This window comes from Sphingobacterium sp. UBA5670 (genome assembly GCF_002420705.1).
Lineage (GTDB): Bacteria > Bacteroidota > Bacteroidia > Sphingobacteriales > Sphingobacteriaceae > Sphingobacterium.
Genome location: NZ_DIIM01000005.1, coordinates 57,672 through 115,342, shown reverse-complemented (window position 1 = coordinate 115,342; position 57,671 = coordinate 57,672). Strand labels below are relative to the sequence as shown.

Here is a 57,671-nt window from a genome sequence, read left to right as displayed (position 1 = left end):
ATTCATTCTTAGGCTCATCTACGTGAAATTCCTTTACATCGAATTGAATATCGTCAACAACCAGCAATGAATCTGCCGACTGAGCCTTTACAAACCCACCGCCAAGGAAGAACATCAAGACAACAACATATCTAAAAAAAACGTTCATATCATATTATATTTAAAAAAGCCACGGTCTTCGTGGCTTTAACTATTATTGTATTATTATTTCAAAATTATGCCCGCAATCGATCGGCAGACCGGATCAACTTTTCATCTTTACGCACCCCACCTAGGGCTAATGCACAAAATATAATTGAAATTGGCAACAAAAAGAATCCTACGCCAATGTTTCCTGCACCCAAAAACTGTCCTACTGTTGTAAGATGTGTACTCGCAGAGGAATACAACCATATAGCAAACAAGATAATAGCGACAATTTCAACCCAAATAAGCAAAAGCTGAACCTTACGTTTTTTAAATTTGAATATCGTGAATATTGGGAGCCCTCCTAAAAGCACAGTCGCTACAGTTTGAAGAATATAACCAAATCCACCCTCGTGTACCGGCTGACCTGCAGCAACACTATATACGCCAGTCACTTTGACATTTTTCCCCAGGCCGACCAAATCGCTATAATTAACATAGGGAAATAGAAATAAGCCGAATATAACTAATCCTGCTATTAGCAAATAAACAGTTTGGATACGTTGAATCATAGTTTAATTTTTGTATACCAACAAACTTAGATAAATTGATCTTTATATGCAATATAATTGCGATCGAAAAATAATTCCCAAGCTCTTTAAATATCAAAACAATCAGACCCCTTATTTTGTTGCATTTTTTTACATCATATCAAAGAGCTTCTTTTCGGAAAGCTTTATCTTTGCGCAAAAAAATATCATGCTATACATATACGGTGCAACCGCGCACGCTAAAACAGCGGTAGATGTGGCAGAAGATTTAGCGATTGAAATTGGTGGCCTTATTGACAAATCGCTGTTAATTGAAGACGTTTTTGACTATGAGGTTCAACTTCATCACCAAATCAAAGATGCTGAAGAAGACTTTTTCGTAGCAGTCAAGAATCCAGGTCTTCGCGAACGGATCGTCTCGGAAAATGCAGATTGGAATTTCCAAACCCTCATTCACCCCAAAGCCTATGTATCAAAAAGAGCTGAGATTGGGGAGGGTACCATTATACTCCCCGGTGCTTCTATTGCTCCAGATGTACAAATAGGCAACCATTGCATTATAGCGGGGTCCGCGGTTATCGAAAGCAACACCATTATTGAAGATTTTGTCAATATTGGCCCAAATGTCTCTGTCGGTGCAAACGTCCTGGTGGGCCGGGGTTCCGAAATTAAAGCAAACACACGCATCGAAGACGAAGAAACTATCCCCAAGGAAAGTATTATCGCTTAATTAAATACCCGCAGAATGAAATTGCAGATCGTATAATTTTTTATAGTAGCCATCAAAAGACAATAGCTCCTGGTGGGTTCCGATTTCTTTTATTTCGCCTTTATCCAACACAATAATCTTGTCCGCCTTTTGAATGGTGGACAAGCGGTGGGCGATAACAATAGACGTTCTGCCCTTCATTAAATTATCGATCGCATGCTGGATCATCTCTTCTGTCTCGGTATCCACTGAAGAAGTCGCTTCATCCAAAATAAGGATTCTAGGATCGTGGACTAATGCACGTATAAAAGAAATCAATTGCGCCTGTCCTGCAGATAAGGTTGCTCCACGTTCTTTCACGTCATAATCATATCCACCAGGAAGCCGCATAATAAAATCGTGCGCACCCACTTCTTTTGCTGCTTCGATAACCTGTTCTCTAGATATTGCAGGATCACCTAAGGTAATATTATTGATGACACTATCCGAAAAGAGAAATACATCCTGTAACACGGTCGCGATTGTATTTCTTAAATAATCAAGATCATAATCCCGAATATTAACTCCATCCAATAAAATCTCTCCTTTATTGATTTCATAGAATCGACTTAGAATATTGATGGAAGAAGATTTTCCTGCTCCGGTAGCCCCGACCAAAGCCAAGGTTTCTCCTGGATTAACCTTAAAATTAACGTCTTTCAATACCCAGTTTTCCTCATTATAAGCAAACCAAACATCGCGAAATGCAATTTCTCCGTTGATATGTGCAGGTTTCAGCGTTCCCAAATTAGGCGTTTTTTCATCCGTATCTAAGACTTCAAAAATACGTTCTGCACTTACCATACCCATCTGAAGTGTATTGAATTTATCAATAAGTTCCCGAATCGGCCTAAAGATCATATTGATGTACATGATGAAGGCTACAACTACACCTGGAGATATCACATCGCCCATAATTTGTTTGGAACCAAACCATACCAATAATCCTAGCGCAATAGCCATGATAATTTCCAGGACAGGAAAAAAGATGGAAAAGTACCAATTAGTGCGAATGTGAGCATTCCGATGCTGGGCATTAATCTCCTTAAACTTATCCATTTCCTGCTTTTCACGCGCAAAATATTGGATAATACCGACACCGGTGATGTGCTCCTGTAAAAAGGTATTTAAATTAGAAACCCATTTCCTTACATCGATAAAAGCAGATTTCATCGCCTCTTTAAACACATAGGTTGCCGCCACCATCAAAGGCATAGGGATCAAAACAATTAATGTCAGCTTCCAGTCGGAGTAAAACATAACGACCAAAATAACAACCAATTGCAATAAATCGCCGATAATCTGTATTAACCCTTCAGAGAAAATGTTAGAAAGCGTCTCTAAATCAGAGATCGTGCGCGTAATCAACTTTCCTAGCGCCGTACGGTCAAAATATTTTAAACGTAGCTGGACGATGTGATTAAATACCTGAATCCGAATATCACGAATAACGGATTGCCCAAGGGTATTTGTCATTAAGGTATGATAATATCGGATTAAAGTCTGCAAGATGACCAAGGCCAACATAGCAATCAACATCAGGGACAATCCGTTGGTATCGAAATTTAGGATATAGTTATCTAATGTATGCTGAATAAGCATCGGTAGAGCGGGGGCCACAGCGGCCAGTAATATCGTTAGAACGACCGATATCCAAAATGCAGTATGATAGGGACGCATATAGCGGCTCATTCGCTTCAACAAATTGATATCGTAGGTTTTGCCTGTTATTTTATCTTGACTCACGTTAAATTCTATATATATGGATATGCCACTTCTGTTAAATACAACCCATGTGCTGGCACGGAAACACCCGCTTTGCCACGGTTTTTGCTTTGAATTACCTCATGCATAAACGATACCGGTTTGCCTTTCAATCCTATTTCCAGCGATGTGCCCACGATGGCGCGAACCATGTTGCGCAAGAAGCGATCGGCTGTGATGTGAAAGACCAAGTGTTGTTCGGTATCCCAGACCCACTCAGCTCTACGAATATCGCAAATATTTGTAAACACCTGAGTATGAGACTTACTAAAGCATTCAAAATCCTGCTTTCCTAATAAAAATTTTGCCGCTTCATTCATTTTTTCTACATCCGGACGATCTCGCATAAAACATGAATAGGGATATATGAAAGGATCTTTATGAAAATGAAGATGATATTCGTACGATCTTTGTATAGCATCAAAACGCGCATGTGCTTCGGCCTCAACTTCAATCAAACGTTTAACGGCCACATCAAAGGGCAATAAAGCATTAAGGGAATGAATAAAACGATCTGCTTTTTGCAATATACCCACAGGAGCCGCATCAAAATGTGCATACAATTGCTTCGCATGAACACCTGTATCTGTACGACCGGCCCCAGTTGTTTCAATGGGCTCCCGCAGCAAGATTTCCAGTGCTTTATTTAGCACTTCTTGCACCGAAATGGCGTTGTTCTGAATCTGCCAACCATGATAAGCCTGCCCAAAATAGGCTATTTCCAAAAAAAAACGTCTTTTATTCATTATACGTCACAAAGGTACGTTTTTCCAAATGAGCTTTATTTCCCGACGCTATGAATTTGCCAACTTTTGCCATTATTTAATCCTTACATGACAAAACTGCCTCCTGTAAGGATCCCTTTTTCTTGATTTTTTTGACGATTTATTCGGGAAATATAGCATCCAGTTTCTCACCAGCTACCGGACAGCTTCACACTAACTTCGACATGTGAGCAGGATAACTCAACAGTGAGTCCACGTTGAATCCGCCTTTTTAAATGCTTTCATTGAAGCCGCACCTCGGCAGCAAACTAGCTGGAACTCGAACGTCTACCCTAGCTGTCCATAAGATGGGCTTAAATAGTTAGAGCATTTCGACCAGATTTTCAAAAGCCATGCCCCGTGACGCTTTCAATAGGACTGTTGCATCCGTAATCGGTTTTTCCTGGAGCTTTTCCTTTGCTTCGGCAGTTGTCTCATAAAACTCTCCACCATCGTATTTATGGGAGAAAAACTCTTTCCCGACAAAAATCTTGCGATCAGCAGGAATAGACCTTACGTTTTCGACAATCTTTTTATGTTCTTCAAATGACTCTGCCCCCAGCTCAAACATATCCCCCAATACAATCGCTTTTTTAGCTGCTTCAATAATCCGAATATTATCCAATGCAGCAGCCATGCTTGTTGCATTTGCGTTATAATAATCACAAATTAAAGTATTGTAGGCTGTTTTCATAACCTGCGAGCGATTGTTGGTAGGCGTGTATCCTTCAATACCCCGATTGATCGCCGCGGAAGAAACGCCAAAATGCAGACCTACTGCAATTGCTGCAAGAAAGTTTTCGGTATTATAAGATCCTGTTAAGTGGGTATCGACAACATAAGATTCGTCTGCACCTTTCTTTTGCCATTCAATTTGTAAAAGGGGATTTGCCCTAAGAAGCTTTCCAATCACATCATTACTTTCCGAAAAACCATAAGTGACAAAATCAGTTATCCGACGAGCAGAAGCCATCTCTTTAAGGTGGGGATTATCAGCCTGCAAAAATAATATACCTTGATGATCTTGCAGCCAATCGTACAGTTCGCCTTTGGTTTTCTTCACTCCCTCAAAAGATCCAAAACCTTCTAGATGTGCTTTACCAACGTTAGAAATCAAGCCATGTGTCGGTTCAGCAATCCCACATAAAAAAGCAATTTCCTCCAAATGATTCGCCCCCATTTCGATTATTGCAAGCTCAATGGAATCATCGATTGCCAATAATGTTAAGGGAACACCAATATGATTATTGAGATTTCCTTTTGTTGCATATGCCTTGTACTTCTGTGACACAACGGCGTACAATAGTTCCTTCGTAGTCGTTTTCCCATTGGTCCCTGTTACCCCGACAATTGGAATATGCAGCTGATGCCTATGGTAATTTGCCAGTTGCTGCAGTGCTTTTAGCACATCGCCAACAAGAATATATGCTTCTCCTTTTTGATAAGCCTCTTCATCAATAACAACATATTTAGCCCCCATTTCGAGTGCTTTCTCAGCGAAAGCATTGCCATTGAAATTGGCTCCTTTTAGTGCAAAAAATATACTATCCTTTTCAATTTTACGTGTATCCGTCGTAATATTCGGATACTGTTTATAAATCTGATAGAGTGATTGGATATCCATGTTGAGAAATTTGTTGAACAAACTTAGAGAAATTGCTTTTTATATGCAATACAATTAATCCTCGTATAAACAATATGTGATTCTTCTGTGTTATAATCATCTTTTAAAATCAATTTAACTTAGCAGAATGCATTTCATTCTGAAGTATGTTCATTGCGCAAGGACATTTTTCTCGGTTGTTTTCCGGATCTTATTCGGATCTCATTCGTACTCGCTTCGGATTATCAATAAATATAACCAGACTCGAACCAAATCTTGAGCAATATATTACCAGGGATTGTCTGGTCATATATTGGTCAAAGATGGCACTGATCCTCTTCACGCCCGAGCGTGGTACGAACAAGGTACGAATCAGAAGCAAACGTTACCGATAACGTTTGCGCATTTATTTTGACGGATTTCCTTTAAGGAAGGCTTTAATATTGGTAATTTCATTGACCAATTAAACAATTTGGAATGCGGACGATCATACTTTCCTTTTTTTTAATTCCTTTCTTTCTTTTTGCTGCAGAAGTAAAGAGTTATGATTTTGTCGTGGCCAATTTTCCAAAACTTATTGCAAACAAAGGCTGGCACAACTGGGACAAAGATTCTAATGGGAAAACAGCTTATTTCGCAGAATATAAAAACAAAGGCGCAGGCTCAGTGTCACAAAATCGTGTCAAATGGAGTCTCCTATTGGCAGATCGAGAGACCGATAGCCTTAATTTTCAACGTGTATTCAAGGATTGGGCACCAAACCTTACATTTGATCGATAAATAATGACCGGTAACGATTGCATAAGTTTTTCATCCAAGTTAGGGGCAAAGAATGTACAATTGCTTTTACAAATAACCATTTTTAAACCAAAATGTAAAAAATGAATTCGTTTAAAAAGCACTATTCCCGTACATTGAAATCTGCTCTTGGATTGCTTCTCGTGCTACCACAGCTGTGTAAGGCCCAAGAGCCTGCTCGTCCTATCGTACAACAAGTCAATTTTAAGAAAGATACATTAAATATCGGCAATTATGGCGCTAAAGGTGACGGCCAATTTCTAAACACAACGACTATTAACCAAACGATACGTACATGTAGCGAGCGCGGAGGTGGCGTGGTATCGATCCCCGCAGGAATTTGGCTAACTGGTCCTATTGAAATGCAGAGCAATGTAAATTTACACCTAAAACGAGATGCTGTCCTGCTGTTTACCAAAGATTTTGATCAATACAAATTGGTTGAATCAAATTGGGAGGGCGAACCGGCATGGCGCAATCAAAATCCTATATCAGGTAAGAACCTAAATAATATTGCAATTACGGGCGAAGGTATTATCGACGGTAATGGAGGTGCCTGGCGGATGGTTAAAAAAAGTAAACTTACAACCTCTCAATGGAACAACCTTGTTGCATCCGGCGGCACGGTGGATACTGATAAGGAAGTCTGGTATCCTTCAGCAAGTTCACTTAAAGGTTCAAAAGAAAAGAAAGCGGGGATAATCCGCCCCGGTACGACGGTCGAAGACTTTAAAGATGTTAAAGATTTTTTACGACCCAATCTTTTGGTATTTACAAACTGTAAGAAAGTCTTGCTAGAAGGAGTTACGATTCAAAACTCTCCAGCCTGGAATATACATCCCCTATTATGTGAGGACCTGACATTACGTAAGGTATCTGTCCGCAACCCTTGGTATGGTCAGAATGGCGATGGTGTAGATGTTGAATCCTGTAAGAATGTACTTATAGAAGATTGTACATTTGATGTTGGTGATGATGGTATATGCATAAAGTCTGGTCGTGATAAAGCTGGTCGTGAGCGTGGCAAACCAACCGAAAATGTCATTGTTCGCAATAATGTTGTGTATCATGCACATGGTGGGTTTGTAATTGGGAGCGAAATGAGCGGTGGTGCCCGTAATATTTGGGTGGAAGACTGCTCGTTTATCGGGACTGATATCGGACTTCGCTTTAAAACGACAAGAGGTCGTGGAGGAGTGGTAGAAAACATCTTCATCAATAATATCAATATGGCTGATATCCCAGGCGAAGCGATTCTATTTGACATGTATTATGCGGCTGTAGATCCGGTCGCTTTAGCGGGAGAAAAGAGGCCTGCTGTAAAAACAGTTACACTTCCAGTTACGGAAGAAACACCGCAATTCAAAAACTTCTATATCAAAAATATCGTAGCGAAAGGAGCTTCAAAAGGAATTTTCTTACGTGGTCTCCCTGAAATGCATATTCAGCATATCTGGATAGAAAATGCAACATTGGAAGCAAATAAGGGTATAGAAATCATTGAAGCTTCTCAGGTTAATCTGAAAAATATAACATTAAAAACAACAGAAAATAATCCACTGATCGCCATCAACAATAGCACTGCGATAAATCTAGATAATATCCAAGCATTAGAAGCTCCTGAACTATATATCGAGGTCGCGGGTGAGAAAAGCAGTAATATCCGTCTATCAAAATCCAATACAAAAACAGCCAAAGTTGTCAGTCAATTTAAAGGGGCAATCACAAACAAATCCTTAACAATCAAAAATTAGGAACGTAATGAGAAAGTTATTTTTAATTCTTTTAAGCTTTACAGCACTTATCCCATTCGAAGGATTTGGACAACAGAAACCTCTCTCTGAACAAATGGCCAACACAGTACTTGAACAAATCTATCCAGATTCTCTATTTAATAAGACTGAGAAGTTCCCAAAATGGTCTTATGACATGGGAGTTATTTTTGAAGGCTTGACAGATGTATGGCGAAATACAGCAGATGCTGATTATTTCAACTATATGCAATCCCGGATGGATGCTTATCTTAGCATTCCTGATTCGATCAAGAACTATGATGTACACGATTTCAATATCGACAATATCAAAAATGGCACGACATTATTAACGCTTTACAAGGTGACCGGTAAAGAAAAATATCTAAAAGCCTGCCACCAGTTATATGCACAACTCCAAAAACATCCTCGCACACATGAAGGTGGATTTTGGCACAAGAAAATTTATCCTTACCAAATGTGGCTAGATGGCTTGTACATGGGGCAGCCTTTCTATGCAGAATATGCTAGCCTAATGAATATTCCTGCCGCTTTTGACGATATCGCCAATCAGTTTAGCTACATGGAAAAAAATGCCCGTGATCCAAAAACTGGCCTGCTGTATCATGGTTGGGACGAATCCAGAAAAGAGCGCTGGTCTGATCCGAAAACAGGTTTGTCACCGCATTTTTGGGCGCGGGGTATGGGCTGGTATGTTATGGCACTAGTCGACGTTTTGGACTATTTCCCTGAAAGTCATCCACGTAGGCAGGAACTCATTTCAATTTTAAACAGAACACTATCCGCGATCGTCAAGTATCAAGATTCCAAAACTGGGGTTTGGTATGACATTGTGGATTTGGGGTCAAGAAAAGGAAACTACCTAGAATCTTCAGCCTCAAGCATGTTTGTATTTGCATTGGCAAAATCATTACGCAAAGGTTATATACCAGCTTCCTATCAGAGAAATCTGGATCATGGCTACCAAGGGCTTATAAAAGAATTCGTCACCCCTGCCGGAAAAAACCGTATCAATCTCACAAAGACTGTTCAGGTTTCTGGTTTGGGAGGGAAGAAATATCGCGACGGCAGTTTTGAATATTATATGAGCGAACCAGTCATTACCAATGATCCCAAAGGAGTCGGTACTTTTATCCTTGCAGCATCCGAAGTTGAATTTGCGAAGGAACAAAGGGGCAAAAAAAGGCGCACGGTTACATTGGACAATTATTTCAACAACGAATATAAAAAGACGGCATCGGGTCAACTTAAACCCTATCATTATCTCTGGGATGGTGATGACAACAACGGATTTTCTCTACTGGGTAGAATATTTGAAAAAAATGGTGGTCAACTAAACACATTAAAAACAGCACCTACATTACAGAATCTCTCAAAATCCAATGTCTACATCATCGTAGACCCCGATACAGAGAAAGAAACTGAACGCCCACATTTTATGAATGAAACCGACGCCCAGCAAATTGCCCAATGGGTTAAACAGGGAGGTGTACTCGTTCTTTTCTTAAATGACAGCGGCAACTGCGAAATCACCAAATTCAATACCCTCGCACTAAAATTTGGCATCACATTCAATGAGGACAGCCGCAATCGTGTGAAAGGAAATGACTTTCGTACGGGTGCAATTGCTATCCCAAAGGGCAATACAGTATTTCCAAATACATCCCAAATATATATCAAGGAAATTTCAACATTACAGGTAAAAGCTCCGGCTCAAACATTGATTCAAGATCATGGAGACACCATCATTGCTACGGCAAAATATGGGAAAGGTACCGTGTTTGCTATTGGAGACCCCTGGTTATATAATGAATATACAGATGGAAGAAAGCTCCCTAAGGAATACGAGAACTTTACCGCAGCGAATGATTTAGTGAACTGGTTATTCAAACAGATCAACAACTAGAGACCATGAGAAAAATAAATATTCTAAGTTTCATCGCGGTTTCAGTGTTTCATAATTACTGTGCTGGACAGACTGTATTTACCAAAGACTCATTGGCCGAAAAGATGCTTCAGTACCAGTTGCCAAATGGAGCCTGGCCTAAACAGCTGGCAGACAAAAGTGTCGTAGATTATCGACTTCCGTTAACGAAAGAGCTATTACAGAAGATCAGGAAAACAACTATTGATCATGCTACGCTCGACAACGGTGCCACAACTCGGGAAATCAATGGATTGATCAAGGCTTTTCAAGAGACTAAAAATCTGCCTTATTTAACTGCTGCAGAAAAAGGTATTGCCTATATTTTATCGGCACAATATGAAAATGGCGGGTTTCCACAGTATTATCCAAATAAATCACTGTATAGAGCTGAGATAACCTATAATGATAATGCGATGATCAATTCATTACTGGTGCTTTACAAAGTCGCTAATAAGCAAGACGGGTTTGAGGCTATCAATCCCATATTTGTGTCAAAAGCGCAAATAGCAGTAGAAAAAGGCATCATCTGTATCCTAAAAACACAGGTCATGCAAAACGGTAAAAGAAGTATTTGGGCAGCGCAATATGATCAAAATACTTTAAAACCTGCTCAGGCAAGAAAATTTGAACCGGCTTCATTAAGTACAAGTGAATCTGTTGCCATCGTTCGCTTTCTTATGCTACAGCCTGCAACTAATGAAATTAAGCAAGCCATCGAACATGCAATAAAATGGTTTCAGCAACATGATATCGAGGGTTATCGCTTCGATCGAATACAAGATAACCTAACTGGAAAATATCAACGACAGCTTGTCGCAGATCCCACTTCCACGATTTGGGCCCGGTTCTATCATCTGGAAGACAACCGTCCGTTGCTTGGAGACCGGGACGATACAATCAAATATAACTTTGAAGAGGTTTCGGAGGAGCGTCGAAATGGCTATGCCTGGTTCGGTAACTGGCCAGAAAAGCTGATCCAAAAGGAGTATCCAAAGTGGAAAAAACAATATAAAATTCAATAATAAAACGAGAAGATGTTACTGACACAAGATAATATACATACAATCAATTCTGATCTGGTTAGCAAACCGACAGACTCCTCTTTCCATTATCCGGAAAAGATTCTTCAATTTGGCACTGGTGTATTACTCCGGGGCCTCCCGGATTATTTTGTACATAAAGCAAATCAAAAACAAGTGTTTTGTGGTCGAATACTGGTTGTCAAGTCAACAAGTTCGGCTGGGGCTGATGCCTTCGAACAGCAGGACAACCTATACACATTAGCCATTAAAGGGATCGAAGATGGTCAAGAGATTTCACATTACGAAATCAATAATTCGATTTCTCGTGTATTAGCGGCCAACCAGCATTGGTCAGAAATATTAAAAAGTGCCGAAAATCCGGATCTTGAAATTGTCTTTTCCAACACCACAGAAGTCGGCATTGTCATAAGTGAAGACCATATCAATGATGCGCCACCGGCGTCTTTTCCGGGTAAACTTTTGGCTATCCTATATCGGAGATTTGTCTACTTCAATGCGGACGAAAATAAGGGTTTAACCGTCGTCCCTACCGAATTGATTTCCGACAATGGGGCTAAACTGAAATCGATTATAATAGATCTTGCGAAGCTGAATAAGCTCCCAAACGAATTTATAGATTGGCTTGATACCGCCAATGACTTTTGCAACACCTTAGTCGATCGTATTGTTCCTGGAGCATTGCCGCTAGCGGAATACACGAAAACCTGCGCCTTACTTGGCTACGACGATCAATTAATGATTATGGCCGAACCCTTTCGACTGTGGGCCATTGAAACCTCTTCTGATCGAGTGAAACAGCGCCTTTCTTTTGCATTGGCAGATCCAAATGTATTGTTGGTTCCTTCAATTGAAAAGTACAAGGAAATCAAACTAAGACTGCTCAATGGAACTCATACCTTAAGTTGTGCCCTTGCCATTCTTGCGGGTTTCGAAACAGTAAAAGAGGCTATGCAAAATGCAGTATTTAATCAGTTTATACGTCTTTTAATGCGAGATGAAATTGGTCCAGCCATTTTAAGCGACAGTATTTCAGTTGCGGACATCAACGATTTTTCATCCAAAGTCATCGACCGCTTTGCCAATCCGCATCTCGAACACAAATGGGAATCCATCGCTTTAAATTATAGCTCAAAAATGGCAATGCGCAATATCCCTCTGTTAAGAAAGTGGTATACAACACAGCATGAAGCGCCACAATTGTTCGCACTTGGATTTGCGGCTTATCTATATCTATTAAAATCTAAGCAAAACGGCAATCAATATGAGCAATTGATCAATGGACGAACAATCGTACTTCAGGACGAATCAGCACCGAGATTACATGCTGCCTGGATCAACCCAGATAAACTTGTCCATACCGTACTTTCAGATATAGATTTATGGGGAATCAATTTAACGGAGTTCCCTCATTTTGAAGAAACAGTCAACCAGAAATTACAACAGATCATTGAAGTAGGAGCATTAAAGGCCCTCGAAATTTCATCAGTTCTTGACAATAAAAAGGTATAAATAACGCTACAGATGAAAAATAACGTATTAAAGATACACCCCAAAGACAATGTATTGGTCGCCTTACAAAATCTCAAGAAAGGTGACGCGATCTCATTTGAGGGTACTCATTATATCCTACAGGAAGATATTCCGGCCAAGCATAAATTTTTTATGCAAGACATGCACTTTGGTGACGAAATACATATGTACGGCGTACTCGTAGGGAAAGCCCAATTTGATATCCCTCAAGGAAGCATCATGAATACTGAGAATACCAAGCATGCTGCAGAGCCATATCATTTTAGGCCTTCACATTATCACTGGGAAAAGCCTGATGTTTCAAAGTTTGAAGGAAGAACTTTCAATGGTTATCTCCGTCCGGACGGCCGTGTTGGCACTGCAAATTATTGGCTATTTATTCCAACCGTTTTCTGCGAAAACAGAAATCTTGACGTGATCAAGGAGGCACTATACAATGAGCTTGGCTATTCAGTCACTGGAAAATACAAGAACTTCACACATCAACTGTTAAAAGCCTATGAAAAGGGGGAAACACTGGACCTATCCTCACTCGGCCAGCTAAACACAATTACGGAGCAATCGGATCGCGTATTCAAAAACGTAGATGGGATCAAATTTTTAAACCATCAGGGTGGTTGTGGCGGAATCCGACAAGATGCTGCCATCTTGAGTAAGTTACTTGCCGCGTATGCTGACCATCCCAATGTCGCAGGTATCACAGTATTGAGTCTGGGCTGTCAAAATTTACAGCTGAACGATCTCGTCAACGATATCAAGCTACGTAATCCGGGCTTTGACAAACCATTGTACTTATTTGAACAGCAACAATCAAAAAGTGAAGAGCAACTGTTGAAAGAGGCGATACTACAAACTTTTATTGGGCTGACAGAAATTAATAAACTAAGCCGACAACCCGTACCATTGAGCAAATTAACCTTGGGTGTGAAATGCGGCGGCAGCGACGGATTCAGTGGTATCTCTGCCAATCCCGCTGTCGGTTACACTGCGGATCTTTTAGTTGCTCTTGGCGGAAAGGTACTGTTGGCTGAATTTCCAGAATTATGTGGTGCCGAGCAGAATCTAATAGACCGTACCATCGATCCAAAGGCCGCCAATAAATTCATCGATCTCATGACCGCCTACAGCAATGCTGCCGAGGCTGTTGGTTCGGGTTTTTATATGAATCCATCTCCAGGCAATATCCGTGATGGACTTATCACGGATGCGATAAAAAGTAATGGTGCCGCAAAAAAAGGCGGTACTTCGCCCGTTGTGGATGTTTTGGATTATACCGAGGAAGCGACGAAGCCGGGTCTTAACCTAGTATGCACTCCAGGAAATGATGTAGAAGCGACCACAGGGAAAGCTGCTGCTGGCGCAACACTAATTCTGTTTACGACTGGACTGGGTACCCCTACCGGCAATCCAATATGTCCGGTCATCAAAGTTGCAACAAATAATATACTGGCAACCAAAATGGCCGACATTATCGATATCAATACCGGTCCTATTATAGACGGTGAGAAATCGATCCAAACCATGGGAGAAGACATTTTAGAATATTGTATCAAAGCAGCCAGTGGTGAAATAACACCAAAGGCTGTCCAATTAAATCAAGACGATTTCATACCTTGGAAAAGAGGTGTGAGTTTATAAAAATAGGATATTGTATGAAAGCTTTTTTAGACGACAACTTTTTATTAAACACAAAAACAGCAGAACAGCTGTATCACAACTATTCAAAGCATTTGCCGATCATTGATTATCATAATCACTTGATTCCGGAACAGATCGCTCATAACGTAAAATTTGACAATATTAGTCAGGTCTGGTTACATGGCGATCATTACAAATGGCGGGCGATGCGGGCCCATGGTGTCAATGAGCGTTATATTACAGGTGATGCTTCCGATGAGGAAAAATTTATCAAGTGGGCAGAAACTGTTCCTTATACACTACGCAATCCATTACATCACTGGACACACCTCGAATTACAGCGGTATTTTGGTATCACAGATTTGTTGTCCCCAAAGACAGCAGCCAAGATATATGCCGATACAGGTGCATTATTACAACAAGATAGCCATTCGGTTCGCGGATTACTGAAGATGATGAACGTTGAAGTCGTTTGTACCACAGACGATCCTATCGATAGCCTCGAGTTTCATCAACAATTTGCAAAGGAAAAAGAATCGTTCAAGATGCTTCCGGCATTTCGCCCGGATAAAGCCATGAACTCGGACGATATCATTGCATTGAATCAATATATCGACAAACTGGAAGTGGTCAGCGACATGCAGATCAATAGCTTGGGAGATTATTTAAACGCGTTAAAAACAAGACATGATTTCTTTGCTGCCAATGGATGCAAAGTATCGGATCACGGATTGGAACAAATCTATGCAGAAGATTATACCGAACAGGAGATCGTGACGATCTTTGACAAGATTCGTACAAAAAAGGAAATCTCTCCGACCGAAAATCTAAAATTCAAATCCGCCATGCTGATTTATTTTGCAGAATGGGATCATGAAAAAGGCTGGGTTCAACAATATCACTTAGGAGCATTGCGCAACAACAATGCCCGTATGCATCGTTTGATCGGACCAGATACAGGTTGGGATTCGATCGGAGATTTTAGCCAGGCACGTGCATTGTCAAAATTTTTGAATAAATTAGACGATCAAGACAAGCTAACCAAGACCATATTGTATAATCTCAATCCTGCCGACAATGAACTTATTGCAACTATGATCGGGAATTTCAATGATGGTTCAATCAAGGGAAAAATTCAGTTTGGCTCAGCTTGGTGGTTTCTAGACCAAAAAGATGGTATGACAAAGCAGATCAATACACTGTCAAATATGGGTTTATTGAGCCGTCTCGTCGGTATGTTGACAGATTCTAGAAGCTTCCTTTCATTTCCAAGGCATGAATATTTCCGAAGATTGTTGTGCGACATCTTCGGACAGGACATTGAAAAGGGGGAGATACCAAATGATATCGAATGGGTAGGGAAAATCATAGCAGATATCAGCTATAATAACGCGAAAGAATATTTTGAATTTTAATGAACATGCAGGGTAAAGTTTTAAGCTTTGGAGAATTGTTGTTGCGGATCTGTCCCGACATCGAACGGGATTGGATTGAACAACATCAGCTGCCTTTCTACGTCGGCGGAGCGGAGCTGAATGTAGCCACAGCCCTAGCGCTGTGGAATGTACCGTCATCCTATTTATCTGCTATTCCCCAAAATGCCATCTGTGAAGGTATTGATAGCTACCTGCAACGCAGAAATATAGACACATCAGCGATGCAGTGGACTGGCGAGAGATTGGGTATTTACTATCTCCCAAAAGGAAAAGATCTAAAAAATGCGGGGGTCATTTATGATCGTGCGAACTCATCATTTGCAAACCTCAAAGTGGGTAACATAGACTGGGAAGAGATTTTTGCCGATGTCAAATGGTTTCATTTTTCAGCCATCTGTCCTGCAATTAGCCAAGATATAGCGGACCTATGCCTGGAAGCTGTAAAAAAAGCACAAGAGAAAGCAATCTTTGTATCATTGGACCTTAATTATCGCGCTAAACTCTGGAAATATGGAAAGGCACCGAAAGAGATTATGCCCGAAATTGCCCAATATTGTAATTTAATTATGGGCAATATATGGGCCGCTCATCAGATGCTCGGAACCCAGCTAGACGAACAATTCTTAACTTCTTCTTCTGGATATCGGGAAGAAGATCTACTGGCACAAGCAGATCGTACAAGTAAGGAAATTATCTCCGCGAATCCGATTTGTCAATATGTGGCCAATACCTTTCGTTTTGACTATCAAAATAAGGGAATCAAGTATTATACCACGCTGTTTGACAAAGACAGCCTGATTAAATCAACGGAATATACTGCAGAAGAAATTTTGGATAAAGTAGGTAGTGGAGATTGCTTTATGGCTGGTTTGATTTATGGGTTATACTCCAACCTTTCTCCAAAAGAAACCCTAGAGTTTGCAACGCTCGCAGCGTTCGATAAATTATTCATCGCCAGCGATGCGACAACAAGTACTGTGGAAGACATAAAAAATAGAATGACAGCATGAATTTGAAAGAAATTGTATTAGATAAAATTATAGAGCAAGGGACACTTCCTTTGTTCTTCCATCACGATAAAGCAGAAAGTATCGAGATTCTGCGAACCCTATACCGAGCTGGTATACGTGTCTTTGAATTTACAAATCGCGGCCCCGAAGCATTGGCTGTTTTCGAACGCTTAATTGCAACTAGAGACCTCGAAATGCCTGATCTTTATTTAGGTATTGGCACCATAAAATCAGTTGATGAAGCTCAACAATTTCTGCAAATTGGAGCGGATTTTATTGTTTCTCCTATTGTAAATCCACTCGTTGGTTCCCTTGTACATGAGCAGCATAAGCTATGGATTCCAGGCTGTATGACACCCACAGAAATCTATACCGCGCAGCAGCAAGAGGCAGCGCTTATAAAATTGTTTCCTGCAAATATCCTAGGGCCGGCATTTATGTCGTCGATACGGGATCTCTTTAAAGGTCAGAAATTTATGCCGACGGGGGGCGTAGAAATCGAAATGGCGAATTTAAAAGCATGGTTCAAATCAGGAGTATGTGCTGTAGGCATGGGCAGTAAGTTAATTGACCCCAAAGACACAAGCAACTTATTCGAGAATACCAAAAAGGCTCTTGACTTTGTGTCAAAGGCACGATAACCATCCTCCTTTTAATACTGCCTAAAAAAAGTAAACATTCGGAGGGGATAATATTGGCATACAAAAACAGACACGTACACTAAAAAAACTATTAAACCCATTATGATTAACACGGAGAAAAAGGGTAATTACCGTTGGGTGATATGCTCGCTACTATTTTTTGCTACCACAATCAATTACCTGGATCGTCAGGTGCTATCTTTAACTTGGAAGGATTTTATCAGTCCTGAATTTCATTGGACAAACACAGACTATGGCAACATCACCGCATTGTTTTCGATCTTTTATGCCATCAGTATGCTTTTTGCAGGTCGCTTTGTGGATTGGATGGATACAAAAAAAGGCTTTTTATGGGCGATCGGAATCTGGTCCATTGGCGCGATATTACATGCATTCTGTGGTATAGCTACTTCGGGCATCGTCGCGGGTGAATGGTTTGTTGGTTTCGAAGGTGCAAAAGAGGCAATTTCTCATGTTAACAACGTGGGCTTAGTAATGAGTGTTAGCGTCAATCTATTTATTTTTGCCCGATTTGTTCTTGCTGTCGGTGAGGCTGGTAACTTCCCTGCCGCAATTAAAGCTACGGCAGAATATTTTCCAAAGAAAGATCGTGCCCTGTCTACCAGTATTTTCAATTCAGGGGCAACCATAGGAGCATTAGCAGCACCATTGACCATCCCTGTCATCGCAGCACATTGGGGCTGGGAGATGTCTTTTATCATTATCGGTGCTTTAGGATTTGTCTGGATGGGCTTTTGGATTTTTCTTTATAAAAAGCCACACGAAAACCCGAAAGTAAATGCAGCTGAATTGGCTTACATTCATCAAGATGATCATGAAACAGAACAAACTGGAACGACCAAACAACCAAGAACGACCATATCGGAATGTCTAAAATACAAGCAAACTTGGGCTTTTGTCTTCGGAAAATTCATGACTGATGGTGTGTGGTGGTTCTTCTTATTTTGGATGCCGGCCTATCTATCGGCTGTATACGACATCAAATCATCAGATACCGAAGGTCAATTAGCAATCTTCGTTTTATATGCCATTACAATGTTGTCTATTTATGGGGGGTGGCTACCAACCTATTTTGTTGACAAAAAAGGAATGAATGCTTATGAAGGCCGTATGAAAGCTATGTTGTTATTCGCTTTTGTACCATTGGTTGTACTTCTAGCCCAGCCCCTAGGTCATATTTCCTATTGGATTCCTGTCATTTTGATCGGCTTTGCAGGAGCTGCACACCAATCATGGTCTGCAAATATTTTTTCCACTATTGGTGACTCTTTTCCTAAACGTGCCATTGCGACTGTTACAGGAATCGGAGGGCTTGCTGGGGGTGTAGGAGCCTTTATCATCAACAAAACGTCTGGATGGTTATTTGATTATGCAAAAGAGACTCAAATGGTCTTTATGGGCTTTAAAGGAGAAGAGGCAGGATACTTCATTATTTTTTCCTTCTGCGCTATTGCATATTTAATTGCATGGGTTGTAATGAAAACACTGGTACCTAAACTAATTTTAATAAAAAATTAACATATATTGCGAAATTTATATTATATTAGCAATATCTTTATAAATATCAATCTAAACCATTTTTAAAAACAATGAGCTTAAACTTAGAAAGTATTTTCTACGAGGAGAAAGACATTCCCGCAGAATTTACACTAGACGAACAGGTCGATCAAAGAGAGTTCCTTTCCAATGGAGAAATGATTTCTTGGACTGGTCAAGTAAACGAAGTTTTTTCACCAATCTGTGTGAAGACTAAGGATGGCTTGAAACGGAAGCGCATCGGTAGTTTCCCTGTTTGTACTGAAAAAGAGTCCATGGAAGCCTTGGAAGCTGCTGTAAAAGCATACGACAATGGCCGTGGAGAATGGCCGACAATGAGCGTTGCCGATCGTATTACTTGTGTTGAAAATTTCACACAAAAGATGATTGCCAAAAAGGACATTGTTGTCAAGCTTATTATGTGGGAAATTGGCAAATCCTATGCAGACTCGGTAAAAGAGTTTGATCGTACAGTGGAATACATCTATGCAACGATCGATGCATTGAAAGATATAGACCGCGATTCTTCACGTTTTCAAATCGAACAAGGTATCGTTGCCCAAATCAGAAGATCTCCATTAGGCGTCGTCCTTTGTATGGGCCCATTCAACTATCCGTTGAATGAGACATTCACGACATTGATTCCTGCATTGATCATGGGAAATACCATGTTATTCAAACCACCTAAACATGGTACTTTATTACATTATCCTTTATTAGAAGCTTTTAAAACCAGCTTCCCTAAAGGTGTGGTCAATACAATCTATGGCCGTGGCAATAAGATTGTTCCTAGCTTAATGCAATCAGGAAAGATCAATGTCTTGACGTTAATCGGTTCAAGCCGTGTTGCTGATGAACTCAAAAAATTGCACCCAAAAGTGAATCGCCTTCGTGCTATTCTTGGCTTGGACGCAAAAAACGCAGCAATTATTACAAAAGACGCAGATTTGAACCTCGCAGTTTCTGAAACTGTATTGGGATCACTCTCTTTCAATGGCCAACGTTGTACAGCACTAAAAATTATCTATGTACATCGCAGCCTGGCACAAGAATTTCTAAAACGTCTCTCTGCTGAAGTCGCAAAATTGAAATATGGAATGCCTTGGGAAAAAGGTGTGTCTTTGACCCCACTTCCAGAAGTCAATAAACCGGCTTATTTGACTGAATGCATTGAAGATGCAAAAGCATATGGTGCAAAAGTAGTCAATGAGAATGGTGGTCAAGTTGCAGAATCGTTCTTCTACCCGGCGATTGTCTATCCTGTCAATTCACAGATGAAACTTTACAGAGAGGAACAATTCGGACCAGTTATCCCTGTTGTTCCTTTTGATGACCTTGAAGAACCTATCGAATACTTAATCGGATCTTCACACGGGCAACAAGTAAGTATTTTTAGTAATAATGCAGCTGTTGTTTCATCGCTTATTGATCCACTGGTCAATCAAGTGAGCCGTGTAAACATCAATTGTCAATGCCAACGCGGTCCAGATACTTTCCCTTTCACAGGTAGAAAGGACAGTGCTGAAGGAACCTTGTCAGTAGTTGATGCTCTGCGTTCATTCTCTATACGTTCTCTAGTGGCCACAAAGTTCACCGAAGAAAACAAGAAATTGTTAAATGAAATCGTAAGTGAAAATGAATCAAATTTCTTAAGTACCAAATACATTTTCTAGTAAACGGCTGATATCAAAAAAAGCGACATCGAAATAATCGATGTCGCTTTTTTCCGAAAATCCATTTTTTCAGAAATTTTCCAAGCATTTTTTCATATCACCTGCATCTTGTTAGGACAAGCCTTCCCCTCTGTCGATCAAATTAATTTGAGTTTACGATTCTTTCTGATTTTATAGCACCCTATAAAGTTACTTCACAATCAAATTTGTCTGAATAGGTAACTGCAATTCGCGAATCCCCTTAGCAACTAGCTTCGCCACTTCATTGGCGCCAAAGGTATTCAAATGTGTATCATCTTTCTTTCCCTGTGGATAATTCATATCACCACTGTCCACATGCAAAAATAATTTCTTACTTCCTTCTTCTCCGTAGGACCTGACAAGTAATGTTGTCTGATCCTCCATGTCAATACAAGGTATTTGCATGTCTCGGGCAATTTTGCTGATAACAGCTGGATATTGTCCATGGGTCTTGATGAGAACGCCATTTTCAAATTTGCGTCGTGCTATTGGTGTTAAAAGAACTGGAATTCCCCCTTTCTCCTTTGTTTGATTAATATAGAAAATCAAATTCTGCTCAAACTCCTCCAATGAAGTTCCCAAATTGGGTTTATCGACTTTTTCGTCATTATGTCCAAACTGGATAAAAACATAATCTCCGCGACGGAGGTTTTCAAAAATAGGCTCCCAATGATTAATAATGCTCCCGTCCTTGCCCATATCTTGTTTAAAGGATTTGGTACTACGCCCATTTAATGCTCGATTGTCGACTTTAACTTGTTGGTTAAACATCTTTGCAAAAGCCATTCCCCACCCTGTTTCAGGAAAAGTTCGGCTTTCTTTATTTGCAGCTGTTGAATCGCCAATAATATAGATTGTGGTGTATTCTTGTTGCTTAAAAGCAAAAAGCAATATGATTAACAAAGTTGAAAGTAAAACATAATTTTTCATTTCATCAAAATGTTTATAATAATAGAAAAAACGATTCCATGTGGTTATCAAGATCAAGTTTACTAAGTATATTTTACTTGCTCACATGAGTATCTGCAAAAATCCATGCAAACGTTGCCGGCAACGTTTGCATATGCCCGCAAATTAGGTTTTGTAATTTTTTTTGATTAATATTATAGTCTATTTTGCCGATTATGAAATTCGAAAACTATACAATCAAAGATATTGCTAAAGCGCTCAATTTATCTACTTCTACGATCTCAAGAGCTTTGAGAGATAGTTATGAAATAAGTCCTGAAACAAAAAAGATTGTATTAGAATACGCAAAAAAAATAAACTATCGTGCTAATCCTATCGCTAGGAGTTTGAAGGAGCGGCGAAGTCACTCGATCGGTGTTATTGTAAGCGAAATAGCTAATAATTTTTTCTCCCAAGTCATAAACGGTGTAGAATCCATCGCTTATGACAAGAACTTTCAGATTATTATTTCACAAACACACGAATCTTCGGAACGGGAACGACTTAATGTCGAATATCTAACTTCTAGGTCTATCGATGGACTACTGATTGCATTGTCTTCGGAAACTGAAGACATCTCCTATCTACATCAATTGAAAGAAAGAGGATTTCCAATTGTCTTTTTTGATCGGATTCCACAGCAGTTCGACACCTACAAAGTTGTCGTAAACAATCAACAAGGAGCCTATGATGCAACTCAGCACCTCATAACACTTGGAAAGAAGAAAATTGCGCACCTTACAAACTCTAAATCATTGTCCATAACGAAAGATCGATTAATTGGCTATAAAAAGGCCCTGATGGCAAATCATATCGATTTCGACCCAAATTTGGTAAAATATTGTCAACATGGTGGACTACATTTAGAGGAAGTTGAGAAGGCTGTTGAGGAACTTCTCCGCATTGGTTTCGATGCTATCTTCATTTCCGGCGATAAATTAACCACAGGATATCTTCATGTCATAAAAAAAAGGCCTTTCGAGCCTGCACAAGGTATCGCCATTGCAGGATTCACAAATTCAAACGTTGTGGACCTATTTTCTGCCAAAGTGACCGCAATTCGCCAACCTGCATTCGAAATGGGAAAAATTGCCACAGAATTGCTTATTAAGTTAATAGAAGCAAAATATCCCATTACGGAATTTGAAACTCGTGTATTGCCTACCGAATTGGTCAAAAATGACTAATTAAAATTTGGCACATTTCTTAAACAATAACAGCTAAACAGAAAAAGATGCTTTCTGATTCATAAGTTATGTGAAGTACTCCGAACACCTTAAATATATGAAACAGACAATGCCAAAAAAACCGTAAGAATATGACATTCCTACGGTTACATATTTTAAAAACAATCCAGTCCTATTGTGCTCTTTCTTTCTCTTCATTGCTCGTATCTTTCTTACGATAGTTATTTTTTAAATTTCCAAATTTATATGAATAGGTTAATCGAACAACACGACGATCCTGGTATTGCCTGATACTGGAGTCAAAATCTCCGAAATTTGTTTTCAGATTCTGATTCCCTGTATTAAACAAGTCACTCACCGCCAACTTCAAAGAACTACGTTGATCTTTAAATGTTTTTGTCGCTCCCACCTCCATATCCCAACGTGCCTTCATATCGTATACATTATATTTGAAAGGAGAGAAATACCGTAAGTTAACATTGGCCGACAGACTTTTCGCCACTTTTAAATTATGCATTGATGTCGCCTGCAAAAGAAATGACTTCCTTTTCAACGGATGACCGCTCACCATACCATCAAAATTAAAATGGATGCCTGTAATATTGTTGTTCATACTCCAAATCTTGGACACTGTAATCGGGATGTTCAGATTCAGATAAGCCGTCAGATTTTTACCTAAATTTTCACGTATAACCCAAGTCTGTTTCAGCACTGAATCCTGCCCCATGCTCTCTACAATCGCATCCCGCACATCGTTAATACCCAATGTCACATTATAACGTTGCATTAAAGTATAGTTTAGTGTGAATTCATTGGAAAATTGCGGATTCAGGTAAGGATTACCACGTTCAAAGGTTAGTTTATCAATGAAATAATCAAAAGGATTCAACTGTCGGTAATTAGGACGGGTGATTTTTCTTGCGTAACCTAAGGAAAGAATATGATTCTCATGAAGTGTATATGTCAGATTTGCATTCGGAAAAAGTTTAAAGTAATTCCGTTTCACTTGCTTATTTAGGGTCAACGAGTTTCCATCAGAAAAGGTATATTCGCCTCTCGCTCCGACCTTCAGCCCCCATTTTCCTATCGTATTGTTATAGTCTATATATCCAGCGGCAATCTGCTCTTTATAAACAAAATGATTCGTACGCTTTTCATTATTAATCCAAGAATTGTTCAAAAAATCCTCAAAGGTTAAGTCGTTATCCGACGTAACGTTAGAATACTTTGCTCCCATTTCAAGCTTAGAAATCTTAGTTAGGGGTTGTTCATAATCCAGTTTGGCCACATAGATATCGATTCCGATAGGCATTCTGCTGCGTTGGATCTCCTCTGGAGTAATCGCATCCATTTGACCATCAAAATATTGATTATTATAGCTTACCCGCTTACTGCTTTTGAATTTACTCCAATCCAAATCAAGGGTAAGTTTTCTGCCATTCGAATCAATTCTAAACTCATTATTTAAATTAGCAGAGTAACGATCAAATAATTCTTTGAACTGCGATGTCGAAATTAAAAGCGAATCCAATGTTGTAAAAGACTTTCCTACATTGGTCTTACTATCATTATCATTGTATTCGATATTATTCGATCCATTAAACTGCACGGTTAACGTGTTTCTGGCCGATGTCCTTTGCTCAACACCGAAGCGATAGGAATGGTTCTGTTCCTTTTCATCCAATATTGACCTTTGTTTAAAATAGGTCTTTTCACCTTTATTCTGAATAACACGATCAAGTAGGAGCTTCCGGTGGCTTTTTTCATCCGAATACGCATACGACCCAAATACTGTCGTATTATTCTTCTTATAGTTTAAGGATAAGGAGCTATTCCCTCTGAATTTTTCTCCCCTCCCTGCCGTCATGTTAAAGGTTCCGTTAAAACCTTCCATCCGATTTTTTTTGAGTACAATATTAATTGTTCCCACTGCCCCCTCAGCGTCATCTTTTGCTGCACGAGTGGTAATTACTTCGACGGACTTAATCTGATTGCCATCCGTACTCTTCAAAAAATTCACCAACTGTTCGCCGGACATATAGGTCTGCCGCCCATCGATGGTCACTGATACACCAGATTGCCCCATCAACTGTAGATTATTATTGTTATCTAAGCTCACTCCAGGAGCCCGCTGTACAATATCTAAGGCATTATTCCCTGCGGCCAAGGGAGAATTTTCCACATTTAAAACCAGTTTACCAGGCTTGCTTTCAACCATCGGCCGCTTACCCTCTACGGCAACTTCCTGCAATTTTCGTGTGTCTGTGTTCAGCAGGATCGCTGGGACCTTGTAATCTGATTTACTGATATTAAATACGTTGCTCTTATTGGCAGTGTACCCAACCATTTTGACATCAATATAATAACTTCCATCTTTTATATCCGAAAAATGGTATTCTCCATTTCCGTCTGTAACAACAGCTTTCATAATAACAGTTGTCTTTGCCTTCATCAGATAAGCCGTTGCAGAGGCCAAAGGCACATTATTTTCCACATGTACCTTGCCTGTAACTTTCACTTGCGCACAGGCAAAGGAAGCCATTAAAAAATTTAAGAGTAATAGGTAAAAATATCTTTTCATTCGATTATAAATAGGTGTAATGGCATTTACTTCTGATGGTATTAAATAAGCTTATCACACAACGTTCAGCGCTGTTTTCGATTGGTTACAGCTTCAATAATATGTCTTCCGACCGAAGGCGGAAGACATATTTTATATTATTTCTTTTTTGTCTCGATGGTAACACCATCTTTTTTGACATTGATAATTGTGTCCCTGCGGATAACAATAGAAGTATCATTTGCAACTACTTCATTTTCACTTGCGTTATGGTCTTCACTTTCATCGGAATCTCTTGGAGCTAAAGCACATTTCAGTCCAAGGGAAGTAACCACAAATTCAACATCCTTTACATCATTTAAATCTTCCTTATAGCGATCTCTGCACTCGTAGAATGAGATATCTCTTAATTTATCTTCCAGATGATCATTAATGACCAATTTTGTACCCACAGGAAGGAATAAGGTAATATTAACTTCCTGATCCCGATAAAGTTCGCCTTCATTCAATTGGAAAGCATTATCGAAGGTCAATAATGTACTATCCTGTCTCAAGGCATAATTAATTTTACCGGCTCTATCAGTGGCTGCTTTATATGTATTTCCTTTTGCCGAATACTCGTAGCGCACATAAGGTTCTTGCAAGGAGTCAATACGCTCAATTCGAATACGGATATTACGCCTCAAATAGGTTGAAACGTTTTCATTTTTAATACCGATATCACTTCTTACACCATTTTTTAATCGAATTACCCTGACGTCATTTTCATTCAAATAATAAATGTTTTGTTTTTGCAAGGGCTTCTCTTCAACGATCGTACTTGATTCTCTAAATTCTTTCGCTACAGATGTCGAATAATAAATAATCGCTCCAATCGATGCCAACCATACCAAGAATAAAGTCGTGGTCAAATAATTGTTCATCGGTTTTTTCTCGAAGAGAACACGGAGAAGCAAATAGAACAATCCAGCAAAAGGGATAAAAATGGCCAAGAAACCCGCGATCAAAGCGAAAGGTACATCACTCGGATTCATGAGGTAGAAAGGACCAGAATCGTCCATGACGTCAGGAATTACGTTCACAATAGCCAAGGCAAAGAAGATAAGCCCAATGATCAATCCGATGAGCGTCAACCCGACGATAATAACAAAGAATACACCGATGACTTTCACAAAGACCTGCAATAGTTTAGCAACACCATCACCGGTACGATCCATTCCCCTCGAAAAGGAATCCCTTACCCCGCTCATTTCTTCATCAAAAGAACGTTTGAAGTTCTGAATGTTCGGTGCTTCCCCACGCATTTCCATCTTATCTGCACGGGTTACAGCCAGCGGCATGACGATCCATAGGATGACATAGACAAGCACACCTGATCCCCCGATCACAACAAATAAAGCGAATAGTAACCTAACCCATTTAGCTTCGATGCCAAAAAAGTGCCCCAGTCCGCTACATACTCCGCTGAACACTTTGTCATCAGGGTCCCGCATCAACTTCTTCCCTACTTTAAAACCGTCTGCATTCGGCTGGCGCTGAAAAGACGCATAACCATCCTGATCTTCAGATTCGAAATCGCTGACGCTCCCCATTTGCTCTATAACAGCATTCACATCGTCCATATTCAGAACTTCTTTGCTGCCCGCCTGAATCTTTTCGGTAAACATCTCAGAAATACGATTCTCGATGTCTTCTAAAATCTCCTTACTATCTTCCGATTGTCCAAAGTGCTTCTTTATATCAATCATGTAGGAGCGAAGCACCTCATAAGCATCCTCTTCAATATGGAAGACGATACTATTTATGTTGATAATTATTGTCTTATTCATCGTTATTATCTTTAACTGGTTTAGTTGAATCATTGTTTCTACCCACCAATGACGTGTTTACAGCAAACACGAGCTCATTCCAGGTAACATCTAGCCGTGAAAGGACTTCTAACCCTTCTTGGGTGATTTCATAATATTTTCTAGGCGGACCTGAAGTCGACTCCTTCCATATATAGCTTAACAGTCCATTATTCTTTAGACGTGTTAAAAGCGGATATAAGGTTCCTTCCACAACCAATAATTGAGCTTTCTTCAGTTCGCTGATAATATCGGAGGCATAAATTTCTCCTCGAGAAATTATGGATAGGATACAATATTCAAGTATCCCCTTCCTCATTTGGATTTGTGTATTTTCAGCTATCATAACAATACAAAGATATATGTATTTTATGGTACCATGCAATACATAGTACCATACAAAACAAAACAATACAACTAAACAACTGATTTACAGTGTGATAATTTTTAAATAAATAATATTTTTATTTCTATCAGGAAATTTTTGGATATTTATCGCCATGATTAAAATCTTGCTAGACTATAAATGGTGTTTTATTTGGGCCATCATAGTTATTATCTTATGCACACTCCCAGGCAACAATTTTGATGCAGTCCCCGCCTATCCAGGTATGGATAAATTAGTTCATTGCGGTATGTTCTTTGTCTTCTGCACGCTATTGTACAATGGGGTGATCCAACAATTTAGCGGCAAACCAACCCGCTGGCTTCCAGTCTTTATTGTTTCTATCCTCGGATTTTTATTTGCAGGGCTGACAGAATTACTTCAGCTTTATATCTTTACTTATCGCAGCGGTGACTGGTGGGATTTATTTGCAGACACGATCGGAATAGGTATGGCAGGATTCGCCTATCTCTTAAACTTTGTCAACAGACGGAACTAAGCTTTCTATGGAAGTCCTTTTGACATCGTCATTTCTATTGAAGGTAAACACCCCGAATATATAAGTTCCCCAAATTATTGGGACTCACTTTATCCGGACGGATTATGGGTTCTATTTCTCATGATAATTAAATGAATTCATGTCCTATGGGATAGCATGATCGGCTAGGCTCTTGCCAAAGTAACAATAGATACCCGACAATCAAAAGAAGCCAGAAGCGTTAATGCTGCTGAAACAATTGTTGCACCTGTTGTCAACACATCGTCCACCAGTAAAATGTGCACATTAGCCATTAGTACAGTGGGCTGGCAATCGAAGACATCGTTTACATTTTCGTACCGGTCGAGCCGCCCTTTACCTGTCTGGCTAATTGTCGCTTTCTTTCTGATCAAAATATCTTCCCGTAAAGGGATTTCCATCGCTCTGGACAATCCCCTGCCGAAGTAAGTGGATTGATTGTATCCTCTTTTTCGGAATTTGCTACTGTGCAGCGGGACGGGAACAATAAAATCTATGCCTTGGTACGCCTGTACTTTTAGTAATTTTAAGCCGTATTGATAGCCAAAATATTCGGCTAGGAAAGGCTGTTTATTATATTTGATCTGATAAATTAGATGCTCGACGCGACTATCTTTTTGCAACAAAAAGAAAGAACAGGCCTCTTCCACAGGAGCTTTTCCCCATAGTTGCCTAGCTGTATCATTGTCTGAGTACTCGTGAAAGTTGGTGTAAGGCAAATGGAAATCGCATGCTATACAAATAAACTTTTCCTGATATTTAAGCACACAACCGCAACAGCCACATTCTCTCGGAAAAAATATAGATACAAAATCACCAAAAAGCTTATTTAATTCGGTTTTCATCTGGTTAATTCTCCTATTAAAGATAGGAACAATTGACCAGATTAAGCTTCGGATTCCTCTTTTTTCTTATCCTTGATGGCTAATTGTCCACAGGCAGCATCAATATCTTTGCCACGGCTACGTCTTACATTCGTAATGATCCCCTGACTTTTAAGATAATTTGCAAACACTTCGATTTTATCAGCTTCGGCATTCAAAAAATCTGCCAGTGCAATAGGATTATATTCAATCAGATTGACTTTACAAGGAACATGTTTACAGAACTTAGCAAGCTCTTTTGCATCCTCCAATTCATCATTGAAATTGTTAAAGACAATATATTCGAATGTGATTGGGTTCTTTGTCTTGGCATAAAAATATTTGAGGGCCTCGGCCAGTGCTTTGAGCGAGTTCTGCTCATTGATAGGCATAATCTCATTCCGTTTTTTATCATTTGCAGCATGCAAAGAAAGCGCGAGGTTAAAACGCACCTGATCATCTCCAAGTTTCTTAATCATTTTTGCGATGCCAGCGGTGGAAACAGTAATTCGTTTCGCAGCCATATTCAATCCGTCTGGAGCTGTAATACGCTCAACAGACTTCATCATATTCGCATAGTTCAACAGGGGTTCTCCCATTCCCATATAAACAATATTTGTCAATGGTTGGCCATAGTTTTCTTCTGCCTGTTTACTGATCAGAACCACCTGATCATAAATCTCATCTGCATTGAGGTTTCTTTTGCGATCCATATATCCTGTTGCGCAAAACTTACAGGTCAAGCTACAGCCTACTTGTGAGCTTACACAAGCAGTCATTCGCTCTGGAGCCGGTATCAACACCCCCTCAATAATATTGTTGTCATACAGCCAAAAACTACTTTTAATTGTTTTATCAGAGCTGATTTGGGATTCTTTAACTGTAACTGCGTTAATCGTAAAATTCTCTTTCAGCTTCTCGCGGAGGGGCTTACTCAGATTACTCATCTGATCAAAATCTACACAGGACTTTACCCAAAGCCATTCATAAATCTGCTTTGCACGAAAGCCTTGCTCCCCCAACGCTATAAGTTGATCTTTGATCTGTTCCAAAGACAAACTCCTGATATCTATTATTTTACTTTTTTCAATCACGGTACAAAGATAAGAATAATTAAGTGACAAAAAATCCCGTTCTAAGAAATAGAACGGGACAACTGTTATGTATGTGTTTTAAAATAGGTAGGAGCGAGATCCTGTTAGCCATGAATGGCCTCTTTACTTCCGTATGACTGAATCAGCTCCCCTTCAAAATCCAACCACTCCTTCCAACGCTTTTCAACATCAACATCTACGGTATATTTACGTGCAAAATTTAAAAATGTAGTATAATGATTTGCTTCAGAAACCATTAAATCATGGTAAAACTTTGCCAATTCTTTATCTTGAATATTTTGCGACAAAACTCTAAAACGCTCACAACTACGGGCTTCAATCATCGCCGCAAATAATAAACGATCTATAAAAGCCATATTACGGCTCCCGTCTTTTTTAGAGAATTTCATCAATTGACCCACATAATCATCTTTGCGTTCACGGCCTAATGTATAACCGCGTTCTTTGATGATATCAATCACCATCTTAAAATGTTCCATTTCTTCGATAGCGATTGCTGTCAGTTCATGTACTAAATCTTCGTGCTCTGAATTGTTTGTAATTAATGATATTGCATTTGAAGCAGCCTTTTGTTCACACCATGCATGATCTGTCAAAATCTCCTCTAAATTACCTTCTGCGATGTTTGCCCATCGCGGATCTGTCAATAACTTTAATCCAAGCATCTTACTCTCTAAAATGATTTATACCACAAAGGTAGCGAATATCTGAATGTTAAAAAAATGATAATGTTTCTTTAGGCACCTTTGTGAAGCGCCTTTCTAATTTCCGGCGCTATTTTTTCACCATAAATCTCTATAGATCGCAACATTTCTTTATGTCCTGGAGCACCCACATCCATATGAGCAGAGAAACGTGTCAATCCAAACTTCTCATGTATTTGCAAGATTTTATCTACAGCATAAGCAGCGTCCCCCACAATTAGGTGCCCTCTTGAAGATCTTCCAAAGTCATATTGTGTGCGTTGGTATGGAGGCCAACCACGACTTGCTCCTATACGGTCCATCTGTGCAGAATAAATCGGATAATAGTAATCTGCCACCTGAGCATTGTTTTCACCAAAGAACGCATGCATGTGCACACCTACTTGAAAGTTAGCCATATCATGTCCATTGTCCTCGTAAGCTTGACGATACATTTCAAACAAATGATCGAAGCTCTCGTACATACCGCCAATGATTGCGAACATCACAGGCAAGCCCAATTTCCCAGCGCGGATAACCGAAGAAGTTGTCCCCCCTACAGCCACCCAAATTGGTAGCGTTCCATTTTTAGGCCGAGGAAAAACTTCTTGATTGATTAATGGCGCTCTAAAATTTCCTTTCCAAGTTATCGGATTTTGCTTATTCAAACAAAGCAAAAGCTCAAGTTTCTCTTCAAACAACTCGGAATAATCTTTCAAATCATAACCAAATAAAGGGAAGGATTCAATGAAGGATCCTCTTCCAGCCATGAGCTCAGCGCGTCCATTGGATAAAAGGTCGACGGTAGCAAAATCCTGGAACAATTTGACTGGATCAGCAGAACTCAATACCGAAACAGCGCTGCCCAATTTAATATTTTTCGTAACGGTAGAAGCAGCGGCCAAGATAATTTCAGGCGCTGCAACAGCATAATCTGCCCGATGATGTTCGCCTATTCCAAAGAAATCCAGTCCCACTTGATCCATAAGTTTGATCTCTTCAATAATTTCTTTCATTCTATCTTGTGCAGCCTGGATCTGCCCTGTAACAGGATCTATCCTGGAGTCGCCAAACATTCCTATTCCTAATTCCATTTTTGTCTATTTAAATTCTATATCAAAATTACCATCTTCTTTCTTCAATTTATTTGATCTAGGATAAGAAATATGAGATTTTAAAGTCCTTCAAGTTCATAAAAAAGTAAATCGCTGTTTGAATCCTCAAATTAAATTCTCATTAAGAGCCCCACAAAGAAAGAGCTGAATGTTTAGAAGAGTGCGACAATATTCTTAGCGACCTGCTCTTCGTTACCACTAAAATGATGTCCCCCAGCAAGGTGTTTTTTTGTAAAATTCTTGAGTGTTATCTTTTGTATTGGGAAGTCAGCCTCATCATCGCCAAGGATTAACCCCATTTTGATGCCTTCCATACGATTAATCTCATCAACAACATCAAGGCTGCGCTTTGTATTGCTCCGCCCCAAAATATCGGCGATATGGATCTCCAGATCTGTCGATACCGATGGCTCCAATAACACAATGCTTTTGACATTTTTTTTAACGCCGGGATCTAGCCGGTTGATAATAAAGGGCACTGCATCTGCCCCAAAGGAATATCCTACAACAAAAAGACGCGTGTTTTGTCGCGAAGACAGCAAATTTTTGAGAGTATTCGAAACATCAGCAGCAATCTCTTTTGGGCTTTTCTTCTTCCAGAAATAATTTTTAGAATCAATAGCGGCAACTGTATATCCGGCCCCAGCAATCAGCTCACAGAGTTTGTTTGAGAACGAATTGAAACCGCCATCTCCACTCAAATAGAGCACCAAAGGCAGTATGGCTTTATTATTCCAATATTTCATGTCAATCAAACGTTGTTGTGCAAAAGCATGAAATGCTATGCTCCCAATTATAAATAACGTAGTTAATTTTTTCATCTGTACGAGAGCTCTATCAACCTATTCATACGGTTTCATCACTTTGACCAATGCTACAGGAAGCTGTATAAGATCAAAGTCATTATCAAATATAAGGTATTTATTTTCCCAAAATGTCGCATACTTCTCCTTAAAGTCGCGCAGGCTATGGTAATGCTTGAAGTTTCCCAATCGCGTCGACGCAAACTTCATTATTTTTTCGGCCGGACTGTCCGTTGACCCCAGGCCTGTCATTGGTACCATTCCCAAATTCAGGTAGACATACTGTTTTTGTTTAGCATAGTTGATAAGCTCAACAATCAACGCGTCCATACTTCCGCCTGGGGCCTCTAGAGACTTTCTGATCATATCATAAGTACACTCATCTTTCGCGTAGTCGGGAACAATATTCAAAAATGCTACGATTTGATTTGTATCATTTTTCAGCACAATAATATCCTGCGAGATCAACTCCCTTTCGTCAAACATGCCTTGCGAAAAAACCATTTCCTTTTTATCAAATTCTTTTAGCCATTCGTTGGAGATAACCTTAAGCTGATCGATAATTTCCCTTGTTTGAGGAGCTTTCAAGACTTCTGTCGTAAACCCCTTTTTTTGAATTGCGTTCAGCCCATTACGTAATGATTTACGGTCTTTCCCCTCGAGCTTAAATGCATCTAATTCTAATACGGCCTCCTGCCCAATGGTGATCTTCTGTTTACGTAGTGATGAAAAATGAACCAAACTATTTTCATCAACGCGATAATAAATGGCTTTTAATCCATTTGCATAACAGTATTCATCAAACTCCTGAACCAGCTCTTCCTTATCCCCTTGTTCGCAGACAGGCTCATCTAGAACGATTGCAAACTCGTTTGCCAGACGATAAGCTGTGAAGCCCTCCGATACTTCTGAAAAGAACAGACTCTTATCTTTTCCCAATTTAAAGAAGTCCATCGGAGATTGCCCAAACTCAAGCAATAATTGTTCTGCCCTTTCGATTTCAGACTTACTAGAATCTTCATCATCAATCAGACGAGGACGCGCAAGTGCGTAAATCAACAGAAACCAGCAGAAAAGTCCCAAAACTTGTGTGATCCGCAGAAACTCCTGTCCAAAAGCCGTTTGGGGCATCAGTTCATCATCTGAAAATAGCAAGAAACTTCGCGCAGTATGGTAAATTGATTGTCGCCAGGTAAAGTCTAAACCAAAATGCTGTTTATCAATAAAATTAAAACTCAATACATCAAATAGGCAGATCGCTATCAAGGCCACAAAAAAGGTAATAAATCCAATTCTTACCCAACGAATATTACTTTTGATCCGATATTGCTTATAGCTTATCGCCAATAAAACCAAGGTCAGTAACGCTACTGAGGCCTCTTCATAGTCCAAAGCTTTAAACACATGCCCAAAAAACGACAGCGCACTAAAAACCACAGCAATCCAAAATGCGATCCGAAAACCTTTAATTAAATAGGCCGAAGTAACCAATAACCCCAAACCCAAAACCAAAACCATGAACTTAGAAGCATGAATGGCTTCTAAAGGCAAATAAAAACGATCAAGTTTCATCCTGTCCGCCAAAGGCGGTGTCAATACAGAGACGAGATTCACCATTCCTAAGAAAAAGATCAGCAGTGCAGGTCCAATACGGGCCAGCAGCTGTTTTCCACGCCATGCGAATGCCAGAAGTCCCAAAATTAACGGGAGCCAAAACTCAAACGCGCGGTATAGAATAGTAATGCCCAGTCCTTCTGCCTGTGAATAACCATATGCTTTAAAAATATACAGCATAGTCAGCTCAACCGCCCCAAGTCCTCGTAGAAAAGGAGAAACAATCATCAACACGACCGAAACAGTATAAGCAATAGCCGCAGCCTCAAAAGAGTGGTCTAAACCAAGGGCATACATGCTCACAAATGCGTGCGCGATACCGCAGCATTCGACGACCATGGATGCGAACATGGTACCGAACAAATATTTTAACTTGACCTCCCCTGAGAATATTTCATCGATATTAGAAGCTACAGCAGGAAATTTTAATTCGACCCAGCGATAGATACCTTTGTGCGTTCGAAAAGACCATACGAGCCAAAATACGACCCCCAGAAGCAGTCCCAAAACCAGCAATGAAATCCAGGCATCCCCAAAATTTTTGTTATGCCAGACTGTGTACAATATCACGGGCACACCAATCAAAAAGACCGTTAGCAACCCAACGTAGCCATATAAAGCCCCTGCTTGGTGAATTTGGGTCGTATTTAAATTCCTTTTCCGCAACTGCGTTGTAGTATATGCCAAAGAACTAATCCCTCCTGCAGGCAGAAACACACTGAGTAGATTCCGTTTCAAGAACAGGTCAATTGCAATCCTCAGATTAATGGAAAGGCCGATCGCCTTAAAGCTCTGTACATACATTAATCCCTGAAGAACAATGTATACTAACGTAATCCCGACGCCGACTGCAACCCAGGTTAGATTGGACGCCCGCAATTGCGGAATAATTGCAGCAAGCTCCTTCCTTTCATTTCTAAAAAATACAAAGGCCAATAAGATAACCAAAACGGCTATTAGTTCCTTCCAATAGGTCTTTGGTGAAAAATGTTGAATCCGTTGAGCAATAGTTTTGGCCATATGGTCGTTAATAATAAATAACCTTGAAGTATATTATAAACACTAAAATAAAGCTAATCGTTTGAAAATGACTAATTGTTAATTTTTCGTCAATTCTTTTCACATTAATCAGTAATTTTCCAGCATGAAAGATAAAAAGGTTTTGTTCATCGGACTTGTGTGGCCAGAGCCAACATCTTCTGCTGCGGGTTTTCGCATGATGCAATTAATTGACACGTTCATCAATCGCTCTTATCATATTACATTTGCTTCAGCTGCTGCCAAATCGCCCTATAGCGCCGCTTTGCAGTCTCTCGGAATACATGAACAGGCAATTGTACTCAATAGCAACAGCTTTGACGAGTTCATTGCTAAACTACAGCCCGATATTGTTGTTTTTGATCGTTTTATGGTTGAAGAACAATATGGTTGGCGTGTCGCCCAGCATTGTCCAAATGCACTCCGTGTACTCGACACGGAAGATCTACATTTTCTGCGACAAGCGAGACATACCTGCGTTAAAAATAAAGGAGACTTCTCTTTTCAAGAATTGTTTACCGATACTGCTAAACGGGAAATAGCCTCGATTCTACGCTGCGATCTATCATTGATTATTTCCGAATCGGAAATGAAGCTCCTCATCGAAGTCTTTCGAATTTCACCCGATATCCTTTATTATCTTCCATTCCTCGAAAATGAAATCGGTTCAACCGAAATTAAACAATGGAAAACATTCGGAGAACGCAAGAACTTACTATTTATCGGAAACTTTATTCATGAGCCGAATTGGCATACGGTACAATATCTAAAAACCCAAATCTGGCCACACTTAAGAAAGCTGCTGCCTCAGGTTGAACTCCATATTTATGGCGCTTATGCAACACAAAAGGTCCTTCAATTAAACAATCCAAAAGAAAACTTCTTCATTAAAGGCAGAGCAGAATCAGCGCGGCTTACGATGGAGAACTACCGTCTACTGGTCGCCCCGATCCAATTCGGAGCTGGAGTCAAAGGAAAGTTCATCGACGCCATGCAGACAGGCACACCATCCATCACCACAACAGTTGGAGCGGAAGCCATGAAAGGTAATTTAGCCTGGAATGGTTTTATCGAAGATAATCCCGAAGCCTTCTGCCGAAAAACCGCTGAACTATATGAAAATGAGAACCTCTGGAACACAGCACAAGCACATGGCATCCGTATCATAAACGAACGTTACGAAAAACAAAAGTACCAATCGGACTTTATGACGAACCTATCATTACTAAAAGTACAGATTGATAGGCATCGACAACAAAACTTTATTAGTCAGATCTTATTGCATCACACGATGCAAAGCACAAAATATATGTCCCTATGGATTGAAGAAAAGAATAAATTTTAATATTTCCGCATCAGAAATTATTCTTCCACATCATAGATTCCACCGGACGGATCGTCTTACCATTGTATTTTGCATTACCTTTGGTATTATAGAATGTCTCAATATCCCCTTCTACGGCAAAATAAATCAATTGACCGATAGGCATTCCTGCATAAACCCTCACAGGTTGCGCAACAGAAATCTCTAAAGTCCAGGTATTGCAGAATCCCACATCCCCCTTACCAGCTGTTGCATGGATATCGATTCCCAAACGGCCTGTACTAGATTTCCCTTCCAAAAAAGGCACATGCTTATGTGTTTCGGTATACTCTTGAGTAACACCTAAATAAAGAGTATTTGGTTCCAAAACATACCCTTCTTCCGGTATTTCAAAATGTTGAATTTCGTTGTGTTTCTTGGCGTCCAGTACACGATCTGCATACGTTGCCAAATATTTTCCCAGATGCACGTCATAGGAATTTGTTCCTAAACATTTACGGTCAAATGGTTGAATGACAATACTGCCATTTTCAATCTCCTCGAGAATTCTTTTATCAGATAAAATCATGTGTATCAAAATAGCTAAAGCATCAGGCAATGCTATACAAATTCAAAAATACAGTTCTCTCCGTAATTTTACTTCATTTTTCAAAACAAAAATCTGCAATTTGTTTTTTAAATTTGGGTATGAGTCTAGTGTATCTACGTGAAATTGATCATCAAACCAAATTTGCGATTTGGCGGATTGAAGAATCGGATGACGACTTACTGTCGAAACTTCAATTGGATGAACGCGAAAAAGCTAAATTGGCCACCTTCAATAAAGGAAAAAGAAGGTTGCACTGGCTTGCAACGCGTGTACTACTCCGCACCCTGTTAAACACGTCACGCTACATCGAATGTCCTTCTGATTCAAATGGCAAGCCCTATCTTGCTAATTTTCCGCAAAAAATATCCCTTTCGCACTCATTTGATTATGCGGCGGCCATGATCAGTACAAAAGGAGAGGTTGGTATTGATATGGAAATCATTAAAACAAAAGTGGAACGTATCCAACATAAATTCTTAAAACCAGCCGAGCTCGCTTTTATCAAGCAGGATGAGAGCCGATACGAACAGCTTTATGCCTGTTGGTGTGCCAAAGAAGCAATCTATAAACTTCAAGGAAACGCGGGTGTTTCCTTTTTGAATAATATGAGGATACAGCCGTTCGAGTATCAAACACAAGGGATATTAAAACTTGAACTCGACAGCAATCAAAATACGCATATTTTCGAAGTTCATTATGAAAAATTCAACGAATATATGCTAGCCTACGCTGTAGAATAGGAGTTTGAAAAAAATAATTTTTCTCAATTTCAATGAATTAGCACACGTAGAGCACTTTTTTTTTGTGCTTTTTGAAAAAGCTTCTATATTTGCATCATCGAAAACGATATGGCCCGTTCGTCTAGGGGTTAGGACGCAAGATTTTCATTCTTGAAACAGGGGTTCGATTCCCCTACGGGCTACAAAAAAGCGACTTCAAAGAGTCGCTTTTTTTTATTTATAGATTTATAGACTGAATTGCTGCTTTGCATAAAATCGTGCGGAAAAGCACGACATTTTCCGCCTCCGAAAAAATTACACTGAGTTCTAAATTCAGGACGCTAAAATTTTCGTCTTCTCCGAATCAAATTCTTCCTGATTGATAATTCCTGCGTCCAACAGCTCTTTCAGATCAAATAAAGCCTGCTTTTTACCTGCCATATCCATTCCTGCCGACGCTTCAGAAAGTGTCTTTTTCCCTGAGTTGACCGGACCATCCTCAACAATATTGGTTTTTGCTCCGAAGTCGATCAATAAAGCTGTTATCTCGTTATAACCTTGCATATTGGAATAATCGATCGCTTTCTGTTCCAATACGTTCGTTATATCTGTAGCTGCTCCGTGAGATAAGAGATAACGCAGCACATCTTTTTTACCATAGGCCGCCGCATAATGAAGAGCGGTATTGCCAGAAGCATCCTGTTTATCGATTGTTGCGCCGCAATCTAAAAGCTGTTTGACCAAGGAAAGATATCCCATCTTTGTTGCCGTATGTAATAAGGTCTCCCCCGCATAATGAGGTTCAAACCCAAGTATAAAGGTACGGCTACCTGTTCGCTGGATCAACTTTTCTAAATATTTACCATCTTTTCCATCAAAAGAATCTACGGGACGCGCATAGTCTGCAGAGAGCCCTTTTTCCAGAAATAGAGCGAGGAGTTCCTTTTGATTGCTGTTACAGACATACCACACAGGAGAAATTCCTTCAGCAGATTCTTTAAAGATATCGCTTCCCTGCTCCAACAGTTTCTGTGCCAGCATACGGTTGCCCATTTTTACCGCAAGCAACAAAGGCCCTTCACTCAAGTCATTTAATAAATTCACTGCCGCACCGTGATCCAATAGGATATTTACAATTGGCACAGATCCCAACGCTACTGCCAAATTTAAGGGCGAATTTCCATCTTTATCTGTTGCATCCACATGAGCACCTTGTGCTGCCAGCAGTTGTACCAAAGGTGGATATTTGGCTTTTACAGCCATCAATAAAGGTGATTCAGCGGCATTATTTAATGCATTTACATCCAGCCCCCGGGCAATCAATTTTTCAGCCATCTCCTGCTGTCCCGTCTGTGCCGCAATATGCAATAGACTATTTCCTAAAAAATCATTGATCTGTATATTAGCGTCATTCTCCAGTAAGTAGACTGCTGTTTGCTTCTGCTTTTGCAACAGGGCAAAATATAAAGGTGTTTCGCCGCGATGATCCTCATAGTCCAATATAGCGCCGGCCTCAACTAACTTCTTCACCAAATCCAAATAACCCCGATGCGCAGCATAATGTAATGCAGTACGCCCATTTTCATCCGTGTAGGATACATCGACTTGATTTTTCTCCAATAATATTTCCGCAATCTTGCGTTTGCCACTTTCGCAAGCAATTATAAATGATTGAGACATAATAATTTTCTATCCGTATTTATTGTTTTAATAGCCATTCGACTGTCTTTACCTTGATATTATCCTCCATAGCATAATCGACAGCCTTTTTATCCGCTATATTTTCCACCTGAGGATCAATTCCTTCCTCGACAAGATATCTTACCTTTTTGTAAAGATCTCTAGCTTTATTTTCATCATAATTGAGATCCACTTGGCAGACTTTATGTAGTAGCGTATTTCCCTCGTTATCCACGTAGCTAAGATCTAAATATCCTTTGTCTACAACTGCCTGTAAAACGTTGACTGACTTCTCTGCCAGCCAGTCAACGCCTGTTTTCTCTTTCTGATACCAAAGTGATGCAGCAGTTAGATCCGCCCCCTGCTCCAAAAGCAAAATCAGAACGCTCATATTCGTTTCGCTGTCCGTATGCATCATTCGGAGGAATGCATTGAGCAAGTTTTCCCCTTGTTTATTGACACTATGAAAATCTGGTATTCCATAACGGAGAAGCGCTGCTAACAGATCTGAATTAAAATGCCTTACAGCGGCATAATAAAAGGCACTTTCACCATGCCAATCCTTCAGACTTGGATCCGCCCCTGCATCCAGCAACTTAATCACAACTTCTGTTTTCAACGTATCGACGGCCATATGTAATGCCGTTTTCTGTTCTACACTTCCAATATTGGGATCAATACCTTCTGCTAATAACCAATCTATCAGTTCAGCAACACGATCCGCTTGCTGCATACGCAAATTACAAACTTTAAAAAGAAATGTTTGTCCATATTGATCCATACGCTGTATATCTGCGCCAGCATCAACAAAAACTTTTAGTATGGGAATAGCAATATTCTCCTGTAGAGCATATTCAAACAAGGTAATCCCGCCTACCTCTTCATTGATGTCATCAAGCTGTTCCAAATACCCTTTTAACCAAATTAGATAATTTTCAAATTGCCCTTCTAATGCTATCTGAGGTTTTAGCAAGGTACTGATCACTGTTGTGCTAAAGCGATCGTAATCATACAAGTCCGTTGAGATTAGCCCTTTGCCTATAAATTTATCCAGGATCCCATAATGATGGGATCTAATCAATTGACTAACGACATTATTCAATTCGTAATCGTAAAACTCAATTCTACCATTTGCTGCCGCAAGGATCTGTTCCATCTCGGCGATATCACCTTTACGTGAAGATTCGGCAAGTGCTCTTAACTCGTTATTTGTCATTTTTTACTTCTATTAATCTAAAGAAAAGAAAGTAATGTGGTTCAAGTAAAAACGAGTTAACTAAAAAAATAGTATGAATCATATCTGATAATGACAATAAAATCAATACAAGCTTCATGGTAGAATAGAACATAAAAAAGTCACTCCATATTTATGGAGTGACCATAACTTACCAGATTTCAAGTTGCTATGCTTGCAACTCTAAAACGAACGATGTCGAATGCATGTAATTATAACCCCTTGACATAGACCTCCGCAATAGCAGATGAAGGCGGTCGATTACTTTCTGTTACCATACATTTTAAGTAACGTATACCCTGCTGCTATAAAAATCTCCTGGGCATAATTGAAAATAACGTTAATCCCACACCACTGCTGAAAGACTGCTATAAAGCTTCCCAACAATAGCAGACGAAACAGCTTACCCCGAAAAAGATTTCTCGTCCCTGCTCTATATGAGTTTAGGTTTGCGGCCTCTGCAATCGCACACATATTATCTGCCGCATACTGCTCTCCGCCCATGCGGGGAAACACGCGCTGTGCCTTCTCATGCTTCCCCTTGTTATATAACCAGCGCCGGCTTTCAGGAATTAAGAAAAGTAGAATCAAAAAAACGATAGCTGGAATAGCCTCTGCCCGAAACATCCATCTCCATCCCCCCCTGCCAATTCCAACTTTCTAAAATCGGTTGTCCTTCCAACACCGGCTTAGCAATCAGCCAATTGACCACCTGCGCAGCGAGTATCCCCAATACAATGGTTAATTGGTTGACAGAAACAAACTTCCCCCGACTTTCTGCTGGAGCAATTTCTGCTATATACATCGGAGCCAAATTAGATGCCACACCGATACCCACACCAACCAAAATCCGATAAATAATAAAGTTATCAAGTTCGGATGCCATACCGGTTCCCAATGCAGAAAGAATAAATAAAATCGCTGCGGTATAAATCAACGGCTTTTTGCCATAGCGATCAGCCAGTCCGCCTGAAAGTAATACGCCGATAAAGCTTCCTACAATAGCCGAAGACATCGCCCAGCCCTGAAGCGCAACGTTGGACTCCAAATGAAAATAGGCTTCATAAAAGGGCTTTGCGCCGCCAATAACGACTCAATCACATCCAAATAGAAATCCACCAATGGCGGCCACAAAGGTGATCAATAGCAAATAGGTTGTCGCTGTCTTTTTGCATAAGAGTTTACATATTTAGATTTACTTAGGTAAAATTAATGGAATACTTGCTGACAATCATGTAAGTGAACATGATAAACATGTAAAATATTACTATTTTTAGAAATAAAACCAAAAATAAACTCGATGATGAAACAAAATATAGATGTAATTGCAGAAGGTTTCAAAGGGGAAAAAGCGATTGTCTTACCTTACGCTGTGTGCAGCTACCAAACAGGCAACAACATTACCTCAAAATTATTTACCACACATATCGGCTATTATCCAAATGCAAAAAGACACTATCGCGATCGTCAGGAGGGCTGTAAAGAATATATTCTGATTTATTGCGAAAAGGGCAGCGGCTGGATAAAACAAGGTGAAACGACGCATAATCTCTCCAGAAACGATGTTTACATCATCCCAAGAGACATTCCGCATTGCTATGGAGCGAAATCAAATGATCCCTGGAGCATTTATTGGATTCACTTCGATGGTACAGACGCCCCTCTTTTTGAACACATCATGGGGAAGATCATCCGTATCGATGATGCTGATTCAAATAAGCATGCAAATCGTCTCCAGCTCTTTGAAAGCATCTATAAGAATCTGGAGATGGGATATAGTCCTGAGAATTTAGAATATACAAGCTTTTGCTTCCAATACTTTTTGGCATCGATTAAGTATCAGACACAATTTAGAGAAAGTAACCGGATTCAAGTCGATAATATCATCCAGGACATCATCATATTTATGAAAGACAATATGGAAAACAACATCAATTTAGATCAAATAGCAGATCATTTCAGCTATTCTAAATCACATCTCATTCACTTGTTCAAACAGAAAACATCTTACCCCCCAATTGTGTATTACAATCAATTACGGATGCAGAGAGCCTGTTCGTATCTCCAATTCACATTACTTAAGATTAAAGAAATTGCATTTAAACTCCACTTTTATGATCCTTTTCATTTTTCAAAGGCATTTACGCGCGAAATGAAAATGTCACCACAAGAATATCGCAAGAAATATCAGAAATAATCTCGCTAACTTTTGAAATCTTGATTTATAAACGATCTAATTCAAATAAGCAATTGGTCCCCAATCTAACCTTTTTAACTTTACCAATCAATCTCAGCATTCAAGCGTGAGCCTGCTAATACGCAACGTATGGCAACCAGCATAGTGCTGTTGTCATTCAAAATTGGGTATCCTCTTCGCTAAAAATGCCGACACACCTTCTTTGAAATCTTCCGTTCCGAACAAATGTCCAAAGGCATCCATTTCCACCTTATTCCCATTTTGTTGTTTGTCTTCAGCTGCGTTAATAGCTTCAATGGCATTTGTCACCGCAACACGGGAGCGCGTAAATATCTTTTGAAGTATTTCCTCCGCACGGGAGATTAACTTATCCTGGGGGATCACCTCATTTACTAGACCAATCGCATGTGCTTGCTGCGCATCGATCATATCTCCTGTTAAAATCATTTGCATGGCCTGCCCTTTTCCGACTAGTTTGGGCAAACGCTGAGTACCGCCATACCCCGGAATCAACCCCAATGAAACCTCAGGAAGTCCCATTTTCGCATTTTCAGAAGCGATCCGAATATGACAGGCTAACGCTAACTCAAGACCTCCGCCCAAAGCATATCCATTTATAGCTGCAATAACGGGCTTGGGAGCACTCTCAATAAGATCTGAAAAAATAATATGCCCTCTTTCGCTAAGCCATCGCGCTTGAATTACCGATAGATCCATAAACTCCTTAATATCTGCACCGGCAGCAAAAGCCTTTTGCCCAGCACCGGTTAAGATAATACCCCGAACATGGTTATCAGAATTGAAATGCTTAAAGATGTCTTGCAATTCGTCGAGTGTTTCCTGATTCAAAGCATTCAGCTGCGGTTCGCGATTGATGATGACATAGCCAATGCTGTCTTTAACGGCGTACTTTAAATTTGAATATTGGACCATAATAACTAAAAATTAAAATGTAAGGATGCCGTAAAGGTATCAGAAGGAACTCCTTCGCCACCTCTATAGCTCAATCTTTTTTTATACTCTAATCTAATCAATTTAAAGATATTATCCACACCGACCAATCCCTCTACATAAGGTTTGTTGCGTACGGCCTTTGTCTGAATGATTCCGTCTTTATCCGCCTCAAATTGAATGTTCTCGGGAGTGACAAAAGGGTTATTGGCATCGCTTAGCCTTCCATAGAAAGCTTTAAATCCAGTCACTTCGCGCCACTTTAAGCGTCTGAACAGAGGAATTCTATTAAAAAAGAAACCATTCCAATTGTGATAATAAGTTAATTTCAGGAACTGATCTGAGACAAATTCTGATGTAGCCATCAAATCAAAATTTACAAGAGGTCCCTGCTTATCTTTAGTAACCTCAGGAAGTTCCAATAAAGTATAAGGCAAATGTTTTCCCCAAATCCTTCCACCAGATAATTCAAAATCCGCTTGTCCCGCTGGCGACAAAAATAACCGTTTAAAAATACTGAACCGTAAGGCGTCGTAACTATAATCTGCTCCTAAGAAGCCTTTCAATCCTTTGTTATATTGCAATGTAAAAATGGGATATTTATTCTCTACCGTTCCCCGGTCGAGATTGTGATAAGTAAACTCTTCATTCGGAGCCCAACGTAAAATTAGCTGTACATCATTTGTATTGACCTGGCTTAGTGTGTCTGGCAAAGGTAAACTATTGATATAAAACAAATCGCCTCGAGGCTGCCTACGTGTATGTGTAAATGCCGACCCGATGCTGACATGATTCCCAAATTCAATCAGGTGATCAATGCGATAAATATCATTAAACTGCCATTTATTGGGTCTGTTCTTTCCAAAAGACCGGAAGAAACCATCGCCTTTTAAGAAACCCAGACCCCGCCCGGGTTCCATGACGTCATGCTGCACCGTAAAACGCAAATAATTTGCAGGAAACTGCACAATACGTTCACCATTTAACGTAAATGCCGTGCTCAGGTAATACTTTAATTCTTTATCCTTATCTCCGTAAGCAGTATATCCTTCAATGTATGCTTTTTCCGAAAATAAACGAGTCGTTCGACCACTCAGACGGAAACGGTTACCTTCATAATTATTCCGGCTGTAAAGATATTCCAATGGTCCAAACTCTACTTTCCCCGCATTATAATATCCCTTTGCGAGCAAATAGCCCAATGCAACCAACTGATTAAAAGATCGCATGTTTTGCACTGAATCTACCTTTTGATAAGCGCCCAATTCGGCCTGGCTCAACGGGCTCGGCCTGACACCGACGATTGAAATATGTGGAGCAGACTCGAGCAAATACCTCTTCTCGACTGGCACTCCCGCAAAATCCTCATTCGAAATTGAATCTGTACGATGCCCTAAATATTGAGTCTCGCGGCGGCCATATAATACATCCGCCTTACTTCCCCCAAATAACATCTTCAGATCGGTATGAATAGGAAGCATGCTGCCGTTCCTAAATTCACTATAGGTGAGATCGATCTGAACATCATTTATCCAGTTGATATTAGCGCTACGTCCAATATTCAGTGTAGCCCGGTGGACAGCATATCTTGTGTCATCCGAGATCAAGAGATCGCCGTAGAAGAGTAAGTCAATGGCGGATTTTCCCTCAAAATGGAGTTCAATATAATCCTTACCCTCAATTTGGATCGTATCCTGAATCTGATATTTATAAAATGCTGTGGCCCCTGTCGCAATTGGACTCAAGACTCCCTTATTGGTAATCTGAATAGTATTTTCATAGAGATCAACATCACGTAAAATGGTCTGAAACCGGGTCTGCCAATTATCGTTGTTAAAAAAACGTGGATTTAATTCGGTTTGGTAGTGACTTGTGACAATCTTTTTGTTACGATTCGGATTATGAGATGAATAGACATTGGCATAATTCTCTTCCAAATAGAATGGCGCGATCGTTAGCCCCCGAAAAGCTGTCGAATCAATGTTCTCAAAGAGAAATCGAAACGGTTTCGGAAATTTTTTGGCTTTATCTTCAGGATTGACAAAACCAAATTGTGTCTTCTCGTATTCATCAAAACGAATTTCAGGGATACGCGTATAATGATTTTGAGAGCGATGAGCAATGACCTGCTCAATTAATGCTATAGCAGGATCTTTCGGCTTTTTATTTTTTCTATTGACGACTACTTCTTCCAATGTATTATTCGTCGCGATCAGATGAATCGTCAGCGATGAATCCTGTATACGACGGACATCTATCGTTCTTCGTTCATAACCCACCGCTCCAAAGATCAGCTGTCGGTATTTCTTAATATCCTGAATCTTAAAATACCCAAGCGTATCGCTGCTCCCACCTCGATCTTCTCCCAACCAATTGATTGAAACCCCTGAAATACCCTTTCCGGTTTGTGCATCCACTACCTTTCCACGAATAAAGTCCTGTGCAATTACCCGCCCCCCCAAAAAGAGTAATAGTAACACAGCCAAAAAATGAATCGAAAAAGATTTAACACACACTTTAAACACCATCTGCTAATTGATAGGATTTCTTTTTTACAATATACAATTTGTATGCAAGAGTTATACCAATAAAAATAAAAAAAGCACAGCGAAATCACCATGCTTTATTAAACAACAAGTATTTTAACAGAAACCTTCAGTTTTTACCTGCTCTAAACGCAGTCCAAATTACTGAAGGTTCCTATTGGCCATTGAAAAACATACGCGTTTAATAGAAACTTTATATTAACTTTAACAAACAGTCAGGATATACACCAATTAGAATTGTAAGCACTACAGCAAGAAATAGCACCAGTGAATAGTTCCACTGTACATTGACACAAGATTCATCACTATCTCTAAAGTACATGGCGACTACAACCTTTAAGTAGTAATATACCGCAATTGCAGCATTAACAACCGCCAATACGAGTAAGACAATATGGTAATTCTCCATTACGGAAGAAAACATCATAAACTTACCAATAAATCCGGCGGTCAATGGTATCCCCGCAAGAGAGAGCATTGCCACTGTAATTGCAAAGGCCAACAGCGGGTTTCGTTTTCCCAATCCATTGAATGCCTCAAAATGCTCAGATCCTGTTGTTTTTTTAACAAGGATTAGCCCTGTAAAAGCTACAATGGTTGCTAGCGAATAAGCAAGGCCATAGGCAAAAATGCTATTGGCCGAAGTTGATCCAACGGCTACGATCGCAAATAACATATAGCCAGCATGCGAAATACTTGAATAAGCAAGCATACGTTTGAACGACGACTGCATCAACGCAGAAATATTTCCAACAAATAAGGTGAGAACGGCGATCACTAAGAATACCGGCGTCCAAAAATCTTGTAAAGGTAATAGACTATAACTGAATAAACGCAATAATCCAGCAAAAGAAGCGACTTTAACCACCGTGCTCATATAACTTGTAATCAAGATCGGAGCTCCGTCGTAAACATCTGGTGTCCAAAAATGGAAGGGAACAGCCCCCACCTTGAACGTCAGTCCCACAATAAGAAGCAATATACCCCCATAAAACAAAGGCGAAATTGCTTGCGGGTTATTGACAACATAGTTTTTGATTTCACTTAGATCAAAAGAACCCGTCGCTCCATATAGCAATGCAATCCCAAACAGAAGAAATCCAGTAGAGAAAGCTCCCATCAGAAAGTATTTTAACGCAGCTTCATTAGAGGCCTTATCTCTTTTACGTATCCCAACCAAAATGTACAGTGCTACAGACATAATTTCGATCCCTAAAAAAAGCATCGAAAAATTATGATAACTATTGACAAGAACAGCACCGGTAAGCGAGAAAATTAACAGCGAATAATATTCCGCAATTTGTCCCTCTTCATCAAAATATCCTTTTGAGATAACAAAGATACACAAGGTAACGGCGATACATAGGATCGAAAACGCAATAGCATAGTGGTCAAAATGAACCATCCCACTATAAAGAGGACCGCTGGTAGATGTCCAGTCATTCCATAAGAAACCAATAGCCACCAAGAATCCCAGAATAGAAACAGGCAATAGCATAGATTTCATCTTGAATAAGCCGAGATAAAGGACGACTAATGCTAATATTGAAAGTGTAATTATTGCACCCATACAAAAAAAAATATCTATTATCTGCCTAAAAATGTACTTAAAACTTCCACTGAACCTGCAGAAAGGTTTAATAGGAAATTAGGAAATATACCAATATAAAGAATCAAGGCGGAAACTAAGGTCAATACCACCAATTCCGTACCGCTTACATCCTCAAATAGTGCCGTTTTCTCAGTGGTTTCTCCCAACATCATTCCTTGATAAAGCCTAAGCGTATAGACTGCCCCCAGAATCAAGGTTAAGCCCGCGAAAACAGCAAACCAAAACCCGTATTGAAAAACACCTTTCAATAACAGAAACTCTCCAATAAATCCATTGGTCAAGGGTAATCCTACTGCGCCCATACAAATAATCAGAAATAATATGGCCAACCGCGGTGCCTTGCTGGCTATCCCGCCCAGCTCCGAAAGACTACGTGTCTGTGTGCGCTGCTGCACAATATCCAACACATAGAAAAGTCCGATCACCGAAATCCCGTGATTCAGCATTTGGATAGTTGCTCCGCTTAGACCATTTGTATTCCATGTAAAGACACCAGCACTGATTAAGCCAACGTGCGCAATAGATGAATAGGCAATCAATCGCTTCACATCGTCTTGTTTAATTGCAATAATGGAAGCATAAACAATCCCGATCACACATAAGATCATCGCAAAATTTCCATACAAAGCGACACCAGCTGGTGCAATTGGCAATAACCAACGCATCAAACCATAAACGCCCATTTTAAGCATGATACCGGCTAATAGCATGGTACCGGCCGCTGGCGCATTGGTATACGTATTCGGTTGCCAGGTATGAAAAGGAAAAATTGGTATTTTGATGGCGAAAGCCACAAAGAAAGACCAAAATAACCATCTCTGTGTATGTTCCTCTAAATCCAATGCAATAAAAGATGTCCATTCAAAATCACGGTTGGGCACCTGTTGGTAGAGATAAAGAATACCTATCAACATCAAAAGACTACCCAAAAAAGTATAGATAAAGAATTTTAAATTTACACGAATACGATCTCCTTCGCCCCATAACGCGCAAATAAAATAGATCGGAATTAAGGCAATCTCCCAACCTACATAAAACGTAAATGCATCCAAAGCCGTAAATACAAGCAATAAACCCGATTGCATAAAAGCCATCAGGGCATAGAAGTTCCCTTGATAACCTTTCTTAAAGGTTGTTGCAATAATTAAAGGCATCACCCCATTGGTCAATAACACAAGAGGCAGACTAATTCCATCAACACCGATATGAAAATGAATATGCAAAGAGGAAATCCATAGCCAATTTTGTTCAAATTGCATACCGCCATTTGCATCAAAAGCACAAAGGAACGGAATAGTCAACGCCAAAGAAACTACCGATAAAATTAAGGCTATTGATTTTGCAGCATTAGTCTTTAAGAAAGCTAGAATCAATGCGCTGATTAACGGCAATAAAATAAGTAAAAACAAGTTATCCATCGATTATACCAAAATTAAAGACTCAACAATCCATAGATGAAAATGGCAATCACCCCAATTACCATCATCAATAAATAAAAACCAACATTACCATTCTGGAGCAAGCGCAATACCTTTCCTGTATCAAATGTTGCCTTCCCTGCACCATTCACGACACCGTCAATCCCCTTCTGATCCACGACATTTCCAAAGAACGTCGACAACCAATTAATTGGACGTACAATAATGTTATCATAAAGCTCATCTACATAAAATTTATTGTAGGAAAGATTGCTTAAAAATCCCCTCGCGCTATCATTCGTTTTTGGTATGTGTCCACGTTTGACGTATTTATTGAAAGCCAGGGCGACCATAATCAATACACCAACCACAGAAACTGCCATTAATAGATACTCCGTGCTATGCTCCAAATGATGCGTCTCAGGCATTAGAGCTTTTCCTTCCGAAAAAACCGGCGATAAGAAATTCTCAAGCCAATGATTGCCTCCCAAAACGGCCGGTAAATTGATGGCCCCACCAAGGACAGAAAGTATTGCTAATACAACCAATGGCACCGTCATACTTTTTGGAGATTCATGCAAGTGATGCTTTTGTTGCTCTGTCCCCCGAAATGTACCGGAAAATGTCATAAATAGCATTCTAAACATATAAAATGCAGTCATTAAAGCACCAATAAAACCCAAACCCCATAATATTGGGCTAGCAATAAATGCACCCGCCAATATTTCGTCTTTGGAGAAGAAGCCAGAAAATGGTGGAATTCCAGCGATCGCGATGGTTCCCATCAACATAGTTAGGTACGTAACTGGCATCGCCTTCTTCAAACCTCCCATGTTACGCATATCCTGTTCTTCGCTCATGCCGTGTATCACAGATCCGGCTCCAAGGAACAACAAAGCTTTGAAAAAAGCATGAGTCAATACGTGAAAAAAGGCTCCGGTAAATGCGCCCACTCCAAGTCCGAGAAACATATAACCTAATTGCGAAACAGTAGAATAAGCCAAAACTTTTTTAATATCGTTCTGTGTCAAGGCTATCGCAGCAGCTAACAAGGCTGTACAAATTGCAATGATAGAAATAAGCTGCAAGGTAAACGGCGAAAGTATAAATAAGACATTGGTACGCGCAATCATATAAATACCGGCAGTAACCATGGTTGCCGCGTGGATCAGTGCCGATACCGGTGTTGGACCAGCCATCGCATCCGGCAGCCAGGTAAATAAAGGTATCTGTGCCGATTTACCTGTTGCTGCAATAAACAATAAGATGGTGATGCTAACCACGGTAATATCACCAACAGCAAAGTTTTTGGCCGCAGGAAATACAGTCGAAAATTCCAATGATCCGAAAGTTCCGAGTATCAAAAATATAGCAAGTAAAAACCCTAGGTCCCCTATTCTATTCATTACAAATGCCTTTTTTGCCGCATTTGCGTAAGAATTATTCGTATACCAGAACCCGATCAATAAATAGGAACAAAGTCCCACGCCTTCCCAGCCAATAAACATCACTAAGTAATTGGAACCCAATACCAATAGCAACATAAAGAAGATAAACAGATTCAGATAAGCGAAAAACTTACCAAAGCCTGTATCATGGTGCATGTAACCGACTGAATAAACATGAATCAGGAAACCAATGCCTGTAACAATCAAAAGCATAATTGCGCTCAATGGATCTACAAAAAAGGAAAGTCCTATCTTCAGATTACCTACAGTAATCCAATCAAACACATGTTGTTCAATAATGCCAGCCTGTCCAGCCTGCCTCGCTTGATATACTTCAGAGAAAAGAATGCAACTGCACACAAAAGAAATAAGCACTACAGCACTGCCTATGGTGCCGACCATACCTTTGGACAACGTATTTCTACCCAATCCATTCACTATAAACCCGATTAAGGGCAAAAGGGGAATCAACCAAACTAATTCACTCATCGTATTTATTTCTTAAGTTCTACCAACGAAGTTTATTCAAGGAATCGATATCCACAGACTTCGTATTCCGATATACCATAATAATAATCGCAAGCCCTACAGCAACCTCCGCTGCCGCCAATGCCATAATAAAGAAGACAAACACCTGTCCTGACGAATCGCCATTCTGCACGGAAAATGCAGCCAAAAGAAGATTGACTGCGTTAAGCATCAATTCAATAGACATCATGATAATGATGACGTTACGGCGAATAAGAACACCAATAACACCAATAGCAAAAATAATCGCACAAAAAATCAAATAATGATTTATGGGTACCCCTTGCAACTGTTGAACAACTGTTTCCATTAGATTTGTTTAGGTTCTTTCTTAGCTAATAATATCGCTCCGATCATGGCCGTCAACAACAAAAGTGATGATAGTTCAAAAGGAAGCAAAAATTCGTTAAACAACACTTTACCTAGGTTCTTAACCAGTCCGATTTCCGGATTAACGACGGTCAGTGGATTCGAAATATCAAAGACACGATAGACGCCGAACAAAGTAACCAGTAAGCAACAGCCAGCGATAACGCCCATAAACTTGACCAAATTGGATTTCATAGGTTCAGTATCCTTATTCAGGTTGAGCAACATCAGCACGAATAAAAATAAGACCATGATTGCTCCCATATAGACGATGAAATTTACCACAGCTAAAAACTGCGCATTTAAGAGTATATAATGCACCGTAAACGTAAAAAATGTGATGACTAGATACAATACACTATGCACAGGATTTTTTGTAAAAATGGTCATCAGCGCAAAGAAAATAGACAAGAAGGCTACAAAATAAAATACTGTCATAATTTCCTGGTTTAGCTCTTTAATTTGGTAATATCAAAAGTTGGTTCGACCAATTTATCTTTTCCATAGATAAAGTCCTTACGGAGGTAGTCTGCCGTTACATGCGGACCATCCAAATAGATGGCTTCCTTCGGACAGGCCTCTTCGCAAAGGCCACAGAAAATACAACGCAACATATTGATTTCATATACCGACGCATATTTTTCCTCACGATAAAGATGTTCTTCCCCTTTTTTCCGTTCGGCAGCAGTCATGGTGATCGCCTCCGCAGGACAAGACAAAGCACATAGCCCACAAGCTGTACAGCGCTCACGCCCCTCTTCATCACGCTTAAGCGAATGCTGCCCCCTGAAGTTTTTCGAATACGGCCTTATTTCCTCAGGATATTTAATAGTCGGGATTTTCTTAAAAAAATGCCTTAATGTAATACGTAAACCTTTGATAATGGCAGGGAAATAAATTCTTTCCGAGAATGTCATCGGCTTTTGTTCGATTACCTTTTTACGATTGGTCAGTTGCATAAAACTCGTTCATCTGTAAATAAATTATTTCATGAGCTCACTATGCTCGTTTTGTTTATTCATGAGCCTTTTATTTTCTTAAGGCATCATGCTGCCATCTGGCAGTTTCAATGGCTCTATGGAATATCCAATCGGTGTCCATTGTATATTTGCCTCTCAGGAAGAATATTCCCTAGGAGAAATAGGTATCTTTAATCAACGTGAATATTCCCGTGAGTACAATATTTGCTATCGCTAATGGGATCAACATCTTCCAACCCAAATTCATCAATTGGTCATATCTGAAACGTGGTAAAGTCCAGCGTACCCACATAAAGAAAAAGATAAACAACAATATCTTCACAAAGAATACTATTACACCAACAATAGTGATCATATTGGCTGACCATCCCAGATCATTCATAAAGGGGAAATTATAGCCGCCAAAATAAAGTGATGCCATCAGTGCCGAGGAAACGAACATATTGATGTATTCGGAAAACATATAAAGCCCCAATTTCATCGAAGAATACTCCGTATGGTAACCTCCCACTAGTTCCGTTTCACACTCCGGTAAATCAAAAGGTACCCGATTACATTCTGCAAAAGCACAGACCATAAAAATGATGAACCCCAGTGGTTGCGCCCAGATATTCCAGTTGACAAAGCCAGACTGCTGTGCGACAATTTCCTCTAGCGTCAATGTACGCGTGACCATCAGTAAAGCGATCAATGATAGTCCCATGGCAATCTCATAGCTTATGCTCTGTGATGCCGCACGAATTGCGCCCATAAGTGAGAATTTGTTATTGGAAGCCCAGCCCCCCAGCATAATACCATATACACCCAATGCGATCACACCAAACATATACAATACGCCGACATTGATGCCTTGCGCAACCTGCAAAGAAATCGTACGGTCTCCAATCTGCAATTCCTGCCCCCAGGGAATAACAGCGGAACTAATACATGCCGTTATAATCGCTATTGTAGGCCCCAAAATAAACAGCACTTTATGTGCACCTGCAGGAATAATTTCCTCCTTAAAAAAGAACTTCCCTCCGTCGCATAAGGGTTGTAAGATCCCGAAGATACCAGCCCGGTCAGGACCATATCGATCTTGCATAAAACCTGCAATTTTACGTTCCGCAAGTGTCGAATACATCGCGATCACCAAAGTGATAACGAAAACAATAGACACCAATATTAATTTTTCTATGACAAAAGACCACTCCATGTTTGTGATTATTTCAATTTTTCTGTTCTAGCCAACTGCTCGCGATTTTGTTCCTGAAGGATAGGATTTTCCTTAATGACTTTTGGCGGATTAAACAATTCATAATGATTAGCAGAAATAACAGAATGCGGATCGATTTCTGTCGGTTCCTCTAAAATCCAGTCGCTTGTTTTTTTCTGGTCAAAGCGACAGGTATTACAGATAAACTCTTCTACTTCACCAAACTCATCTTTCCGAGCAGTCACCCGAATGACCTCTTCCCCCTTATACCATAAGGTTACCTTCCCTAAACATGTCGGACAATCACGATGCGCATCCACAGGTTTTGTAAACCAAACCCGATTTTTAAAACGGAAAGTTTTATCCGTCAAGGCACCCACAGGACATACATCGATCACATTGCCGGAGAAATCATTATCAATTACATTTTCGATATAGGTAGAGATCTCTGCGTGATCGCCACGACCTAAGATACCATGTACACGTTGATCGGTCAACTGATTGGCGACATACACACAACGGTAACATAAGATACAACGGTTCATATGCAATTGGATTTTATCTCCCAGGTCAATACGTTCGAAAGTACGACGATCAAATTCGTAGCGCGTATTGGCACTGCCGTGCTCATAACCAAGATCTTGCAATTTACATTCACCCGCCTGATCGCAGATTGGGCAATCCAATGGATGGTTGATCAATAAGATCTCAACAACTCCTTTTCTCGCTTCCACTACTTCTGGGGAAGTAATGTTTTGTACTTCCATACCGTCCATCACCGTCGTGCGGCAGGAAGCAACCAATTTAGGCATAGGCCTTGGATCCTTTTCAGATCCCTTGGATACTTTTACCAAGCAGGTACGACATTTACCCCCACTTCCCTCCAATTTGGAATAGTAGCACATTGCAGGAGGGACTATATCCCCACCAATTTGCCGCGCTGCATTTAATATGGTTGTCCCAGGAGCAACCTCTACAGGTATACCGTCGATGGAGACCTTAAACTTTACATCTTCCGCTTCTGCCATGATATGATTTATTTATCGTTACAGCTATTATTATGATACTATTGGTTCTAAAGGATCCGCATAATGCGCTAATCCGAAATTCCTCGCCTGTGATTCTTCCGGATGAAGAATATGCCATTCAAATTCATCCCTAAAATGTCTGATTGCTGCCGCAACGGGCCATGCTGCCGCATCTCCCAATGGGCAGATTGTATTTCCTTCAATTTTTCGCTGAACATCCCACAGCAAATCGATGTCCGACATGGAGCCGTGACCACTCTCGATCTTATGCAGTACCTTTTCCATCCAGCCCGTTCCTTCACGACAAGGTGAACATTGTCCACAGCTTTCATGATGGTAGAACCGGGCAAAATTCCATGTATTGCGAACCACACACTGGTCTTCATCAAAAACAATGAAACCGCCAGATCCAAGCATCGTACCGGTCTGGAAGCCTCCATCAGCTAATGACTCATAGGTCATCAAACGACTATTTCCTGCCGCTGTTTTCAAAATCAGATTAGCAGGCAGAATAGGTACCGAAGAGCCACCAGCTACGACGGCTTTCATACGCTTGCCATTGGCTATACCACCACAATATTCGTCCGAGTAGATAAACTCTTCGACAGGTAGACCGAGTTCGATTTCATACACCCCCGGTTTTACAATATTTCCACTAGCGGAAATCAATTTTGTTCCGGTACTACGTTCCACCCCGATCTTGGCATACTCTTCTCCACCCAAATTAATAATAGGAACAGTCGTCGCAATAGACTCCACATTATTAACCACCGTAGGACAGTTATATAAACCCGCTATAGCCGGAAATGGAGGCTTAATACGAGGATTGCCACGTTTTCCCTCTAAGGATTCCAATAAGGCCGTTTCCTCTCCGCAGATATAAGCTCCCCCTCCCGGTTGAACGTAGATCTCCAGATCATACCCCGATCCTAAGATATTTTTTCCTAAAAAGCCCTTCTCCTTCGCTTCAGCAATAGCACGCTCTAGAATTCTGATCTGTGGCATCATCTCTCCCCGCACATAGATATAGGAAGTATGTGCCCCCAAAGCAAAACTGGAAACAATCATCCCCTCAATAAGTGCATGGGGAATATGCGTCATCAAATAACGGTCTTTAAATGTACCTGGTTCAGACTCGTCAGCATTACAAACCAAATAACGAGGCACACCTTCCGGTTTGGCCAGAAAGGACCATTTCATCCCAGTTGGAAAACCCGCTCCTCCACGGCCACGCAATCCAGATTTTTTAACTTCTTCGACGACATCCTCTGGAGACATTGTCTTCAAAACTTTCTCAACAGCAACATAACCACCTTTTTGCCGATAGACCTCAAAGGTATTGATGCCTGGAACATCGATATGAGTCAACAAAAGTTTACGTGCCATATTTATTCTGTTTTAGCTTTTAAATTATCAATCAATTCGTCGACTTTTTCCTCTGTCAGATTTTCATAAAAGGTATATTCAGGCCCAATCTGTAAAACAGGCCCAAAACCGCAGGCCGCCAAACATTCCACACCGCGCCACGAAAAAAGTCCATCTGCTGTGACTTCGCCCTCTTTCACGCTCAGTTTTTGTTGCAAATGTCCCATAATACGTTCTGCGCCAACCAGACAACAAGGACCTGTACGACAAATCTCTAACACATATTTTCCTTTCGGCTGAAGTAGGAACATCGTATAAAATGTCGCAACTTCGTACACTTCAATCGGTAATATATTCAGGTAAACAGCAACTTTGTCCATCGCATCCGCACTTACCCAGCCATATTCCGCTTGAACCAAATGTAAAATGGGCAATAACCCAGATTTCTGCTTCCCTTCGGGATAGCGGCTTACCACTTCTCCAAACTTCGTCAGCAACTCTGGAGAGAACGTTACATTTTCATTATGTTGTTTTACACTAAGCATCTAATTCTCCGGCTATAACGTTAAGACTACTCATATTTATAATGGCATCAGAAATCAACATTCCCGCACTCATTGGCGCAAACATCTGATAATTGACAAACGAAGGCCTTCTAAAATGAAGACGATAAGGCGAACGCCCGCCATCGTGAATCAGATAAAAACCAAGTTCACCATTTGCTCCTTCTACCGCATGATACACTTCGGCCTTTGGTGTATCCACCTCACCCATAACGATTTTAAAATGATAGATTAAAGCCTCCATATTCGTGTACACCTGTTCTTTTGGAGGCAAATAGAAATCAGGCACCTCCGCATGGAAAACTCCTTTGGGTTCTTTCTCAATTTTATCCAAGGCCTGTTCAATAATCCGAAGCGATTGCCACATTTCAGCATTCCGAACCATAAAGCGATCGTAGACATCACCCGTTGTACCAACTGGCACATCGAAATCAAATTCTTCGTAAGAACAATAAGGGTTCTGAACGCGCACATCATAATCTACACCCGCAGCTCGCAAGATAGGACCAGTCCAGCTATAATCCAATGCTTCTTCCGCTGTGACAGCGGCAACACCGGAAGTTCGCTCAATAAAAATGCGGTTCCGAACAAACATATCTTCGAACTCTCGCAATACTGGCGGATAACGTTTAAGGAATTCTCGTATTT

50 protein-coding genes and 1 tRNA gene (2 of these 51 cut by a window edge) are annotated in these 57,671 nt (G+C 40.1%); 18 read left to right on the top strand and 33 right to left on the bottom strand.

Features of this window, described 5'->3' with window-relative positions:
• On the bottom strand, positions 1-148 hold the 5' end (the start) of the coding sequence (locus tag B3C94_RS06020; protein WP_293900517.1) for a hypothetical protein. It extends 317 nt beyond the left edge of the window; the window shows 148 of its 465 coding nt (coding positions 1-148); it begins with the start codon at positions 146-148; its stop codon lies off the left edge, out of view.
• 67 nt (positions 149-215) lie between these two features.
• The gene (locus B3C94_RS06015; RefSeq protein WP_293900514.1) at positions 216-698 is read right to left on the bottom strand and encodes a DUF4293 domain-containing protein; all 483 of its coding nucleotides are present in this window, start codon (positions 696-698) and stop codon (positions 216-218) included.
• 187 nt (positions 699-885) lie between these two features.
• Between B3C94_RS06015 and B3C94_RS06010 the strand changes: the two genes are divergently transcribed.
• On the top strand, positions 886-1,407 hold the full coding sequence (locus B3C94_RS06010; protein ID WP_293900511.1) for a hypothetical protein: 522 nt from the start codon (positions 886-888) through the stop codon (positions 1,405-1,407).
• Here B3C94_RS06010 and B3C94_RS06005 read toward each other — a convergent pair whose 3' ends face one another.
• The 3 genes from B3C94_RS06005 to B3C94_RS05995 all read right to left on the bottom strand — a co-directional run bounded on the left by B3C94_RS06005 (position 1,408) and on the right by B3C94_RS05995 (position 5,577).
• The gene (locus tag B3C94_RS06005; protein WP_293900508.1) at positions 1,408-3,171 is read right to left on the bottom strand and encodes an ABC transporter ATP-binding protein; all 1,764 of its coding nucleotides are present in this window, start codon (positions 3,169-3,171) and stop codon (positions 1,408-1,410) included. It lies immediately after the preceding gene.
• An 8-nt stretch (positions 3,172-3,179) separates the two neighbouring features.
• A complete protein-coding gene (gene truA / locus B3C94_RS06000) occupies positions 3,180-3,935 on the bottom strand; it encodes a tRNA pseudouridine(38-40) synthase TruA (RefSeq protein WP_293900505.1) in 756 nt (251 codons plus the stop codon).
• A gap of 340 nt (positions 3,936-4,275) precedes the next feature.
• Positions 4,276-5,577, bottom strand: coding sequence for a UDP-N-acetylmuramoyl-tripeptide--D-alanyl-D-alanine ligase (locus B3C94_RS05995; RefSeq protein ID WP_293900502.1), 1,302 nt, complete (start codon positions 5,575-5,577; stop codon positions 4,276-4,278).
• 456 nt (positions 5,578-6,033) lie between these two features.
• Here B3C94_RS05995 and B3C94_RS05990 point away from each other — a divergent pair, with 456 nt between their 5' ends.
• From B3C94_RS05990 to B3C94_RS05940, 11 genes are all read left to right on the top strand, one after another.
• Positions 6,034-6,336 (top strand): pectinesterase family protein, encoded by a 303-nt coding sequence (locus B3C94_RS05990; RefSeq protein WP_293900499.1) that lies wholly within the window; start codon positions 6,034-6,036, stop codon positions 6,334-6,336.
• Positions 6,337-6,437: 101 nt separating this feature from the next.
• Positions 6,438-8,108, top strand: coding sequence for a glycoside hydrolase family 28 protein (locus B3C94_RS05985; protein ID WP_293900496.1), 1,671 nt, complete (start codon positions 6,438-6,440; stop codon positions 8,106-8,108).
• 7 nt (positions 8,109-8,115) lie between these two features.
• The gene (locus B3C94_RS05980) at positions 8,116-10,032 is read left to right on the top strand and encodes a glycoside hydrolase family 88/105 protein (protein WP_293900493.1); all 1,917 of its coding nucleotides are present in this window, start codon (positions 8,116-8,118) and stop codon (positions 10,030-10,032) included.
• 5 nt (positions 10,033-10,037) lie between these two features.
• Positions 10,038-11,075 carry a pectate lyase gene (gene pelA, locus B3C94_RS05975; RefSeq protein WP_293900490.1) on the top strand — a complete coding sequence of 346 codons (1,038 nt, stop codon included), beginning with the start codon at positions 10,038-10,040 and terminating at the stop codon, positions 11,073-11,075.
• 12 nt (positions 11,076-11,087) lie between these two features.
• On the top strand, positions 11,088-12,605 hold the full coding sequence (locus tag B3C94_RS05970; RefSeq protein WP_293900487.1) for a tagaturonate reductase: 1,518 nt from the start codon (positions 11,088-11,090) through the stop codon (positions 12,603-12,605).
• A gap of 12 nt (positions 12,606-12,617) precedes the next feature.
• On the top strand, positions 12,618-14,264 hold the full coding sequence (locus B3C94_RS05965) for a UxaA family hydrolase (RefSeq protein WP_293900484.1): 1,647 nt from the start codon (positions 12,618-12,620) through the stop codon (positions 14,262-14,264).
• A 14-nt stretch (positions 14,265-14,278) separates the two neighbouring features.
• Positions 14,279-15,679: a glucuronate isomerase gene (uxaC, locus tag B3C94_RS05960; protein ID WP_293900481.1), complete on the top strand. Its 1,401-nt coding sequence runs from the start codon at positions 14,279-14,281 to the stop codon at positions 15,677-15,679.
• A gap of 5 nt (positions 15,680-15,684) precedes the next feature.
• A complete protein-coding gene (locus tag B3C94_RS05955; RefSeq protein WP_293900478.1) occupies positions 15,685-16,710 on the top strand; it encodes a sugar kinase in 1,026 nt (341 codons plus the stop codon).
• On the top strand, positions 16,707-17,351 hold the full coding sequence (locus B3C94_RS05950) for a bifunctional 4-hydroxy-2-oxoglutarate aldolase/2-dehydro-3-deoxy-phosphogluconate aldolase (RefSeq protein ID WP_293900475.1): 645 nt from the start codon (positions 16,707-16,709) through the stop codon (positions 17,349-17,351). Before B3C94_RS05955 ends, B3C94_RS05950 begins: the two co-directional genes overlap by 4 nt.
• 102 nt (positions 17,352-17,453) lie before the next feature.
• Positions 17,454-18,890, top strand: a complete 1,437-nt coding sequence (locus B3C94_RS05945; protein ID WP_414712640.1) for an MFS transporter — start codon at positions 17,454-17,456, stop codon at positions 18,888-18,890.
• A gap of 71 nt (positions 18,891-18,961) precedes the next feature.
• Positions 18,962-20,581, top strand: a complete 1,620-nt coding sequence (locus B3C94_RS05940; protein ID WP_293900472.1) for an NADP-dependent glyceraldehyde-3-phosphate dehydrogenase — start codon at positions 18,962-18,964, stop codon at positions 20,579-20,581.
• A gap of 189 nt (positions 20,582-20,770) precedes the next feature.
• On the opposite strand, the gene B3C94_RS05935 is transcribed toward B3C94_RS05940, so the two are convergent.
• A complete protein-coding gene (locus tag B3C94_RS05935; protein WP_293900469.1) occupies positions 20,771-21,532 on the bottom strand; it encodes a rhamnogalacturonan acetylesterase in 762 nt (253 codons plus the stop codon).
• Between the two features lie 194 nt (positions 21,533-21,726).
• Between B3C94_RS05935 and B3C94_RS05930 the strand changes: the two genes are divergently transcribed.
• Complete coding sequence (locus B3C94_RS05930; protein ID WP_293900466.1) at positions 21,727-22,737, top strand: LacI family DNA-binding transcriptional regulator; 1,011 nt, start codon at positions 21,727-21,729, stop codon at positions 22,735-22,737.
• Positions 22,738-22,909: 172 nt separating this feature from the next.
• On the opposite strand, the gene B3C94_RS05925 is transcribed toward B3C94_RS05930, so the two are convergent.
• The 3 genes from B3C94_RS05925 to B3C94_RS05915 form a co-directional block, all read right to left on the bottom strand.
• Positions 22,910-25,318, bottom strand: coding sequence for an outer membrane beta-barrel family protein (locus tag B3C94_RS05925; protein WP_293900463.1), 2,409 nt, complete (start codon positions 25,316-25,318; stop codon positions 22,910-22,912).
• A gap of 137 nt (positions 25,319-25,455) precedes the next feature.
• On the bottom strand, positions 25,456-27,126 hold the full coding sequence (locus tag B3C94_RS05920; RefSeq protein WP_293900460.1) for a PspC domain-containing protein: 1,671 nt from the start codon (positions 27,124-27,126) through the stop codon (positions 25,456-25,458).
• Positions 27,119-27,490 (bottom strand): PadR family transcriptional regulator, encoded by a 372-nt coding sequence (locus B3C94_RS05915; RefSeq protein ID WP_046673104.1) that lies wholly within the window; start codon positions 27,488-27,490, stop codon positions 27,119-27,121. Before B3C94_RS05915 ends, B3C94_RS05920 begins: the two co-directional genes overlap by 8 nt.
• 154 nt (positions 27,491-27,644) lie before the next feature.
• Here B3C94_RS05915 and B3C94_RS05910 point away from each other — a divergent pair, with 154 nt between their 5' ends.
• On the top strand, positions 27,645-28,028 hold the full coding sequence (locus tag B3C94_RS05910) for a VanZ family protein (RefSeq protein ID WP_293900457.1): 384 nt from the start codon (positions 27,645-27,647) through the stop codon (positions 28,026-28,028).
• Positions 28,029-28,192: 164 nt separating this feature from the next.
• Here the strand turns inward: B3C94_RS05910 and B3C94_RS05905 are convergent, their stop codons facing one another.
• The 6 genes from B3C94_RS05905 to B3C94_RS05880 all read right to left on the bottom strand — a co-directional run bounded on the left by B3C94_RS05905 (position 28,193) and on the right by B3C94_RS05880 (position 35,259).
• Positions 28,193-28,891 carry a ComF family protein gene (locus tag B3C94_RS05905; protein WP_293900454.1) on the bottom strand — a complete coding sequence of 233 codons (699 nt, stop codon included), beginning with the start codon at positions 28,889-28,891 and terminating at the stop codon, positions 28,193-28,195.
• 41 nt (positions 28,892-28,932) lie between these two features.
• A complete protein-coding gene (gene rlmN / locus B3C94_RS05900; protein WP_414712639.1) occupies positions 28,933-30,033 on the bottom strand; it encodes a 23S rRNA (adenine(2503)-C(2))-methyltransferase RlmN in 1,101 nt (366 codons plus the stop codon).
• A 74-nt stretch (positions 30,034-30,107) separates the two neighbouring features.
• On the bottom strand, positions 30,108-30,689 hold the full coding sequence (locus B3C94_RS05895; RefSeq protein WP_293900451.1) for a tRNA-(ms[2]io[6]A)-hydroxylase: 582 nt from the start codon (positions 30,687-30,689) through the stop codon (positions 30,108-30,110).
• Between the two features lie 71 nt (positions 30,690-30,760).
• Positions 30,761-31,801, bottom strand: a complete 1,041-nt coding sequence (locus tag B3C94_RS05890) for an Atu2307/SP_0267 family LLM class monooxygenase (RefSeq protein WP_293900448.1) — start codon at positions 31,799-31,801, stop codon at positions 30,761-30,763.
• A gap of 173 nt (positions 31,802-31,974) precedes the next feature.
• Positions 31,975-32,643: an AcvB/VirJ family lysyl-phosphatidylglycerol hydrolase gene (locus B3C94_RS05885; RefSeq protein WP_293900445.1), complete on the bottom strand. Its 669-nt coding sequence runs from the start codon at positions 32,641-32,643 to the stop codon at positions 31,975-31,977.
• A 21-nt stretch (positions 32,644-32,664) separates the two neighbouring features.
• Positions 32,665-35,259, bottom strand: a complete 2,595-nt coding sequence (locus B3C94_RS05880; protein ID WP_293900442.1) for a phosphatidylglycerol lysyltransferase domain-containing protein — start codon at positions 35,257-35,259, stop codon at positions 32,665-32,667.
• 124 nt (positions 35,260-35,383) lie between these two features.
• On the opposite strand from B3C94_RS05880, the gene B3C94_RS05875 reads away from it, so the two are divergent.
• Complete coding sequence (locus tag B3C94_RS05875) at positions 35,384-36,622, top strand: glycosyltransferase (protein ID WP_293900439.1); 1,239 nt, start codon at positions 35,384-35,386, stop codon at positions 36,620-36,622.
• A gap of 10 nt (positions 36,623-36,632) precedes the next feature.
• On the opposite strand, the gene dcd is transcribed toward B3C94_RS05875, so the two are convergent.
• The gene (dcd, locus tag B3C94_RS05870) at positions 36,633-37,169 is read right to left on the bottom strand and encodes a dCTP deaminase (protein ID WP_293900436.1); all 537 of its coding nucleotides are present in this window, start codon (positions 37,167-37,169) and stop codon (positions 36,633-36,635) included.
• Between the two features lie 119 nt (positions 37,170-37,288).
• Between dcd and B3C94_RS05865 the strand changes: the two genes are divergently transcribed.
• Both B3C94_RS05865 and B3C94_RS05860 read left to right on the top strand, forming a co-directional pair.
• Positions 37,289-37,930, top strand: coding sequence for a 4'-phosphopantetheinyl transferase family protein (locus B3C94_RS05865; protein WP_293900433.1), 642 nt, complete (start codon positions 37,289-37,291; stop codon positions 37,928-37,930).
• Between the two features lie 110 nt (positions 37,931-38,040).
• A tRNA-Glu gene (locus tag B3C94_RS05860) sits at positions 38,041-38,112 on the top strand.
• 130 nt (positions 38,113-38,242) lie between these two features.
• On the opposite strand, the gene B3C94_RS05855 is transcribed toward B3C94_RS05860, so the two are convergent.
• The 4 genes from B3C94_RS05855 to B3C94_RS05840 all read right to left on the bottom strand — a co-directional run bounded on the left by B3C94_RS05855 (position 38,243) and on the right by B3C94_RS05840 (position 41,910).
• Positions 38,243-39,589 (bottom strand): ankyrin repeat domain-containing protein, encoded by a 1,347-nt coding sequence (locus tag B3C94_RS05855; protein ID WP_293900430.1) that lies wholly within the window; start codon positions 39,587-39,589, stop codon positions 38,243-38,245.
• A gap of 19 nt (positions 39,590-39,608) precedes the next feature.
• Positions 39,609-40,805 carry an ankyrin repeat domain-containing protein gene (locus B3C94_RS05850; RefSeq protein WP_293900428.1) on the bottom strand — a complete coding sequence of 399 codons (1,197 nt, stop codon included), beginning with the start codon at positions 40,803-40,805 and terminating at the stop codon, positions 39,609-39,611.
• A 279-nt stretch (positions 40,806-41,084) separates the two neighbouring features.
• Complete coding sequence (locus B3C94_RS05845; RefSeq protein WP_293900426.1) at positions 41,085-41,414, bottom strand: MFS transporter; 330 nt, start codon at positions 41,412-41,414, stop codon at positions 41,085-41,087.
• Entirely contained in the window at positions 41,389-41,910 is a 522-nt protein-coding gene (locus B3C94_RS05840; protein WP_349679129.1) for an MFS transporter, read from the bottom strand. The genes B3C94_RS05845 and B3C94_RS05840 overlap by 26 nt, the downstream gene beginning before the upstream one ends.
• 213 nt (positions 41,911-42,123) lie before the next feature.
• Between B3C94_RS05840 and B3C94_RS05835 the strand changes: the two genes are divergently transcribed.
• The gene (locus B3C94_RS05835) at positions 42,124-43,020 is read left to right on the top strand and encodes an AraC family transcriptional regulator (protein ID WP_293900420.1); all 897 of its coding nucleotides are present in this window, start codon (positions 42,124-42,126) and stop codon (positions 43,018-43,020) included.
• A gap of 153 nt (positions 43,021-43,173) precedes the next feature.
• Here B3C94_RS05835 and B3C94_RS05830 read toward each other — a convergent pair whose 3' ends face one another.
• The 13 genes from B3C94_RS05830 to B3C94_RS05770 form a co-directional block, all read right to left on the bottom strand.
• Positions 43,174-43,953: an enoyl-CoA hydratase/isomerase family protein gene (locus tag B3C94_RS05830; protein WP_293900417.1), complete on the bottom strand. Its 780-nt coding sequence runs from the start codon at positions 43,951-43,953 to the stop codon at positions 43,174-43,176.
• Between the two features lie 5 nt (positions 43,954-43,958).
• On the bottom strand, positions 43,959-46,451 hold the full coding sequence (locus tag B3C94_RS05825; RefSeq protein ID WP_293900414.1) for a DUF5686 and carboxypeptidase-like regulatory domain-containing protein: 2,493 nt from the start codon (positions 46,449-46,451) through the stop codon (positions 43,959-43,961).
• A 259-nt stretch (positions 46,452-46,710) separates the two neighbouring features.
• The gene (locus tag B3C94_RS05820) at positions 46,711-48,087 is read right to left on the bottom strand and encodes an NADH-quinone oxidoreductase subunit N (protein WP_293900411.1); all 1,377 of its coding nucleotides are present in this window, start codon (positions 48,085-48,087) and stop codon (positions 46,711-46,713) included.
• 17 nt (positions 48,088-48,104) lie between these two features.
• Positions 48,105-49,547 carry a complex I subunit 4 family protein gene (locus B3C94_RS05815; protein WP_293900408.1) on the bottom strand — a complete coding sequence of 481 codons (1,443 nt, stop codon included), beginning with the start codon at positions 49,545-49,547 and terminating at the stop codon, positions 48,105-48,107.
• A gap of 14 nt (positions 49,548-49,561) precedes the next feature.
• On the bottom strand, positions 49,562-51,484 hold the full coding sequence (gene nuoL, locus B3C94_RS05810) for an NADH-quinone oxidoreductase subunit L (protein WP_293900405.1): 1,923 nt from the start codon (positions 51,482-51,484) through the stop codon (positions 49,562-49,564).
• Positions 51,485-51,503: 19 nt separating this feature from the next.
• Positions 51,504-51,833, bottom strand: coding sequence for an NADH-quinone oxidoreductase subunit NuoK (gene nuoK / locus B3C94_RS05805; RefSeq protein ID WP_293900402.1), 330 nt, complete (start codon positions 51,831-51,833; stop codon positions 51,504-51,506).
• Complete coding sequence (locus tag B3C94_RS05800) at positions 51,833-52,330, bottom strand: NADH-quinone oxidoreductase subunit J (protein ID WP_293900399.1); 498 nt, start codon at positions 52,328-52,330, stop codon at positions 51,833-51,835. Before B3C94_RS05800 ends, nuoK begins: the two co-directional genes overlap by 1 nt.
• Positions 52,331-52,341: 11 nt before the next feature.
• Positions 52,342-52,851, bottom strand: a complete 510-nt coding sequence (locus B3C94_RS05795) for a NuoI/complex I 23 kDa subunit family protein (RefSeq protein WP_046673082.1) — start codon at positions 52,849-52,851, stop codon at positions 52,342-52,344.
• Between the two features lie 172 nt (positions 52,852-53,023).
• The gene (gene nuoH / locus B3C94_RS05790) at positions 53,024-54,067 is read right to left on the bottom strand and encodes an NADH-quinone oxidoreductase subunit NuoH (protein ID WP_293900394.1); all 1,044 of its coding nucleotides are present in this window, start codon (positions 54,065-54,067) and stop codon (positions 53,024-53,026) included.
• An 8-nt stretch (positions 54,068-54,075) separates the two neighbouring features.
• Positions 54,076-55,095 carry a 2Fe-2S iron-sulfur cluster-binding protein gene (locus B3C94_RS05785; protein ID WP_293900391.1) on the bottom strand — a complete coding sequence of 340 codons (1,020 nt, stop codon included), beginning with the start codon at positions 55,093-55,095 and terminating at the stop codon, positions 54,076-54,078.
• A gap of 30 nt (positions 55,096-55,125) precedes the next feature.
• On the bottom strand, positions 55,126-56,481 hold the full coding sequence (nuoF, locus tag B3C94_RS05780) for an NADH-quinone oxidoreductase subunit NuoF (protein ID WP_293900388.1): 1,356 nt from the start codon (positions 56,479-56,481) through the stop codon (positions 55,126-55,128).
• Between the two features lie 2 nt (positions 56,482-56,483).
• The gene (gene nuoE, locus B3C94_RS05775) at positions 56,484-57,005 is read right to left on the bottom strand and encodes a complex I 24 kDa subunit family protein (RefSeq protein ID WP_293900385.1); all 522 of its coding nucleotides are present in this window, start codon (positions 57,003-57,005) and stop codon (positions 56,484-56,486) included.
• On the bottom strand, positions 56,998-57,671 hold the 3' portion of the coding sequence (locus B3C94_RS05770) for an NADH-quinone oxidoreductase subunit D (protein ID WP_293900382.1). It continues 562 nt past the right edge of the window; the window shows 674 of its 1,236 coding nt (coding positions 563-1,236); its start codon lies beyond the right edge, outside the window; its stop codon occupies positions 56,998-57,000. The genes nuoE and B3C94_RS05770 overlap by 8 nt, the downstream gene beginning before the upstream one ends.

Coding starts and splice junctions, on each gene's coding strand:
- B3C94_RS06015 (WP_293900514.1), bottom strand. CDS start 698: ATGATTCAACGTATCCAAACTGTTTATTTGCTAATAGCAGGATTAGTT.
- B3C94_RS06010 (WP_293900511.1), top strand. CDS start 886: ATGCTATACATATACGGTGCAACCGCGCACGCTAAAACAGCGGTAGAT.
- truA (WP_293900505.1), bottom strand. CDS start 3,935: ATGAATAAAAGACGTTTTTTTTTGGAAATAGCCTATTTTGGGCAGGCT.
- B3C94_RS05995 (WP_293900502.1), bottom strand. CDS start 5,577: ATGGATATCCAATCACTCTATCAGATTTATAAACAGTATCCGAATATT.
- B3C94_RS05990 (WP_293900499.1), top strand. CDS start 6,034: ATGCGGACGATCATACTTTCCTTTTTTTTAATTCCTTTCTTTCTTTTT.
- B3C94_RS05985 (WP_293900496.1), top strand. CDS start 6,438: ATGAATTCGTTTAAAAAGCACTATTCCCGTACATTGAAATCTGCTCTT.
- B3C94_RS05980 (WP_293900493.1), top strand. CDS start 8,116: ATGAGAAAGTTATTTTTAATTCTTTTAAGCTTTACAGCACTTATCCCA.
- pelA (WP_293900490.1), top strand. CDS start 10,038: ATGAGAAAAATAAATATTCTAAGTTTCATCGCGGTTTCAGTGTTTCAT.
- B3C94_RS05970 (WP_293900487.1), top strand. CDS start 11,088: ATGTTACTGACACAAGATAATATACATACAATCAATTCTGATCTGGTT.
- B3C94_RS05965 (WP_293900484.1), top strand. CDS start 12,618: ATGAAAAATAACGTATTAAAGATACACCCCAAAGACAATGTATTGGTC.
- uxaC (WP_293900481.1), top strand. CDS start 14,279: ATGAAAGCTTTTTTAGACGACAACTTTTTATTAAACACAAAAACAGCA.
- B3C94_RS05955 (WP_293900478.1), top strand. CDS start 15,685: ATGCAGGGTAAAGTTTTAAGCTTTGGAGAATTGTTGTTGCGGATCTGT.
- B3C94_RS05950 (WP_293900475.1), top strand. CDS start 16,707: ATGAATTTGAAAGAAATTGTATTAGATAAAATTATAGAGCAAGGGACA.
- B3C94_RS05945 (WP_414712640.1), top strand. CDS start 17,454: ATGATTAACACGGAGAAAAAGGGTAATTACCGTTGGGTGATATGCTCG.
- B3C94_RS05940 (WP_293900472.1), top strand. CDS start 18,962: ATGAGCTTAAACTTAGAAAGTATTTTCTACGAGGAGAAAGACATTCCC.
- B3C94_RS05935 (WP_293900469.1), bottom strand. CDS start 21,532: ATGAAAAATTATGTTTTACTTTCAACTTTGTTAATCATATTGCTTTTT.
- B3C94_RS05930 (WP_293900466.1), top strand. CDS start 21,727: ATGAAATTCGAAAACTATACAATCAAAGATATTGCTAAAGCGCTCAAT.
- B3C94_RS05925 (WP_293900463.1), bottom strand. CDS start 25,318: ATGAAAAGATATTTTTACCTATTACTCTTAAATTTTTTAATGGCTTCC.
- B3C94_RS05920 (WP_293900460.1), bottom strand. CDS start 27,126: ATGAATAAGACAATAATTATCAACATAAATAGTATCGTCTTCCATATT.
- B3C94_RS05915 (WP_046673104.1), bottom strand. CDS start 27,490: ATGATAGCTGAAAATACACAAATCCAAATGAGGAAGGGGATACTTGAA.
- B3C94_RS05910 (WP_293900457.1), top strand. CDS start 27,645: ATGATTAAAATCTTGCTAGACTATAAATGGTGTTTTATTTGGGCCATC.
- B3C94_RS05905 (WP_293900454.1), bottom strand. CDS start 28,891: ATGAAAACCGAATTAAATAAGCTTTTTGGTGATTTTGTATCTATATTT.
- B3C94_RS05895 (WP_293900451.1), bottom strand. CDS start 30,689: ATGCTTGGATTAAAGTTATTGACAGATCCGCGATGGGCAAACATCGCA.
- B3C94_RS05890 (WP_293900448.1), bottom strand. CDS start 31,801: ATGGAATTAGGAATAGGAATGTTTGGCGACTCCAGGATAGATCCTGTT.
- B3C94_RS05885 (WP_293900445.1), bottom strand. CDS start 32,643: ATGAAAAAATTAACTACGTTATTTATAATTGGGAGCATAGCATTTCAT.
- B3C94_RS05880 (WP_293900442.1), bottom strand. CDS start 35,259: ATGGCCAAAACTATTGCTCAACGGATTCAACATTTTTCACCAAAGACC.
- B3C94_RS05875 (WP_293900439.1), top strand. CDS start 35,384: ATGAAAGATAAAAAGGTTTTGTTCATCGGACTTGTGTGGCCAGAGCCA.
- dcd (WP_293900436.1), bottom strand. CDS start 37,169: ATGATTTTATCTGATAAAAGAATTCTCGAGGAGATTGAAAATGGCAGT.
- B3C94_RS05865 (WP_293900433.1), top strand. CDS start 37,289: ATGAGTCTAGTGTATCTACGTGAAATTGATCATCAAACCAAATTTGCG.
- B3C94_RS05855 (WP_293900430.1), bottom strand. CDS start 39,589: ATGTCTCAATCATTTATAATTGCTTGCGAAAGTGGCAAACGCAAGATT.
- B3C94_RS05850 (WP_293900428.1), bottom strand. CDS start 40,805: ATGACAAATAACGAGTTAAGAGCACTTGCCGAATCTTCACGTAAAGGT.
- B3C94_RS05835 (WP_293900420.1), top strand. CDS start 42,124: ATGATGAAACAAAATATAGATGTAATTGCAGAAGGTTTCAAAGGGGAA.
- B3C94_RS05830 (WP_293900417.1), bottom strand. CDS start 43,953: ATGGTCCAATATTCAAATTTAAAGTACGCCGTTAAAGACAGCATTGGC.
- B3C94_RS05820 (WP_293900411.1), bottom strand. CDS start 48,087: ATGGGTGCAATAATTACACTTTCAATATTAGCATTAGTCGTCCTTTAT.
- B3C94_RS05815 (WP_293900408.1), bottom strand. CDS start 49,547: ATGGATAACTTGTTTTTACTTATTTTATTGCCGTTAATCAGCGCATTG.
- nuoL (WP_293900405.1), bottom strand. CDS start 51,484: ATGAGTGAATTAGTTTGGTTGATTCCCCTTTTGCCCTTAATCGGGTTT.
- nuoK (WP_293900402.1), bottom strand. CDS start 51,833: ATGGAAACAGTTGTTCAACAGTTGCAAGGGGTACCCATAAATCATTAT.
- B3C94_RS05800 (WP_293900399.1), bottom strand. CDS start 52,330: ATGACAGTATTTTATTTTGTAGCCTTCTTGTCTATTTTCTTTGCGCTG.
- B3C94_RS05795 (WP_046673082.1), bottom strand. CDS start 52,851: ATGCAACTGACCAATCGTAAAAAGGTAATCGAACAAAAGCCGATGACA.
- nuoH (WP_293900394.1), bottom strand. CDS start 54,067: ATGGAGTGGTCTTTTGTCATAGAAAAATTAATATTGGTGTCTATTGTT.
- B3C94_RS05785 (WP_293900391.1), bottom strand. CDS start 55,095: ATGGCAGAAGCGGAAGATGTAAAGTTTAAGGTCTCCATCGACGGTATA.
- nuoF (WP_293900388.1), bottom strand. CDS start 56,481: ATGGCACGTAAACTTTTGTTGACTCATATCGATGTTCCAGGCATCAAT.
- nuoE (WP_293900385.1), bottom strand. CDS start 57,005: ATGCTTAGTGTAAAACAACATAATGAAAATGTAACGTTCTCTCCAGAG.